The sequence below is a fragment of the Actinomadura latina NBRC 106108 genome, from assembly GCF_001552195.1.
GTDB lineage: Bacteria > Actinomycetota > Actinomycetes > Streptosporangiales > Streptosporangiaceae > Spirillospora > Spirillospora latina.
On the sequence record NZ_BCQS01000018.1, the window covers coordinates 223,946 to 268,219 of the forward strand.

The 44,274-nt window shown below is 72.2% G+C and carries 39 protein-coding genes and 1 pseudogene (1 of these 40 running past the window's edge); 25 read left to right on the plus strand and 15 right to left on the minus strand.

The window, feature by feature from the left end:
- Nucleotides 1-177, plus strand: the 3' end of a protein-coding gene (gene katG, locus AL2_RS23725) for a catalase/peroxidase HPI (RefSeq protein WP_067637028.1). The gene continues 2,055 nt to the left of window position 1, outside the view; the window shows 177 of its 2,232 coding nt (coding positions 2,056-2,232); its start codon lies off the left edge, out of view; its stop codon occupies nt 175-177.
- A gap of 51 nt (nt 178-228) precedes the next feature.
- On the opposite strand, the gene AL2_RS23730 is transcribed toward katG, so the two are convergent.
- Together AL2_RS23730 and AL2_RS23735 are read right to left on the minus strand one after the other, a co-directional pair.
- Entirely contained in the window at nt 229-648 is a 420-nt protein-coding gene (locus AL2_RS23730) for a Fur family transcriptional regulator (RefSeq protein ID WP_067637029.1), read from the minus strand.
- A 77-nt stretch (nt 649-725) separates the two neighbouring features.
- Complete coding sequence (locus AL2_RS23735; protein WP_245666866.1) at nt 726-1,976, minus strand: L,D-transpeptidase; 1,251 nt, start codon at nt 1,974-1,976, stop codon at nt 726-728.
- A gap of 345 nt (nt 1,977-2,321) precedes the next feature.
- On the opposite strand from AL2_RS23735, the gene AL2_RS23740 reads away from it, so the two are divergent.
- Genes AL2_RS23740 through AL2_RS23775 form a run of 8 tightly spaced genes read left to right on the plus strand, consistent with a single transcriptional unit; the run spans nt 2,322 to nt 11,626 of the window.
- Nucleotides 2,322-3,725, plus strand: coding sequence for an exopolysaccharide biosynthesis polyprenyl glycosylphosphotransferase (locus AL2_RS23740; protein ID WP_083946829.1), 1,404 nt, complete (start codon nt 2,322-2,324; stop codon nt 3,723-3,725).
- Nucleotides 3,722-5,011, plus strand: a complete 1,290-nt coding sequence (locus AL2_RS23745; protein ID WP_067637031.1) for an O-antigen ligase family protein — start codon at nt 3,722-3,724, stop codon at nt 5,009-5,011. The genes AL2_RS23740 and AL2_RS23745 overlap by 4 nt, the downstream gene beginning before the upstream one ends.
- Nucleotides 5,008-6,747: a lipid II flippase MurJ gene (locus tag AL2_RS23750; RefSeq protein ID WP_067637033.1), complete on the plus strand. Its 1,740-nt coding sequence runs from the start codon at nt 5,008-5,010 to the stop codon at nt 6,745-6,747. Before AL2_RS23745 ends, AL2_RS23750 begins: the two co-directional genes overlap by 4 nt.
- Complete coding sequence (locus AL2_RS23755) at nt 6,719-7,399, plus strand: polysaccharide deacetylase family protein (protein ID WP_067637141.1); 681 nt, start codon at nt 6,719-6,721, stop codon at nt 7,397-7,399. The genes AL2_RS23750 and AL2_RS23755 overlap by 29 nt, the downstream gene beginning before the upstream one ends.
- Nucleotides 7,396-8,523 carry a glycosyltransferase gene (locus tag AL2_RS23760; protein ID WP_067637035.1) on the plus strand — a complete coding sequence of 376 codons (1,128 nt, stop codon included), beginning with the start codon at nt 7,396-7,398 and terminating at the stop codon, nt 8,521-8,523. The genes AL2_RS23755 and AL2_RS23760 overlap by 4 nt, the downstream gene beginning before the upstream one ends.
- Entirely contained in the window at nt 8,510-9,274 is a 765-nt protein-coding gene (locus AL2_RS23765; protein WP_067637037.1) for a Wzz/FepE/Etk N-terminal domain-containing protein, read from the plus strand. The genes AL2_RS23760 and AL2_RS23765 overlap by 14 nt, the downstream gene beginning before the upstream one ends.
- Nucleotides 9,271-10,389, plus strand: coding sequence for a GNAT family N-acetyltransferase (locus tag AL2_RS23770; protein ID WP_067637039.1), 1,119 nt, complete (start codon nt 9,271-9,273; stop codon nt 10,387-10,389). The genes AL2_RS23765 and AL2_RS23770 overlap by 4 nt, the downstream gene beginning before the upstream one ends.
- Nucleotides 10,382-11,626 carry a glycosyltransferase family 4 protein gene (locus AL2_RS23775; RefSeq protein WP_067637041.1) on the plus strand — a complete coding sequence of 415 codons (1,245 nt, stop codon included), beginning with the start codon at nt 10,382-10,384 and terminating at the stop codon, nt 11,624-11,626. Before AL2_RS23770 ends, AL2_RS23775 begins: the two co-directional genes overlap by 8 nt.
- A 263-nt stretch (nt 11,627-11,889) precedes the next feature.
- On the opposite strand, the pseudogene AL2_RS40160 reads toward AL2_RS23775, so the two are convergent.
- Nucleotides 11,890-12,633 (minus strand): annotated as a pseudogene (locus AL2_RS40160) (glycoside hydrolase family 26 protein); the annotation flags it as partial.
- A 116-nt stretch (nt 12,634-12,749) separates the two neighbouring features.
- Between AL2_RS40160 and AL2_RS23780 the strand changes: the two are divergent.
- Both AL2_RS23780 and AL2_RS23785 read left to right on the plus strand, forming a co-directional pair.
- On the plus strand, nt 12,750-13,997 hold the full coding sequence (locus tag AL2_RS23780) for a carboxylate--amine ligase (RefSeq protein WP_067637043.1): 1,248 nt from the start codon (nt 12,750-12,752) through the stop codon (nt 13,995-13,997).
- A 27-nt stretch (nt 13,998-14,024) separates the two neighbouring features.
- Complete coding sequence (locus AL2_RS23785) at nt 14,025-15,284, plus strand: NAD(P)-binding domain-containing protein (RefSeq protein ID WP_067637045.1); 1,260 nt, start codon at nt 14,025-14,027, stop codon at nt 15,282-15,284.
- Between the two features lie 166 nt (nt 15,285-15,450).
- Here the strand turns inward: AL2_RS23785 and AL2_RS23790 are convergent, their stop codons facing one another.
- A complete protein-coding gene (locus tag AL2_RS23790) occupies nt 15,451-15,777 on the minus strand; it encodes a hypothetical protein (protein WP_067637047.1) in 327 nt (108 codons plus the stop codon).
- A gap of 215 nt (nt 15,778-15,992) precedes the next feature.
- Between AL2_RS23790 and AL2_RS23795 the strand changes: the two genes are divergently transcribed.
- From AL2_RS23795 to AL2_RS23805, 3 genes are all read left to right on the plus strand, one after another.
- Nucleotides 15,993-16,841, plus strand: coding sequence for a hypothetical protein (locus AL2_RS23795; protein WP_067637048.1), 849 nt, complete (start codon nt 15,993-15,995; stop codon nt 16,839-16,841).
- 181 nt (nt 16,842-17,022) lie between these two features.
- On the plus strand, nt 17,023-18,039 hold the full coding sequence (locus AL2_RS23800) for a chaplin (RefSeq protein WP_168444806.1): 1,017 nt from the start codon (nt 17,023-17,025) through the stop codon (nt 18,037-18,039).
- A gap of 108 nt (nt 18,040-18,147) precedes the next feature.
- On the plus strand, nt 18,148-18,693 hold the full coding sequence (locus AL2_RS23805; RefSeq protein ID WP_067637052.1) for a class E sortase: 546 nt from the start codon (nt 18,148-18,150) through the stop codon (nt 18,691-18,693).
- A 59-nt stretch (nt 18,694-18,752) separates the two neighbouring features.
- Here the strand turns inward: AL2_RS23805 and AL2_RS23810 are convergent, their stop codons facing one another.
- A complete protein-coding gene (locus AL2_RS23810) occupies nt 18,753-19,778 on the minus strand; it encodes a matrixin family metalloprotease (protein ID WP_067637054.1) in 1,026 nt (341 codons plus the stop codon).
- 358 nt (nt 19,779-20,136) lie between these two features.
- Between AL2_RS23810 and AL2_RS23815 the strand changes: the two genes are divergently transcribed.
- The 5 genes from AL2_RS23815 (at nt 20,137) to AL2_RS23835 (ending at nt 25,913) form a co-directional block, all read left to right on the plus strand.
- Nucleotides 20,137-21,168 carry a DUF2382 domain-containing protein gene (locus AL2_RS23815; RefSeq protein ID WP_157438322.1) on the plus strand — a complete coding sequence of 344 codons (1,032 nt, stop codon included), beginning with the start codon at nt 20,137-20,139 and terminating at the stop codon, nt 21,166-21,168.
- A 472-nt stretch (nt 21,169-21,640) separates the two neighbouring features.
- Entirely contained in the window at nt 21,641-23,593 is a 1,953-nt protein-coding gene (locus AL2_RS23820) for a glycoside hydrolase family 3 protein (protein ID WP_067637056.1), read from the plus strand.
- Nucleotides 23,594-23,680: 87 nt separating this feature from the next.
- Nucleotides 23,681-24,526 carry a patatin-like phospholipase family protein gene (locus AL2_RS23825; protein WP_067637058.1) on the plus strand — a complete coding sequence of 282 codons (846 nt, stop codon included), beginning with the start codon at nt 23,681-23,683 and terminating at the stop codon, nt 24,524-24,526.
- 1 nt (nt 24,527) lies between these two features.
- Nucleotides 24,528-25,496 carry a 1-acyl-sn-glycerol-3-phosphate acyltransferase gene (locus AL2_RS23830; RefSeq protein WP_067637060.1) on the plus strand — a complete coding sequence of 323 codons (969 nt, stop codon included), beginning with the start codon at nt 24,528-24,530 and terminating at the stop codon, nt 25,494-25,496.
- Between the two features lie 12 nt (nt 25,497-25,508).
- The gene (locus tag AL2_RS23835; RefSeq protein ID WP_067637063.1) at nt 25,509-25,913 is read left to right on the plus strand and encodes an RNA-binding S4 domain-containing protein; all 405 of its coding nucleotides are present in this window, start codon (nt 25,509-25,511) and stop codon (nt 25,911-25,913) included.
- A gap of 12 nt (nt 25,914-25,925) precedes the next feature.
- On the opposite strand, the gene AL2_RS23840 is transcribed toward AL2_RS23835, so the two are convergent.
- Together AL2_RS23840 and AL2_RS23845 are read right to left on the minus strand one after the other, a co-directional pair.
- Nucleotides 25,926-27,308 carry an MFS transporter gene (locus AL2_RS23840; RefSeq protein WP_168444805.1) on the minus strand — a complete coding sequence of 461 codons (1,383 nt, stop codon included), beginning with the start codon at nt 27,306-27,308 and terminating at the stop codon, nt 25,926-25,928.
- Between the two features lie 186 nt (nt 27,309-27,494).
- Nucleotides 27,495-27,887 (minus strand): VOC family protein, encoded by a 393-nt coding sequence (locus AL2_RS23845; protein WP_369688516.1) that lies wholly within the window; start codon nt 27,885-27,887, stop codon nt 27,495-27,497.
- Between the two features lie 150 nt (nt 27,888-28,037).
- Here AL2_RS23845 and AL2_RS23850 point away from each other — a divergent pair, with 150 nt between their 5' ends.
- Nucleotides 28,038-31,073, plus strand: a complete 3,036-nt coding sequence (locus AL2_RS23850; RefSeq protein ID WP_067637067.1) for an NACHT domain-containing protein — start codon at nt 28,038-28,040, stop codon at nt 31,071-31,073.
- A 125-nt stretch (nt 31,074-31,198) separates the two neighbouring features.
- Here the strand turns inward: AL2_RS23850 and AL2_RS23855 are convergent, their stop codons facing one another.
- Nucleotides 31,199-31,684: a MarR family winged helix-turn-helix transcriptional regulator gene (locus AL2_RS23855; RefSeq protein ID WP_376741364.1), complete on the minus strand. Its 486-nt coding sequence runs from the start codon at nt 31,682-31,684 to the stop codon at nt 31,199-31,201.
- Nucleotides 31,685-31,807: 123 nt separating this feature from the next.
- On the opposite strand from AL2_RS23855, the gene AL2_RS23860 reads away from it, so the two are divergent.
- The 3 genes from AL2_RS23860 to AL2_RS23870 all read left to right on the plus strand — a co-directional run bounded on the left by AL2_RS23860 (nt 31,808) and on the right by AL2_RS23870 (nt 36,297).
- Nucleotides 31,808-34,552 (plus strand): ATP-binding protein, encoded by a 2,745-nt coding sequence (locus AL2_RS23860; protein WP_210748629.1) that lies wholly within the window; start codon nt 31,808-31,810, stop codon nt 34,550-34,552.
- Nucleotides 34,553-34,633: 81 nt separating this feature from the next.
- Complete coding sequence (locus AL2_RS23865; RefSeq protein ID WP_067637070.1) at nt 34,634-35,590, plus strand: alpha/beta hydrolase; 957 nt, start codon at nt 34,634-34,636, stop codon at nt 35,588-35,590.
- Nucleotides 35,587-36,297: an alpha/beta fold hydrolase gene (locus AL2_RS23870; protein WP_067637072.1), complete on the plus strand. Its 711-nt coding sequence runs from the start codon at nt 35,587-35,589 to the stop codon at nt 36,295-36,297. Before AL2_RS23865 ends, AL2_RS23870 begins: the two co-directional genes overlap by 4 nt.
- 23 nt (nt 36,298-36,320) lie before the next feature.
- Here AL2_RS23870 and AL2_RS23875 read toward each other — a convergent pair whose 3' ends face one another.
- From AL2_RS23875 to AL2_RS23895, 5 genes are all read right to left on the minus strand, one after another.
- Nucleotides 36,321-37,865 carry a DUF4419 domain-containing protein gene (locus AL2_RS23875; protein ID WP_067637074.1) on the minus strand — a complete coding sequence of 515 codons (1,545 nt, stop codon included), beginning with the start codon at nt 37,863-37,865 and terminating at the stop codon, nt 36,321-36,323.
- Nucleotides 37,866-37,936: 71 nt separating this feature from the next.
- A complete protein-coding gene (locus AL2_RS23880; protein ID WP_067637077.1) occupies nt 37,937-38,659 on the minus strand; it encodes a class I SAM-dependent methyltransferase in 723 nt (240 codons plus the stop codon).
- A gap of 30 nt (nt 38,660-38,689) precedes the next feature.
- Nucleotides 38,690-39,466, minus strand: a complete 777-nt coding sequence (locus AL2_RS23885; RefSeq protein WP_210748628.1) for an aldo/keto reductase — start codon at nt 39,464-39,466, stop codon at nt 38,690-38,692.
- Nucleotides 39,467-39,525: 59 nt separating this feature from the next.
- A complete protein-coding gene (locus tag AL2_RS23890; protein ID WP_210748627.1) occupies nt 39,526-40,176 on the minus strand; it encodes a hypothetical protein in 651 nt (216 codons plus the stop codon).
- A gap of 50 nt (nt 40,177-40,226) precedes the next feature.
- On the minus strand, nt 40,227-40,688 hold the full coding sequence (locus tag AL2_RS23895) for an MmcQ/YjbR family DNA-binding protein (RefSeq protein WP_218003699.1): 462 nt from the start codon (nt 40,686-40,688) through the stop codon (nt 40,227-40,229).
- Between the two features lie 287 nt (nt 40,689-40,975).
- Here AL2_RS23895 and AL2_RS23900 point away from each other — a divergent pair, with 287 nt between their 5' ends.
- Together AL2_RS23900 and AL2_RS23905 are read left to right on the plus strand one after the other, a co-directional pair.
- Entirely contained in the window at nt 40,976-41,179 is a 204-nt protein-coding gene (locus tag AL2_RS23900; protein WP_067637084.1) for a cold-shock protein, read from the plus strand.
- A gap of 336 nt (nt 41,180-41,515) precedes the next feature.
- A complete protein-coding gene (locus AL2_RS23905; protein ID WP_067637086.1) occupies nt 41,516-42,946 on the plus strand; it encodes a DEAD/DEAH box helicase in 1,431 nt (476 codons plus the stop codon).
- 571 nt (nt 42,947-43,517) lie between these two features.
- On the opposite strand, the gene AL2_RS39370 is transcribed toward AL2_RS23905, so the two are convergent.
- Nucleotides 43,518-43,817 carry a helix-turn-helix domain-containing protein gene (locus AL2_RS39370; protein WP_067637088.1) on the minus strand — a complete coding sequence of 100 codons (300 nt, stop codon included), beginning with the start codon at nt 43,815-43,817 and terminating at the stop codon, nt 43,518-43,520.
- Nucleotides 43,817-44,185: a type II toxin-antitoxin system RelE/ParE family toxin gene (locus AL2_RS23915; RefSeq protein WP_083946842.1), complete on the minus strand. Its 369-nt coding sequence runs from the start codon at nt 44,183-44,185 to the stop codon at nt 43,817-43,819. Before AL2_RS23915 ends, AL2_RS39370 begins: the two co-directional genes overlap by 1 nt.
- Nucleotides 44,186-44,274: the final 89 nt, after the last annotated feature.

A 44,274-nucleotide genomic window follows, 5' to 3' on the forward strand; every position in this document is an offset into this window, starting at 1 on the left:
GCCTCCGGCGAGGTCCGGTGGACCGGCAGCCGCGCCGACCTGGTGTTCGGCTCGAACTCCGAGCTGCGCGCGGTCGCCGAGGTCTACGGTGCCGACGACGCCAAGGAGCAGTTCGTGCAGGACTTCGTCGCCGCCTGGGACAAGGTGATGAACCTGGACCGCTTCGAACTGGTGTGACCCTCCCGTCCGGGCCGGCCCGCTCTCCGGGTCGGCCTGGACGCCGGTCCGTCAGGGCCGGCAGCCGGGGCAGAGCCCCCAGAACGTGACATCGGCCTCTTCGACCAGATAGCCCGCCTCATCGACCGGCTCCAGGCAGGGCGCGTGCCCCACCACGCAGTCGACGTCCCTCATCGCCCCGCAGTTGCGGCAGACCAGGTGGTGGTGGTTGTCGCCGACGCGCCCCTCGTACCGCGCCGGGCTGTCACCCGGCTGGATGCGGCGCACGAGCCCCGCCGCCGCGAGCGCGTGAAGCGCCTCGTAGACGGCCTGGAGCGAGATGTGGCCCACGCGCTCGCGCACCCCGCCGGCGATCGTCTCGACATCGAGGTGATCCCCGGTCCGGACGGTCTCCAGCAGCGCGACGCGGGCGGCCGTCACCCGCAGCCCGACCCCGCGCAGCTCTTCGGCGATGCCCTGCGACGCGGTCATGCCCCACCTCTAGACGCGAGCGATTCCGACAACGGATGACAAAAGTGTAGTCGAGGCCGCTATCGCGCCGGATGTGCTCACGCTTTCGTGGTGGTCACCGGCTTTCCCAGGGTGCTGCCCTTGGCCCACTTGGTGAAAGGCAGTTGCCAGTAGCCCCAGCCGTTCGTCCACTGGAGGGCGCGCTTGGTGCCGGTGATGGTGACCACGTCGCCGCGATAGGACCAGTGGAAGAACCACTGGGCGTCGGCGGAGGGGGAGCGGACGCAGCCGTGGCTGCAGTTGCGGTTGCCGAGGCAGGACGGGTCGTCCATGTTCTGGTGGATGTACTCGCCGCTGTTGGAGATGCGGGTCGCCCACGGGACCTTCTCGTCGTACCAGCCGGGGTCGCCCTTCTTCTTGCCGGGCGGGCGCATGCGCTCCAGGCGGACGTGGTCCATGGTGAGGTGGACGCCGCTGGTGGTGAGCAGGTGGTCGACGCCGTCGCGCTGGACGTCGCCGCCGACGCCGAGGCTGACGCCCCAGGTGCGGACGGTGCGGCCGTTCTTCTTGACGACGAGCCGGTGCGTCTTCGCGTTGATGTTGATGACGTGGGAGTCGCCGACCTTGAAGGTGCGGATCACGTCCTTGTCGCCGAAGACGTTGTCGCCGATCTTCAGGCCCGCGTAGTGCACCTTGACGGTGACGCGCTGGCGCGGCTTCCACGGGCGCTTCGGGCGGAACACCATCGAGGGGAGGCCGTTGAAGGACTCGCCGGCGCTGAGCCAGCGCCACGCGCCCTCGGTCGGGGTGGTGGACGAGATCTCGGTGGCGCGCTCGATGGCGGGCTTGGCCTTGTCCGGGACGGCCTTGTTGAACTGGACGAAGATCGGCATGCCGGTGCCGACGGTCTCGTTCTGGCTGGGGACGACATTGTTGACGCGGGTGGCGGCGATGGCGCGGCTGGCGCGGAACGCGCTGGTCGCGGTTGTGGACTTGCCCTTCGGGGACGTCGCGGTGGCGGAGACCTGGTAGCTGCCGCCGGGTTGCAGCGTCCACGTGGATCGCCATTTGGTCTTGTCGGCGGAGAGGGATCCGGGGACCTCGGCGCCCTTCAGCTTGACGGAGACGGCGCCGAGCGCACCGCCCGCCGCGGTGACCGTCACGCCCTGGTCGGGGCGGGCCCTGCCGTTGCCGTCCGCCGGAGAGATCGTGACCTGCGGCGTGCCGTCGTCGCCGCCCTTCGCGGTCGCGCCGCCGGTCTCCCCGTCACCGCCGCCGCACGCGGCCGCCAGTCCCAGGACCAGCGCCAGCACCAGCGCCTTTCCTCGCACCGTCGCCTTTCCTCGCACCGTTCTCCTTCACCAGCCCGCCGGGCCCGCGCGTCGCGGGACGGCAACAAGATCGCTTACGGAACGGCCCTTATTCCCGTCCCGTCCGCAGTGGCGGGCCGGCGCGATGGCGACGTCCGATCACGTAGGACGTCCATGGTCCCGCGAAGGTTCGCGTGCGGGGGACGATTCGGCGGATCTTTCGTGGTCCGCTGACGCTTCGGGTGCTCCGTCGATCTTCTCTTCAAGACTGTGGTGGGCGCGGTTAAAAGCGGCGATCCGCCTGCTGACCAGTTGCGATGCTGGAGCGTGGCCGCCTGCGACGGCCCCGCTAGGTGAGTTCTCGGCTGTGAAGGGACGCGCGCGATGAGAGCCCAGGGGCTGAGTCCTTCCATCGACGCGGGCGGTGCCGCCGCCGATCTCGTCCCCGCGGGCGCCGACGTCCTGGTTCCGGCCGGCCGCGCCGCGCGGACGCTGGCCGGGGTGTGCCCGGCGTGCGTCGCCGTGGTGGACGGCTGGGCGATGGCCGTCGGCGTCTCCATGTCGCGGGGCGGCGTGATCGCGGGCCTCGCGGCGCTGGCCGTCGTCGTGTTGAACGCGGCGAGCGGGCTCTACCGCACGTGCCGCAGCCCGTCGCTGCTGGCCGACGCCCCGCAGCTCCTCGTGCGGATCCTCGTGGTGGCCGCGGTCGTCGCGGTGCTGCTGCCGGACCCGGTGCCGGCGCTGCTGTGGGCGGTGGCGGTTTCGGCGTCGCTGTCGCTCGGTTTCCGCGCGTTCGTGAACGCCGCCGTCCGGACGTACCGGTGCCGCCGGGCCCGGCCGCGTCCGGCGCTCGTCGTCGGGACGGGCGGGACGGCCGCGCACATGGTCGACATCCTGCGGGACCGCGGCGAGTTCGGCCTGTCGGCGGTCGGGCAGGTGGCTGCGGGAGGTCCCGCGTCCGCGCCGGCGCTCGGCGAGACGTCCGACCTGCCGGCGCTCGTGGAGGAGCACTCGATCGGCACGCTCGTCGTCGTCGCCGAGGACGTCCACCCCGACCAGCTGGACGCCGTGCTGCGCATCTCGTTCGGGCTGCCGTGCGAGACGCTGCTCGTCCAGCCGCCGTCGGACGTGGTGCCGGTGGCGCCGGCGCGGCGCGAGTATTTGGCCGGGCTGCCGTGCGCGCGGGTCGACTGGCGGCTCCGCGACCCCGCCGCCCGCTGCGCGAAGCGGGCGCTCGACCTGGCGGTGGCGTGCGCGCTGCTCGCCGTCGCCGCGCCGGTACTCGCGGCGTGCGCGCTCGCGGTGCGGATCGAGGGCGGCCCCGGCGTGCTGTTCCGGCAGCGGCGGATCGGGCTCGGCGGCGAGGAGTTCGTGCTGCTGAAGTTCCGGACGCTGAAGCCGGTGGACGAGCGGGAGTCCGACACCCGCTGGACGGTCGCGAACGACGCGCGGATGGGACGGGTCGGCCGGTTCCTGCGCAACACGTCGCTGGACGAGCTCCCGCAGCTGTGGAACGTGGTGCGCGGCGAGATGAGCCTCGTCGGTCCGCGCCCGGAACGTCCCCATTTCGTGGAGCAGTTCGCGCGCACCTGCCCCGGCTACATGCTGCGGCACCGCGTCCCGGCCGGGATGACGGGCTGGGCGCAGATCCACGGGTTCCGCGGCGACACGTCCATCGAGTTGCGGGCGCGGCTCGACAACCACTACATCGACCACTGGACGTTCGCCGGCGACCTGAAGATCCTGCTGCTGACCGCGCGGGCGATGCTCTGCCGGGACGCCGGATGACCGTCCTCGCCCCGCCGCTCGCCGCGGGCCGGGTTCCGCGGCGTCCGAGCCTGCTGGTCGCGGCGACGGTGGCGAGCGTCGGGATCCCGCCCGGTCCGGCGGCGTTCGGGCCCGGCGTGCAGGTCACCGCCGGGGACGTCGCGAGCTGCGTGCTGGTGGGGACCGCCGTGTTCCTGCTGGCCACCGAGCGGGTCGAGATGCCCCGCGCGGCGTTCTGGGCGTTCGCGCCGCTGGTGGCGGCCCTCGGCGTCAGCACCGTGCATTCGGCCGACATCGGGACGAGCATGGCCGGGTTCGTCCGCGACCTGCAGGTCTTCGTGCTGGTGCCGCTGGCCGTCGTGCTGCTCGTCCGCGATCGCCGCGACCTCGCCATCGTGTTCGCCTCGCTCGTCGGGCTCGGGCTCGCGGAGGCCGGGTACGGGATCTGGCAGGCGGTCACCGGCAACGGCGCGTCGATGGGCGGGCAGAACATCCGGGCCGTCGGCACGTTCGGCGCGCTCGACGTGATGGCGATGTCGATCGTCGTCGGCTTCGCGTTCCTCATCCTGACCGCGTTCGCGCTGACCGCCCCCGGCCGCGGCCCGGCCGCCGTCCCGGCCGCGCTCGCCGGACTCGTCGTGCTGGCCGCCGCGCTCACGCTCGCGCTCAGCCGGGGGACGTGGCTCGCGCTCGGCGCCGCCGCCGTCCTCATCCTGGTCGTCTTCGACCGGTGGACGGCCGTCAAGGTGCTGACCTGCTGCGCCGCGCTGCTGGTCGTCATGGTCACGGTCATGGGAGGCGGCGGCCAGGCCGTCGTCGAACGCTCCAAGTCGATGGCCGCCTCGGTCAGCCACCCCGACCAGTCCGTGGACGACCGGTACAACCTGTGGGCCGCCGCCGTCCGGATCTGGGAGGACCATCCGCTCACCGGCGTCGGCGTGAAGAACTTCCCCGCCTACCGCGACACCTACGCGACGATCGAGCTGTCGTCCGGCAGCGAGACCGCCGACCCCGTCAACGGGTACGTGCGGCAGCCGCTGCTGTCGCCGCACAACGAGTACCTGCTGTTCCTGTCCGAGCAGGGCGTGGTGGGCTTCGCCGGGTTCGGCGCGCTGCTCGCGGTGATCCTCGCCGGGCTGTGGACGCGCCGCCGCGTCCGCGACCCCTTCTGGCTGGCGGCCGCGGGCCTCACGGCGTTCCTGCTGATCAACTTCCTGTACGCGGACCTCGGCGGGCCGACCTGCGCGCTCACCGCCGTCGTCATCGGCGCCGTCGCCGCGTGCGCGTTCGGGACGGTGAAGGAATGACCGGCGGCGGGGTGGGCTCCGTCGGACGCGCCGCAGCGCTGTCGGGCGTGCTCATCGCCGCGGGCACCGGGCTCGGGTTCGCCCGCGACCTCGTGATGGCGCACATGTTCGGCGCCAGCGAGAGCACCGACGCGTTCCTCGTCGCCTGGACGATCCCGGAGACCGTGTCGCCGCTCCTCATCGAGGACGCGATGGCGCTGCTCATGGTCCCCGTCGTCACCCGGCTCCTCGCGCGCGGCGACGGCCTCCGCCCGCTCGCCGGCTCGACGCTGCCGCGCATGGTGCTCGGCCTGTCGCTGGTCACGCTCACGCTCGTGGTCGCCGCCCCCGTCGTGGTGGACGTCCTCGCGCCCGGCCTGGCCGAGCACGGCCCGGCCGTCCGGTGCGTCCGGCTGACGGCGATCACCGTCGTGACGTTCGGCGTCGCCGGCTTCATGAGCGCGACCCTGCGCGCCCACCACCGCTTCGGCCCGCCCGCCGCCATCTACCTGGCCTACAACATCGGCATCCTCGCGCTGATCGCGGGCCTCTCCGCCTTCGTGGGGATCACCAGCGCCGCCATCGGCGTCGCCTGCGGCAGCCTCCTGATGGTCGCCGTCCAGGCCCCCGCCTTCACCCGCTGCCTCCGCGACAGCCCGCCCGCGGCCGGAAGCGCGGCTGGGAACGCGGCCGGGAGCGCGGCCGGGAGCGCGGCCCCGCGCCCGCCCGCCGCGAGGCATGTCGAGTGGCGGCTCGGGCTCGCCGCGGTGGCGCCCGTCGTCGTGTACACGGTCACGCGGCAGTCGCAGGTGTTCGTCGAGCGGTTCCTCGGCTCCGAACTGGCCGCGGGCTCCATCTCGCATCTGAACTACGCGCAGAAGGTCGCGCAGGTCCCGATGGTGCTGTCGCTGCTGATCGTGACGGTGACGTTCCCGAGGCTCGCGCGGGCGTCGGCGGACGGCGACACCTGGCAGGTCGCGCGTCGCATCCGGCAGGACCTCGTGATCGCCAGCATGATGGTCCTGGCCGCCGCCGCGTTCCTCGTCGCGTTCGCGCCGGCCCTCATCAAGGTGCTGTTCGAGCACGGCGAGTTCACGGCCGACGACACCGCGAGCACCGCGGGCATCATGCGCGTCTACGCGCTCGGGCTGTGGGGGCAGTCGGCGGTCGGCCTCGCCGCCCGCGCGTTCTTCGCGCAGCGGCGGCCGACCTGGCGTCCCGCCCGGGTCCTCGCGCTCGGCCTCGCGGTCACCGCCGCGATCGGGGCCGCGTTCGCCGCCGCCGCCGGGACGCTCGCGCTGGCCGCCGCCAACGCCGCCGGGATCACGCTCGCCGCCGTCCTGCTGCTCGCCGGGCTGCGGCGCGGCATCGCGCCGGTCGCGCCGCGCCGGATCGCCGCCGACGTGTCCCGGCTGATGCTCGCCGCCGCCGGCGCCTGCGCGGCCGGGATGCTCACCGCGCGCGCCGCGGCCGGACTGCCGGTGCTCGTCCAGCTCGCCGTCGGCGGGCTCGTGACCACCGCCGCCTTCGCGGTCCTGACCGTCCTGGCGGGACCCGACCTCGTTGCTCCATGGATCGCATTGCGGTCGCGCCGCAGCGTGCGCGGCCGGACCGAATCGGGGGAGACCAGTGAGCCAGCCGACCGAGCCCGCGGGAACGACGCGACCGGCGAGAACGACCGAACCGGACCGGCCGGCGGAGGAGGTCCGGCCGGTCCCGCTGGTGCTGATGTACCACTCGGTCGACAACTTCGATGAGGACCCGCACCTGGTGACGGTGTCGCCGGCGCGGTTCGAGCGCCAGCTCGCCTGGCTGCGGGCGCGCGGCCTGCGCGGCGTCGGCATGGCCGAGCTGCTGGACGCGCACGCCGCCGGCCGGGCGCGCGGCCTCGTCGGGCTGACGTTCGACGACGGGTACGCCGACTTCGCCACCCGGGCCGTCCCGGCGCTGCTCCGGTACGGGTTCGGCGCGACCGTGTACGTCGTGACCGGGCGGATCGGCACCTACAACGCGTGGGACGCCGACTGCCCCCGCAAACCGCTCATGACGGCCGGCCAGATCCGGACCGTGGCGGGCGCGGGCATGGAGGTCGCCTCGCACGGCCGCCACCACGTCTCCCTCCCGGACACGGACGACACCGAGCTGCGCGAGGAACTGGAGGAGAGCCGCGCGACCCTGGAGGACATCGTCCAGGCGCCGGTCACCGGTTTCGCCTACCCCTACGGGCACGCCGGCGCCCGCGAAGTCGAGGCGGTGCGCGCCGCCGGGTACGACCACGCGTGCGACATCCGCCCCGAGGAGCCGTCCCGGCACGCATTGCCCCGCACCTACATCGGCGACCGGGACGGGCCGCTGCGGCTGCGGGCGAAGCTCGTCCGGCACGAACTGCGCCGCCGGAGCCACGTGTGACCCGTGTCCTGCACGTCATCACCGGGCTGGAGCACGGCGGCGCCGAACGCCAGCTCGCGCTGCTGCTGCGCCACCTGCCGGTCGCCTGCGAGGTCGCGACGCTCACCCGGACCGGCACGCTCGGCGCCGAGATCCGCCGCACCGGCGTGCCCGTCCACGAGATCGGGATGCGCGGCAACCGCGACCTCGCGGCGCTGCCCCGGCTCGCCCGGCTGATCCGGCGCGGGCGGTTCGACGTCGTCCACACCCACCTGTACCGGGCGTGCGTCTACGGGCGGATCGCCGCGCGGCTGGCCGGGGCGGCGCGCGTGATCGCCACCGAGCACTCGCTCGGCGACGGGCACATCGAGGGGCGGGCGACGACGCGCGGCGTCCGGGCGCTGTACCGGGCGACCGAGCGGCTCGGGTCCGCGACCGTCGCGGTGTCGCCGGCCGTCGCGGCCCGGCTGCGCGGCTGGGGCGTGCCGCCCGGCCGGATCATCGTCATCCCGAACGGCATCGACGCCGCCGCGTTCGCGTTCGACGCCGCCCGCCGCGCCGCGACCCGCCGCCGCCTCGGCATCGGCCCGGACGAGCCCGTCGTCGGCGCGGTCGGGCGGCTCGTCCCGACCAAGCGGTTCGACCTGCTGATCGAGGCGGTCGCGCGGCTGGACGGCGTCCGGCTGCTGCTCGTCGGCGCCGGGCCGATGCGCGGCGCGCTGGAACGGCTGGCGCACGGCCGCGGCGTCTCCGTGATCTTCGCCGGGGGGACGTCGGACGTCGCGGGCGCGCTCGCCGCGATGGACGTGCTCGCCGCGCCGTCCGTCCAGGAGACGTTCGGGCTCGGCGTCCTGGAGGCCCTCGCCGCCGGGCTGCCCGTCCGCTACACGGCCTGCCCCGCCCTCGACGGCCTCCCGCCCGGCGAGGCCCCCGCCGCCCGCCGCCTCCCCACCGACGCCGCGGTCTGGAGCGCGGAACTCGCGGCCGTCCTGGCGGGGGAGCACGACCGGACGCGCGTGCCGCCCGTCGTCGCCCGCTACGCCATCGCCGAGCAGGCCGCCGAGCTCGCCCGGCTCTACCTGCCCGGACCGTCCGATCGCGGGGTCGTTCCGATACGAGAAAGGGCTCAAGATGCCGCAACGTGAAGCCACACCGGAGGGCGGGAGGCTCGACGCCGCCGTCCAGCGCCTGCGCGGGCCGGCCGCCGTGCTGCTGCGCCGGTTCGGCCTGGCCACCGCGTTCGTCCTCGCCGGGTTCCTCGGCGGGCTCGGGTACGCGCTGTTCGCGCCCACCACCTACACCGCGACGGCGTTCGTCCTCGTCGTGGACGCCGGGGACGGCCAGTCCGGCCCGGCGGCGGTCAGCTTCGCGCAGGCGTACGGGCGGCTCGCGCCGCTCCCCGAGACCCTCGAACACTCCTCGATCCCGCTGCCGAAGCACGCCGCGGGCGGCACCCGCGAGCACATCCAGGCGTCCACCTCGCCGGACACCCCGCTGATCCGGCTGGCCGGCAGCGCCCGGACCGCCCGCGACGCCGCCGCGTTCGCCAACGCCGCCGCGGACGCGCTCGTCCGGTACGGGACGCAGCACCGCTCCGACACCGGCGTCCGCGTCGCGCTGATGACGCTCGCCGAGCCGCCCGCCGTCCCGTCGTCGCCGAACCCGGCGCTGGACATCGCCGCCGGAACGGCGGCCGGCGTGCTGCTCGCCGGGCTCAGCGCCGCCGTCATGAGCGGCCGCCGCGGCGCCCGCCGCGGCAGGGGCCGGCGCGCCGCCGTCCCCGCCCCGGCCGCCGTCCCCGCCCCCGCCCCGGCCGCGGCGGAGGCTCCGGCTCCCGCCCCGGCGGACGCCTCGGCGGACGCCGCCCGGGTGGAGGCTGTGGAGGCGCGGTCATGACCGCGGTCGCTCCCGTCCGGCTCGCGACGCCCGCCGTCGAATGGTCGGTCGAGGTGCACCGGGACGAGCAGGCGCTCGTCGGCCTCGCGGACGAGCTGCGCGACCTCTACGACCGCAGCCCGGCCGCGACGCCGTTCCAGACCTACGAGTGGATCAAGGCGTGGTGGGGCTGGTACGGGACGCGGGGCCGGCTGCGGCTCGTGCTCGTCCGGTGCCGGGGCCGGCTCGTCGCGGCGGCGCCGCTGATGGCGGGCGTCCGGTACGGGTTCCCGGTGCTGGTCCCGCTGGCCGGGGAGCAGAGCGACTTCACCGACTTCCTCCTCGACCCCGTGTACGCGGACGGCGCCGTCCGGCACCTCGCCCGCGCGCTGCTGGGCGAGCGCGGCTGGTGCGCGATCGACCTGCGGGAGGTCCGGCCCGGGTCGGTGGCGCACCAGGTCGCCGCGCAGTGGCCGCGCCGGACGTGGCGGACGCCGTCGTCGGTGTGCCTCGAACTCCCGGCCGGCGGCATCGACGACGTCCTCGGCCGGCTGCCGCGCCGCACCGCCGGGAAGATGCGCGCGAAGCTCCGCAAGATCGACGTCCGCGGCATCACGGCGGAGAGCGCCCCGCCGGAGCGGGCGGCGGAGGCCGTCCACGCGCTGCTGGACCTGCACGCCCTGCAGTGGATGGGCCGCCCGATCAACCCCGAGCACACCCGGGAGCGGTTCCGCCGGCACCTGGCCGAGGCGGTGAGCGGGATGGTCCGCGACGGGCGCGCCGCCGTCGTGCAGTACCGGTGGGACGACCGGCTCGTCGCCGGCGACCTCGTGCTCATCGGCCACCGCTACGTCGGCGCCTACCTGTACGGCGCCATCCCGGACCTGCGCTCCTGCGTGGACGTCTCGCTGATGATGCTGCGCCAGGACCTCGCCATCGCGCGGGACCGGCACCGGCAGGGCGTCAGCCTGCTCCGCGGCGACGAGCCGTACAAGCTGAAGTGGCGGCCGGTGCCCGTCCGGAACGAGCGGATCATCCTCGGGCGGTCCGCCTCGGCCGCCGCGTTCGCCGGCCTCGCCCGGACCCGCGGGCGGCTGTCGGCCCGGCGGCACCCCGGGCTGGACGAGCATGGCTGAGCCGCTCCGGGTCCTGCACGTCAGCCAGCCCAACGCGGGCGGCGTCGCCGTCTACGTCGGGCAGGCCGCCATGGACCAGCGCAGGCGCGGCTGGAACGTCGCGGTGGCGTGCCCGCCGGGCGGCGACCTGCCCGAGCGGTGCATGGCGGCCGGCGTGCCGTGGCTCAACTGGGATGCCGCGCGCACCCCCGGGCCCGGCGTCCTGCGCGAGTCGCTCCGCCTCCGGCGGCTGGTCCGGACGTTCGCGCCCGACGTCGTCCACCTGCACTCGTCGAAGGCGGGCCTGGCCGGGCGGCTGCCGCGCCGCCCGCGCGGGACGCCCGTGATGTTCCAGCCGCACGGCTGGTCGTGGCTCGCCGCCACCGGACGGCAGGCCGCCCTCAGCCGCGGCTGGGAGCGGCTCGCCGCGCGCTGGAGCGACGCGCTGGTCTGCGTCGGCGCGGGCGAGCGGAGCCAGGGCGCGGACGCGGGCGTGAGCGGCGCCTACCGGCTCGTCCGCAACGGGGTCGACCTGAGCCGGTTCGCCCCGGCGGACGGCGCGGACCGGCGCACCGCGCGCACCCGGCTCGGACTGGCCGCCGGGGTGCCGCTCGCCGTCTGCGTCGGCCGGCTGACCAGGCAGAAGGCACAGGACGTCCTGGTCGAGGCCTGGCCGGCCGTCACCGCCGAGTGCCCGTCCGCGGTGCTCGCGCTCGTCGGGCACGGCGAGGATCTGGAGCGGCTGCGGAGCCGGCGGACGGCCGGGGTCCGGTTCGTCCCGGCGGTCGCGGACCCGCGCGACTGGCTGGCGGCGGCGAACGTCGTCGTCCTGCCGTCCCGGTGGGAGGGGCTGCCGCTGACCGCGCTGGAGGCCCTCGCGATGGGCCGCCCCATCGTCGGGACGGACATCCCCGGCATCACGGAGATCGTCCGGCCGGGGCTCGGCGCGCTGGTGCCCGTGGACGACCCCGGCGCGCTCGCCGCGGAGATCACCGCCCGGCTCCGGTGCCCCGGGATCGCCGAGCGGGAGGGACGCGCGGGCGCCACCGCCGCGGTCGGCTACGACCTGGCCGGGACGCTGGATCTGCTCGCCGCCGTCACCCGCGACGTGGCCGGACGCGGCGGCGCTCCCGAGGAGGCCCTGGCCGACGTGCGGGCGGTGGCGGGCGGGCTCGTCCACGCGGGCCCCGCCGGCGTCGGGGACGGCGTGGTCGCCGGAGCCGGTGCGGCCGGCACGCCGCCGAACAGCTCCCGGTAGGTGGTCGACGACCGCGGGTTGCCGCCGCACGACCAGACGCCGTGCGGGCAGTAGTCGGTGATCGACTGGTACGCGACATCGTGCGACATGATCCAGTCGTGCATTCCCTGGACATATTCGGGGTTGTCGGAATTGCGGAACAGGCCCCATTCGGGGAACGAGATCGGCTTGCCGTGCGTGGCGGCGAAATCCGCCTGCGCACGCATTCCATACGGCTCGTTGACGTAATCGTCGAACGTTTTACCCGGGGGTTGGTCGTAGCTGTCGGACCCGATGATGTCGACGACGTCGTCACCCGGGTAGCACTCCGTCCACGGGATCGTGTCCCGGCCCCGCGTCGGCGCGAAATCGAAACGGAAACGAGCCCCCGGAACCGACCGCATGGTCGCGACGATACGCCGCCAGTACGCCTTCCACGCCTCGGAATCCGGGGCGCAGCGGCCGCCGTAGGACTCCCCGTTCATCTCCCAGCCGAGGACGATGACCGCGTCCCCGGCGCTGAGCGAGACCAGCCGCCGCGCCAGGATCCGGTAGTGGACGTCGAACGCGCCCGCCGCGCCGCCGCGCAGCAGCGAGGCCAGCACCGGAACCGGGACCGACGCCTCGTTCGGCGCCATCATCGGCACGTTCATCACCAGCGACCGCCGCGGATCGGCCGCCTTCCAGCGCGTCCACGGCACGAGCATCCCGCGCGGCCCCTCGATCCCGTGCCAGTCGTCGCCCGGCAGGTAGGTGCGCCCGACCGTCACCGTCGAGCCGAGCCAGCGCTGGAACCGGCCGACCCGCGCCACCCCCTCCGCGCCCGACCCCAGAAATGCCCCCAAGGGCACATATGCCGGTGTTCGCTGCACGGCCTGCGGCTGCGGCCAGGTCACCAACGTGGGCGCCACGAGCATCACCACTATGGCGAACGCGGCCAGAAGCGGAGCGAGCGGACAGAACGGAAGCGGCCTTTTCCGTCGCGCTCCGAATGGCCGCCCCGCTGAATGGATATCCGCAGCTCGCATGCGTATCGTATGCCCTTGGACGTCCACCGTGAAAAAGCCGTGCGGGCGGAACAGACCCAGAATTTACCTTAGGAAGGTTGTCGTGCGCCGCAATCCAAGGGAATACGCCTGAACATATGTTCTTCGACACCCGCACACCGCCGCGGACGCGCCTCGACCCCGGCCTTCCCGTCCTGCTGCTGCGCACCGACCGCAACTTCTTCCACCACGGGACCCTCGCGGCGATCCGGAGCCTCGGCCGCGCCGGCGTGCCCGTCCACGCCATCATGGAGGGCCGCGCCAGCCCCGCGTCCCGCTCCCGCTACCTGCACCGGGGGCATCCGTGGGCGCCGCCCACGGCGTACCCGTCCCAGCTGCTGAGCCACCTGCGCGCCATCGGGGAGCGCATCGGCCGCGAGACGCTGCTCGTCCCGATGGACGACGCCGGCGCGATCTTCGTCGCCGAGCACGCGGACGCGCTGCGGCCCCGCTTCGTCTTCCCGCACCAGGACCCGGACGTCCCCCGGAGCGTCGCCGACAAGTCGCGGCTGCGGGACGCGTGCGAGAAGCACGGCATCACCTCCCCGGCGAGCCGGACCCCCGCGTCCGCCGCCGACGTCGACGAGGCCGCCGCGGCGCTCGGCCTGCCGCTGGTCGCCAAGTGGGCGCGCCCCTGGCGGCTCGGCACCGGGATGCGCAGCACCACGGTGGTCCGCACGCTCGGCGAGCTGCACCGGCTGTTCGCCGCCACCCGCGACCGCGACCCGGACGGCGACGCCGGCCCGCTGATCCTGCAGCGCCGCATCCCGGCGGGCGGCGGGGACTGGTTCTTCCAAGGCTTCTTCGACGCGAACCTCGACTGCCTGTTCGGCGGGACCGGCCGCAAGCACCTCGCGCACCCGCCGCAGGCCGGGCACACGGTCGCCGGGGAGTGGGTCGGCAACCCCGAACTGCACCGGCTCGCGGTCCGGATCGTCCAGCGGCTCGGCTGCCGCGGCCTCGTCGACCTCGACTTCCGGCTCGACCGGGACGGCGGCTACCACCTGCTCGACTTCAACCCGCGGATCGGCGCGCAGTTCCGCCTGTTCACCGACCGGAACGGGCTCGACCTCGCCCGCGTCCTGCATCTCGACCAGTCCGGCCGCCGCGTCCCGGCCGCGAGCCCGGTGCCCGGCCGCAGCCTGCTGGTGGAGAACCACTACGTCCAGCAGGCGGCCGGCCGGGGGCTGCTGCGCGCGGGGACCCTCCGCCCGCTGCGCGAGACCCTCCGGCCGCTGCGCGAGGCCGACGAGTTCGCCTGGTACGCCGGGGACGACCTGCCGCCCTTCCTCGCGATGGGCCGCCGGAGCGTGCTCCGCGCGGTCGAGCGGCTGCGCACCAGGTAACACCACAATCACACGGGGGAATGAGAGATGAGCGACTCGGCCAGCGACGTCGTGATCGCCGGCGCCGGGCCCTACGGCCTGTCGACTGCCGCCCACCTGCAGAACGTCGGGCTCGACGTCCGGACCATCGGCGAGCCGATGCGCTTCTGGGAGACGAACATGCCCGAGGGCATGTTCCTCAAATCCGAGCCGTTCGCGTCCAGCCTGGGGTCGCCCCAGCTGGGGATGCGGTTCACCGACCTGCATCCCGGCTGGCGGATCGGGCAGCCGATCCCGCTGGAGACCTTCGTCGAGTACGGGCGCTGGTTCGCCGCCGAGGCCGTCCCGCAGCGCCCGGACGACCGGGACGCGCAGGTCGTGAACATCGAGCGCGGCAGGCCGGGCGGCTACGCCGTCACGCTGTCCACCGGCGAGACGATCGCGGCCCGGACCGTGGTGGTCGCGGTCGGCATCGGCCCGTTCGCCCACATCCCGGACGAGCTGGCGGGCATGCCGTCCTGGCTCGTCTCGCATGCCAGCGCCCACCGCGACCTCGCCCTCTTCGCGGGCAAGGAGGTCGCCGTGATCGGCGCCGGGCAGTCGGCGCTGGAGACGGCGGTCCTGCTGGCTGACGCGGGCGCGCACCCGCACGTCATCGCCCGGCGGCAGGAGCTCGACTGGAACACCGTCCCGGAGGAGCGCCGCTCCCTGCGCGCCCAGCTGCTCGGCGGGCCCCGCTCCGGCCTCGGCACCGGCTACCGCACCTGGGTGTGGGCGGAGCGGCCCGGCCTCGTCCGGTACCTGCCGGAGGCGACCCGCCGCCGGATCGTCCGCGAGACGCTCCCGCCCGCCGGGTCCTGGTGGCTGCGCGACCGGCTGGACGAGCGGGTCCGCGTCTCGACGGGCCGCCGGGTGGTGAAGGCCGTGGAGCAGGAGGACGGCCTCGCGCTCACCACCGCCGACCGCGGCGGCCGCCGCCTCGTGGCCGAGTTCGAGCACGTCATCGCCGCCACCGGCTACGTCCCGGACGTCGCCCGGCTCGGCCTGCTCGCCCCGGACCTGCGCGGCCGCATCGCGACCCGCCTCGGCGCCCCGGTCCTCAGCCGCGACTTCGAGGCGTCCACGACCGGCCTGTACTTCGCGGGCCTGGCCGCGGCCCCCACCTTCGGCCCGGTCATGCGCTTCGTGCACGGCGCCGACTTCGCCGCGGGCCGCATCGCGCACCACATCATCCGCCGCACCCCGCGCGTGCGCCCGGCAACGGCCCGCCTGTCGGACGTCCTGGAACCGGACACGTCCCGCCAGTAAGACCAGCCCGCTCGCCTCCAGGAGAAAAGACCGCCTCCTGGAGGCGAGTCCTTCGGTGCGACGGGCGGTGCCTCGCACGTGCCGGTGTGGAGATTTGTGTGGTGGGCGGTTGAGGATGTTCCTCCGGGCGGCGGGGTGCGGGTGCCGGTTCGGCCGGGGGCGGGGCTCAGTACCTCGGGGGAAGGGCGCGGCGGCGGGCGCGGTCGGCTCTGGCGGTGGCCAGGGACCACTGCACGCGCCAGTACAGCGTCCACGCGGCCGAGAGGCCGCGGCTCGTCTTCGGGCGCTGAGCAGCGGGGACGTTGGAGAGCGCGATGAGCGTGAGGTCGGCGCGGGTGAGGAAGCGGTGGACCTCGCGGCGGGGGGCGCGGTGACGGCGCAGCGGGTGGAGGCGGGAGATCGCGGACGAGGGGTTGGGCAAAGGGAGCTCCTCGATGAGCGGTCCGGTGACCGGCTGCTCACCGACTGTAGCGTACTCGATACCGGCCGCCATACTTCTCCCTGAAACGGTCGCGAGCACCGGCGAATGGGCCGAGTACGGCAAAACGGACGTCGGCGGGACGGAAAGCCGGGTTCGATAAAAGCCGGATTAACGCCGCGGTAAATGATCCCGGGACACGCCGGTGAACAAATCAATGCTCCTTGCGAACGTCCCCCGAGGTGTTACCTTCGAGCCGATCTGAAATTCGGCGGCAAGGAGAACCGGCAGTGGATTCCGCACCGATCCAGCGCGAGGCGTTTCGCCCGCAGGGTCGGCCGCGGCATGCCCTCGTCCCCGTTCTCCTGCGCCTCATCGCCATCGCCGGCTTCGCGTTCGCGGGGTGGATCGCGCTCTCCGCGCTGGCCGACTCCGCTTTCGCGGCGGAGCAGCCGCAGCCTGCGGCGCAGGCCGGCGATCAGGGGCCGGCGACGGTCCGGCACTTGGCGACGGTCCGGCACTTCACGTCCGGGCCCGGCGGGCGCACGATCACCGATGACGTGCGCGAGATCGGCGACCACCCGATGCGGTACGTCCGGTCCCGGCAGCGCGACCTGTTCGACGACAAGGACCGGGCCGTCCGCCAGGTGCGCGAGCTCGGCGACGCCGTCGGTGTCCCGCGCGTCCGGGTTCCGGCCGTCGGGCCGGCGCGGCCCGTTCTGCGCGGCCTCGTCCAGCGGGTGACCGACGCGCCGCCCGCCGGGCGGCCCGCCGCCGAGGAGCGGCCGGAGAAGCAGGGCGTCCCGGCGGGCGCCGCGCACCAGGCGGCGGCCGGGGACGCGGTCTCCGCGATCCACCATCACGCCGCCGCTGCTGCCACGGCCCCCGCGGTCCAGAAGGCGGGCGGCTGCCCGCACTGCCGCGACGATCACCGTGCGCCGGCCGTTCCCGTGCCGGGGCCCGTCCAGGACGGCCCGCAGGGCGGCGGCTCGGCGGGCGGGCACCCGTTCCCGACGGTCGGCGACCTGCCGCACCGCCGGAATCCGGTGGCGCCGCCCGCCGTGGCGGCGGGCACGTTCCAGCGCACCGCGCTGACCGACGTCGCCGCGCCCGGCGGCCCGTCCGTCGTCCCGGACTAGCCGTCCCCGTCCGGCCCCTTGAGCGGCCGGTTCCCGGCGACCGCGTGCACGGGACGCGCCGTCGCCCCCACTGAACCCTTCTCCACGCGCAACGGCCGAACCGGGCCGCTGCCAGTGCTGCGCCCACCCCGACGGTGCCGCGCAGTGATCATCACCGATGCAAAAGACAGGAGCAAACATCATGCGTACGTGGGTGAAGAGCACCTCCCGCGCCGCCCTGGTGGCCGCGGGGACCCTCGCCATCGGCGCCGCCTTCGGCACCGGGGGCGCGGCCAACGCCGGCACCTTCGGCGGCGGCCACGACGGCAAGGTCACGATGGAGTCGTCCGGCAACTTCGGCGCGCTGAACGGCAACCAGGTCTACGCGCCGATCAGCATCCCGGTCGACGTCTGCGGCAACGCGATCGCGGTCGCCGGCCTCGCGCGGGCCCAGTGCAAGGGCGGCGCGAGCGTCTCGTCGCACCGCTCGGGCGACGGCTACGCAGCGGACCCGGGCTACCGGACGGCCGGCGGCTGGGACGACGGCGGCCACGGCGGCGGCTGGGACCACGGCAAGGGCGTCGACATGCAGACGTCCGGCAACTTCGGGATCGGGAACGGCAACCAGGTGTTCGCGCCGATCAGCGTCCCGGTCAACGTGTGCGGCAACGCCGTCGCAGCGCTCGGACTGGCGCAGGCGCAGTGCAAGGGCGGCGCGTCCGTGAAGCGGTCCTCCGCCGAGCGCAAGGTGGACATGCGGTCGTCGGGCAACTTCGGCCTGCTGAACGGCAACCAGCTCTTCATGCCGATCAGCGTCCCGGTCAACGTGTGCGGCAACGCCGTCGCGGTGCTGGGCCTCGCGGAGGCGCAGTGCAAGGGCGGCGCGTTCGTCGGGGGCGGGGACGAGCACGAGGAGATGCCGCCGACCCTGCGGACCCCGCCGGTGAAGCACAAGAAGCCGTACAAGCCGTCCAAGCACCGTCCGGCCGCCAAGCACAAGAAGCTGCCCTCGACCATGCGGGCCGACGGCCGCCGCGTGGCGAACACCGGTGCGCGCTACCGCACCACGGACGGCCTGCCCGTCGTCGGTGGCCTGGTGAGCAGGCTCCAGCAGCTCGTCAAGGTCCCGGGAGTGGACGCCCAGACCGACCAGCTCGGTCCGCAGCTGCCGAGCAGCGGCGGGGCGCCCGTCCGGCTCGGCTCGCCCGTCCTGAAGTGAGCACGCGCCGGCCCGGGTGACGACCCGCGTCCGGCGGACCGAGGAGGAGGGGCGGTAGACGTGCCGCCCCTTCCCCCTGTCGGCAGAACTCCAGAGGGGAGACCCAGCATGCTCGACCGCAAGTCCCTTTCGGCGGCGGCCGTCGCCGCGTTGTGCGCCCTGCCCGTGCTCGGCGTCCCGCAGGCGCAGGCCGCGCCCGCGACCCCGGTGGCCGCTCCGGCTCGTCCCGGGACGGGCGACCTGATCGGGAAGATCCGGATCAAGCGGATGCACCTGAAGGCGGACGTCCGCGAGGGCGTCGGCCAGGCGGTCCTGCGGCGGGGCGCCGGCCACTACCCGGGGACGGGCGTGCCCGGCCGGGACGGCAACACGGTGCTGCTCGGCCACCGGACGACCTGGCTGCACCCGTTCAACGAGCTCGACCGGATGCGGCGCGGCGACCGGATCGTGCTGCGCTGGGGCCGCAGGACCTACGTGTACAGGGTGCGGGCGAAGCGCGTCATCAAGCCGGGCGACAGGCGGGCCCTGGAGCCGGTGCCGTTCAAGCGGCGCAGCGCGCCGAACGGCCGGTACATCACGCTCATCACCTGCACCCCGAAGGGCTCGGACCGGCGCCGCCTCGTCGTCGTCGGCAAACTCCAGTCGGGGCGCTGACCCGAGGCGCCGGACTGACGGCCGGACGCTGAGCGGGCGCGGTGCGGCTCCGCGCCCGCTCAGCGTCCGCCGTAGAGGGCGATCAGCCCGTCGTAGTCGCCCTTGCCGAGGGTGGCGGGACCGCTGTCGCAGGACGCGATGGACGGCGCCATCGTGAGGTTCTCGTGCTCGATGCCCTCGATGTGCGCGAGGCCGAAGACGTGGCCGGCCTCGTGCGTCGCGACGGCTTCGGCGGAATAGCTCCCGGCCGGGCACGAACCACTCGTCCACCACTTCTTGCCCTGCGCCTGCAACGCCATGTCCGCCTCGACCGTCGTCGGCCCGATGAACCAGGTGCAGGTCGCGGCGAGGACGTCCTTGTCCGCGGCCGGCATGGCGTGCCAGCCGAACGTGCTGATCCGGTCCCGGTTCCCGCAGGCGGCGGCACCGGTCACGTTCGGGGGACGGCTCGCCCGCCCGGCGTAGCGCTCGGCGATGTCCGGCGGCGGGGTGAAGCGGCGCCGGACGTTGCAGTCGGTGCGAGTGCCGACCATGTTGGAGACGCCCCTGGCGACGGGGCCCCTCGGCATCCCGGCCCCCGCGTAGTACCACCGGACGGCGGTGCCCTTCGGCCACCTGCTCGGCTCGGCGCGGTGGGCGCCGTCCCGGCAGGCGGCGGCCGGGGCCCGGAACCCGCGCGGCCGACCCTGCGGAACCCGCCCGCCGCGCGTGCCGATGGTGATCTCGCCGGCCCGCTCGTTCACCTGAATGCGCAGTTCGGCGCCGCCGTCGGTGCGCAGCGCGTGCGCGACCAGCGAGGTCCCGTCGGACGGCACGACCGCGGCGAGCCCGTTCACGCTCCGTACCGTCCGGCCGCGCAAATCGCAGTCGGCGATCTTCACCCGCTGCGGCATCGTGCGGGCGGAGAGCGTCCCGCCGGTCTTGCACCACGCGGGCGGGCGCCGTACGGCCCCGGCCGCCGTGCCGGTGAGCACCGTGCCGGTGAGCACCGTGCCGGTGAGCATGGCGGTGAGCGCGGTGCCGGCGGCCGTGGTGGCGGCTAGGGCGGCCCCTGCTCGCCGGACCGCACGTGAAATGTCGCGCATAGCAGTTTCTCCGATGTGCGGGAACGTCTTTTCGCAGTCTTTCGCGCGGCCGGGAAAAAGAAACCGGCGCTTGCTAAAATGATCACCATCTCGGCCAGCGGGGAATGCGCTGACGACCGTCTCGATGGGCATTTGTCGAGAAATGGCTGACCGGCCCCGCGGGGAGCGGTGCAAGAACGAGGTAAATCGTCCCCCATAATTGTGCAAACACGTTTATTTTGTCTTCATACGGAAAAACAGCGGGTAATCCGGCAACTCGGGATCAACAGAACACCGTTGCCGCGAGGCGGGCGCAGCAGCGACCTCCCCCCGGCCCCCCGTCCACCCGGCAGCGTTCACGGAAGCAGAGGTGTTCAACGTGCAGACGCAGACACAGGTGCGGGAACTCATGGGAATGAGCGTGACCGACACCCACGGCACCAAGGTCGGCACGATCAAGCAGGTCTACCTCAACGACGACTCGGGCTCCCCCGAGTGGGTGACCGTCCACACCGGATGGTTCGGGATGCGGGAGAGCTTCGTCCCGCTGTCCGGCGCCCGGAAGAACCAGGACATGCTGCAGGTCCCGTACGACAAGGAGACCATCAAGGGCGCTCCGAACGTCGACGCGGACGAGCACCTGTCGCACGCCCAGATCGTGGACCTTTACCGCCACTACGGCGTACGTCCGCCGGGCGGCTCCCGGCAGGGCGGTGAGCGGGACGCGGGTGAGCAGAAAACGAAGGCGGACGCCAAGGGGGAGGCGAAGGCGGACGCGAACCGGACGGCCGGCGATCGCGGGCTGACCGGCGAAGGGAAGGCCGCCAGCGGCACCACGACCGGCACCACGGGCACGGCGGGCACGGCCGGCGGCACCACGACCGGTCAGGCCGCCGCCGCGGGCACGGCGGGGGCCGCCGGGATGGCCGTCCACCCCGACCGTGCGGGGCACGGGCAGGCGATGCCGCCGCAGTCGGCGCGCGAGGGCGCCGAGGCGCCGATGACCGAGATCACCCGGTCGGAGGAGCAGTTGCGGATCGGCACCGAGCGGTACGAGTCCGGCCGCGTCCGGGTGCACAAGTACGTCGAGACGGAGATGGTCGAGCGCACGATCCCGGTCTCGCACGAGGAGATCAAGATCGACCGTGAGCCGATCGTGGGCGGCGAGCCGAACCCGAAGATCACCATCTCCGAGGACGACCACGAGATCATCCTCTACGAGGAGCGTCCGGTGATCGCCAAGGAGACCGTCCCCGTCGAGCGGATCCATGTGCGCACCGAGCAGGTGCAGGACGAGCAGACGGTGCGCGGCGAGCTCCGCAAGGAGCGCATCGAGGTGACGCGCGACGAGGACGTCGGGGGCGAGCGCGGGACGGCGGGCCGCGGGGAGCGCGGCCGCCGCTCCAAGTAGGCCGCTCCAAGCAGGCCAGCGTCCCGCCGCAGGGACGACGACTTCGGTCCTGAGAACCGCGCCACACCGGATGGCGAGCGCCCGGGACGGCTGTTCACCCGCCGGCCTCCCGGGCGCTCGCGTGGCCGGACGTGGTCACCGTGGCGGATGATGCGGAGGCGCCGACGCCGGGCGGGCAGCACGGGACGGGCGGCGGCGATCTGGCCTCACCCGTCCCGACCGGCTTTGTTCGGCACATGATTTAACATATGAATTTAGTCTCGGTCAACCCCTCTTCCCCTGTTTTCACAAGGCTCCGGTGCGCCTCGGACAGGTTCGTTGACAGGCGGTGCGGGGCCGGGGGAGGTTCCTGGGAGACGACGTCGCCGAGCGCAGAGGTCGTGGCCGTCCGGGCGAGCCATGACCTCTGCGCCCGGCCGCGCGCGGTCCGCCGGGCCGTGCGGCGTCCTCGGAGCGACCCAGGAGGGACGACTTGCGACACCCCTGCAGACGCGTCATCGCCACCCGGATCGGGCGATCACTGGTCGCGCTCGCGACCATCGCCGCCCTCCCGTCCGCCGTCGCGGTGCAGCCCGCGGTGGCCGACGGGCCGCCGGCCTACCTCAACGCGCGGCTCCCCGTCGCCGAGCGGGTGAGCGACCTGCTCGCCAGGATGACGCTGGAGGAGAAGGTCGGCCAGATGACCCAGGCCGAGCGCGGCGCCATCGACGGCGACCGCGACCAGATCACCGCCCTGGCCCTCGGGTCGGTGCTCTCCGGCGGCGGCTCGGTGCCCGCCGACAACACGCCGGCCGGCTGGGCGGACATGGTGGACGCCTACCAGTCGAAGGCGCTCGCCACCCGGCTGAAGATCCCGCTGCTGTACGGGATCGACTCGGTGCACGGCCACAACAACCTCGTCGGCGCGACGATCTTCCCGCACAACATCGGGATGGGCGCCACCCGCGACCCCGGCCTCGTCAAGCGGGAAGAGCAGATCACCGCGATCGAGACGAAGGCGACCGGACCGCAGTGGGTGTTCGCGCCGTGCGTCTGCGTCAGCCGTGACCTGCGCTGGGGCCGGACGTACGAGAGCTACGGCGAGGACCCGCGGCTCGTGAGCGAGATGGCCGTCGCCATCGAGGGCTTCCAGGGCAAGCACAAGCGTGACATGGCCACGAACCGGCACGTCCTGGCGACGGCGAAGCACTTCGCCGGGGACGGCGACACGGTCTTCGGCTCGTCCACCAGCGGGACGTACACGATCGACCAGGGCGTCACCGTCACCGACCGCCGGACGTTCGCGAAGATCGACCTGCCGCCCTACGTCACCGCCGTGCAGAAGTACGGCGTCGGCAGCATCATGCCGTCGTTCTCCAGCGTCGACTGGACGGAGGACGGCGTCGGCAACCCGGTCAAGATGAGCGCGCACAAGGAGCTGCTGACCGGCGTCCTCAAGGGCAAGATCGGCTTCGACGGCTTCCTCATCAGCGACTGGGCGGCCATCCAGCAGATCCCCGGCGACTACCCGACGCAGGTGCGGACGTCCGTCAACGCCGGCATGGACATGTTCATGGAGCCCTACAGCGCTCCGCAGTTCGTCGAGACGCTGATCGCCGAGGTGAAGGCGGGACGCGTGAAGATGTCGCGCATCGACGACGCCGTCCGCCGCATCCTGACGGCGAAGTTCGAGCTCGGCCTGTTCGAGCACCCCTACACCGACCGCGGCCTCGCCAAGACGATCGGGTCGCCGGAGCACCGCGCGGTGGCGCGCGAGGCCGTCGCGAAGTCGCAGGTCCTGCTGAAGAACTCGCACCGCGCGCTGCCGCTGCGCAAGAACGAGCGGATCTACGTGGCGGGCGCCAACGCCGACGACATCGGTAACCAGGCGGGCGGCTGGACGGTCACCTGGCAGGGATCGTCCGGCGACATCATCCCGGGCACGACGATCCTGAAGGGCATCGAGCAGAACTCGTCCCACGTCACCTACAGCGCGGACGCGTCGGCGCCGATGTCCGGCAATGACGTCGGCATCGTCGTCATCGGCGAGAAGCCTTACGCGGAGGGCGTCGGCGACGTCGGCAACGGGCACACGCTGAACCTGTCGGACGCCGACAAGGCCAACATCGACAAGGTGTGCGGCGCGATCAGGACGTGCGTCGTCCTGGACGTCGCGGGACGGCCGCAGATCGTCACCGACCAGCTGCCGGAGATGGACGCGTTCGTCATGTCCTGGCTGCCGGGCAGCGAGGGCGCGGGCGTCGCGGACGTCCTGTTCGGCAAGCGCCCCTTCACGGGCAGCCTGCCGGTGACGTGGCCGCGCAGCGAGGGCCAGGAGCCGATCAACATCGGCGACCGCGACTACAAGCCGCTGTTCCCCTACGGCTACGGGCTCCGCACCCACGGATACGGATACGGCCACGGCCACGGACACGGACACCACTGACCGGCGTCACCGCCGAGGACCGGCCGCCTACCACCCCTTGGGCGGCCGGTCCTGTTTATCCCTCTTTGCTCGGGAGAGGCTGCCCCCGTGGACGATGTCGATCGGGAGCCGCGCACCGCGTTCGTGCTCGGGGGCGGCGGCGTGCTCGGCGCGCACGAGGTCGGCATGCTGCGGGCGCTCGCGGAGACCGGCGTCCGGCCCGACCTCGTCGTCGGCACGTCCATCGGCGCGGTGCACGGCGCGTTCGTCGCGGCGGACCCGGACACGTCCGTCGACCGCCTCACCAGCCTCTGGTCGGACGACTCCGTCCGCGACGTGTTCGGGGCGCGGATGTGGGCGCGGCTGTGGACGCTCGCCCGTTCCGGCACGCACCTGCACTCCAACGAGCCGCTGCGCCGCATGCTGGACGAGCTGCTCCCCGTCCGGACGTTCGAGGAGCTGGCCGTCCCGTTCGAGTGCGTCGCCGCCGGGATCGAGACGGCGATGGCGCACTGGTTCACGTCCGGTCCGCTGATGCCTGCGGTGCTGGCCTCGTCGGCCGTGCCGGGGCTGCTGCCGCCTGTCGAGGTCGGGGGCCGGCACTACTTCGACGGCGGGCTCGTCCACAGCATCCCGGTCGGGCGCGCGGTGATGCTCGGCGCCACCTCCATCTACGTCCTGCACGTGGGGCGCATCGAGCGCGACCTGCCGCCGCCGCGCCGCCCCTGGGAGGTCGGCATGGTCGCGTTCGAGATCGCGCGCCGGCACCGGTTCTTCGAGGAGATGGCGGCCCTCCCGGACGGCCTGGACGTGCACGTCCTGCCGGCGGGCGGCAAGCCGCAGAAGTCCGGCGTCGACCTCGCCCAGATGCGCTACAGGAACGTGTCCGGAATCCAGGCTCACATCGAGCGCGCCTACCGTGCATCCTTGGAGTACCTCAAAGAACGAGCGTGAGATGCTGCCTCCCTCCATCGTCCGCCGCCTGGTGTTCACGCCGCTGCTGTTCCTGCTCACCCTGCTGGTCGTCGTCGTGTTCCCGGTCGCGTACGCGGCGGCCTTCCTGGTCGGGCGCGACCGCCGGCGCGCCCTCCGGCTGCTGTGGTTCACGCTCGCCTGGGGGACGCGGGAGTCGGCCGCCGTCCTCGAATGCGGCTGGCTGTGGATCCGGGGCCGCGCCCGCGACGACCGGCACTACGACATCATCCGCCGCTACGTCGCCGGCCTGTACGGGGCGGCGGAGCGGCGGCTCGGCCTGCAGGTGGAGATCTCCGGCGGCGGCGAGGCGACGCCCGGCGACCGCCCGCTGATCGTCCTCAGCCGGCACGCCGGGCCCGGCGACGCGCTCCTCCTCGTCCACCACCTGCTGGGCGACTACCGGCGGCGGCCCCGCGTGGTGATGAAGGCGCAGCTCCAGTTCGATCCCTGCATCGACATCGCCGCGAACCGCATGCCGAACGTGTTCGTGATGCCCGGCGGCGGCGCCGTCGACGACATCGGGCGGCTCGCCGCGGACCTCGGCCCGCGCGACGCGCTGCTGATCTTCCCGGAGGGCGGCAACTTCTCCCCGGAGCGCCGGCGCCGCGCGATCCGGCGGCTGACCCGGCTGCGCCGCACGACCGAGGCGACCCGGGCCGCCGCGATGCGCAACCTGATGCCGCCGCGCCCCGGCGGCGTGCTCGCCGCGCTCGACTCCGCGCCGTCCGCCGACGTGGTGTTCGTCGCGCACTGCGGGCTCGACCACATGGCCACGGTCGGCGACATCTGGCGGCGGATCCCGCTCACCGGCGCCGTCCAGGCCCAGTGGTGGCGCATCCCCGCCGAGGACGTCCCGGGCGGACGGGACGCCCGCATCGACTGGCTCTACCGGGAATGGGAGCGCGCCGACGCCTGGATCAGTGCAAACCGGGCACCCGTGTCCGGGTGACATCATGGACGCATGGGCGACGAGGGGTCCGTGCGAGTCGATCTGTGGATCTGGTCCGTGCGGCTGCTGAAGACCCGTTCGATGGCGACGACGGCGTGCCGGGCGGGCCATGTCCGCGTGAACGACGAGCGCGCCAAGCCGTCCACCGCGGTGAAGCCGGGCGACACGGTGCGGCTCCGCCATGACGGCCGGGAGCGCGTCGTCGTGGTGCAGAAGATCGTCCGCAAGCGGGTCGGCGCGCCCGCCGCGCAGGAATGCCTGATCGACAAGAGCCCGCCCCCGCCGCCGCGCGAGGCGCTCATCCCGATCGGCCGCCGCGAGCGCGGCGCGGGCCGCCCCACCAAGCGCGACCGCCGCGAACTGGAACGCGTCCTCGACCGCTACCGCACCCTGAACAACCCGCCCGACAGCGACTGATCAAAAGCCGGATCACTGCTCCCCGCCGGCGTAGCGTCGCTCGGACTCCAGCGCCGACGCGACGTCCCGCGGGTAGTGGCTCCGGGCCCTGATCAGCAGCAGCCCGTTGAGCAGCAGCGGCAGCAGCGCCAGCAGGAACGCCCGGTCCAGGCCGGTCGCCGACTGCCGGCCGCCGGCCAGCATCCCCGACGCCCAGCCGAACAGCACCGGCGCCGCCGCCTCCGCGCCCATCCGCACGATCGTCCGGATCGCCTCCGCGCGCCCCCACAGCCGGAAGTGGACGACGTCCAGCCGCACCGCGTCCAGCGGCGGGTTCGCGGCGGCGAGCGCGGCGGCGGCGAGCGTGAACAGCGGCAGCGCGATCAGCGCCCGCTCGGTGAGGAGACCGGGCACGAACAGCAGCGCAGAAACCGTGAACGCCACTCCCGGCACGCCGACCCGCGCGGTGACCATGCCCCTGCGGACCAGCCGGTCGGCCAGCCGCCCGCCGGCGAGCACCCCGGCGAGCGCCGCCAGCCCGATGACGGGGATGAACGCCGACAGCTCGCCACGGCCGAGCGAGTAGCGCTCCTGCACGAAGACCATCGCGAACGTGCGCAGCCCCGCGAAGAAGAAGTAGCCGATCGCCGACGCCACGATGATGATCACGTTCGTGCGGATGCGGAGGACGTACCGGGCCGCTTCCAGCAGCGACATCTTCTCCGGGGCGGCGTTCAGGACGTTCCGCGGGTCCGGCTCGACGTCCGACCTGTCTACCTGCCGCTGGGCGAGTTCCTCCTCGCGTCCCGCCCCGGTCGCCTGCGCCCCCCGCGCCGGCTCCGGCATCATCTTCCACAGCAGCACGGCCAGCACGAAACCGAGCACCGCGACGAACCAGAACGCGAACCGCCAGCTCAGGAGCGCGGCGATGTTGCCGCCCGCGATCAGCCCGAACCCGACGCCGACCAGTTCGCCCGCCAGGATCCGGCCCCACGTGGCGGCCCGCTCGTCGGGCGGGAACAGGTCGCCGATCAGCGACGCGACCGTGGGCCCCGCCGTCGCCGTCACCGCGCCGAGCGCCACCCGCGACGCCAGCAGCCACTCGTAGGAGCTCGCCATCCCCCCGACGATCATCGCGAGGCTCCACAGCATGATGCTGCCCGCGAGCAGCGGCACCCGCGGCACCCGGTCCGTCAGCTGCCCCACCGGCAGCGTCGCGATCGCGCCGACCGCCGCCGGCGCCGCCGTGAGGATCCCGACCCGCGTGTTGCCGATGTTCAGCGAATGGCGCAACTCCTGGACGATCGCCCCGACGACCCCCGTGTCGGCCGTGTTCAGTGCGAGCACGCACGCCAGCAGCAGCACGATGCGGGCGCGCCGCCTCCCGCCGAGCCGGTCCGCGAGGGCATCGGTCACCCGTCTCCACGACCGCGGGGCGGATGTCACCCTAATCCTCCGAGGACGTCCCGGCGAGGACTGTGGCGCTCATGTCAGACGGCAAGGGCCCGCCCTTCCGCAGTCGGCCTACGAGCAGAACACCCACGGCGTAAGCCGTAGGAAGTCAACAACTACTGCCCGTACACAGGCCAGGTATGTCGCCCCTCACACGTACTGGAACAACTCCACGGGGTTGCCGGACGGGTCGTCCACCAGCACTTGCTTGCCGCCGACTCCCTCGACGATCGTGTTCCGGAAGACGACCCCCGCCTCGGTGAGCCTCGCGACGTCGGCCTCGATGTCGTCCACCGTGAGCGAGATGCGGTTCCACCCGCCGGGCTCGGGCACCCGCCCGTCCGGCATGGCCTGCCCACCCCCGCCCCGCCCGGACGGCGCCGACAACGCCAGCCGCAACGGCCCCCGCCCGAGCATCGCGAACGTCTCCGCCGGATGCATCACGACCTCGAAGCCGAGGTTGTCAACGTAGAACGCAATGGCCGCGTCCACGTCGTGAACGATGTAACGCACAAGCACGGTCTCCGCCATGCTTCTCATCATCCATCGCGGGCCTTCTCAGCGACACCGTGGACTCCGCAACCTCCGGCGGCCCTTCCATGTCCGGCGCCAGGCCACAGTCGGCCATGATCAGCAACCCGCGCACAACCGCCCGCAGGATGAAGGTGCCGGTTCGTCTGCGCGGGAGGGTGCATGGGGCGTCCGCTGAGTTACGCCGAGGCGGTCAGGATGCTCGGGGAGAGCGAGAGCAGACTGATCAACCTGCTCGACTGGCTGGCCGGGCTCGGGCTGGCCGGCGGCGGTCTGGACGTCCTCGGCGCCCGCGAGGAGGCGGTGCGGCTCGGGCACGCGCTGACACGCGACCTCGGCGACCGGCTCCGCGGCCTCAACCGGCTGACGCGCACCGAGCGGCTGCGGGCGGCGCACACCGTGATCGTCCTGGCGGCGTACTTCGAGGAACTCGCGGACGCGGTCCCCGAGGCCCGGCTGCACCGGCTGAATGCCGGCGAGCAGCTGTCCCTGAGCGGAGACCACGACGGCGGGACGGGCCGCCGCGCCGTGGCGCAGGCGCTGACGCGGGTCGAACTTCCGACACCGGGCCCGTCGCACACACAGGAGTCCATCCGGCGCGAACTGCTGGCCTACTACGGCCGGCTCGGTGGCAGCCTGCTGGAGTTCGTCTCCGGGGTTCCGCAGTGGGCCCGGATAGGAGAGGACGTCCAGGCAGACACGGTCCGGGAGTTGAGCCACCTCATGCCGGGCCGGGCCCTGGACAGGTACGAGGAGATGCTGCGCCGGCTGGCCGTCGACTGCCCCGAGTTCGGGATCTGGATCGAACACTGGGAACGCCGGTCCGCCCGGACGGAGCTGATGGGCGGGATGGCCACGCTGGAGCGGCTGCTGGCGTCCATGACCGGCAGGGTCGGTGCCCAGCCGACCGCGCTGTCTCGCGCGTACCAGGCGTCACTTCACCGCCCGATCACCGCAGGCGGCGACGTGCCGTCCGGGCTGACGATCCCGACGCTGGAGCAGGGATACATCGACCACCGCCTCCGCGCGACGGTGATGGAGGCGACGGCGCGTCCGAGCCAGGACTCCTGGTGGACGGACCTTCCCGTCTACGCGGAACCGAGCCGCTTCTTCGCCGCCTGCCTGACGTCGCCGGAGGCCGTTTCGGCGCCGCTGCTGGTGCTCGGGCAGCCCGGGTCGGGCAAGTCGGTGCTGACGCGCGTCCTGGCGGCGCGCCTTCCCGCCGACGACTTCCTGCCCATCCTCGTCGAGTTGCGGCAGGCGCCGGTCGAGAGCGATCTGCAGACCCGCATCGAGGACGCCGTCCGGCAGACGACCGGCGAACGGACGTCCTGGCCGCGGCTCGTCGAGGCCGCCGCAGGGGCTCTCCCTGTCGTCATTCTGGACGGCTTCGACGAGTTGCTGCAGGCGACGGGCGTCACCCAGACCGACTTCCTGATGAAGGTGACGGCCTTCCAGGAGCGTGAAGCCGATCAGGGGCGGCCGGTCGCCGTCATCGTGACCAGCCGCACGGCGGTGGTCGACCGGGCCCGGATCCCGCACGGCTCCGTCGTCGCGCGCCTGGAGCCGTTCGATGACGAGCAGATACGCGCATGGCTGGCGAATTGGCGCGACCTCAATGAGTCGGCCCTGCGGCGGCGCGGGCTGCGGCCCCTGCCGGACGAAGTGGCGCTGGCCCATCGCGAACTGGCCGAGCAGCCGTTGCTGCTGCTGATGCTCGCGCTGTACGACGCGGACGGCAACGCGCTGCACCACCGTTCGGCGTCCTTCGACCGCACGAGCCTTTATGAGCGACTCCTGCGGGAATTCGCCGGACGTCAGATCCGCAAGCTGGCTCCCGACCTGGACGACACGGCGTATGAGCGGGCGGTCGAAGAGGAACTACTGCGGCTGTCCATCGTCGGATTCGCCATGTTCAATCGGCGTGCCCAATGGGTCTCCGACATCGACCTGGACGCCGATCTCCTCGCGCTGCTCGACCCGGAACGTGCCCGTCCAGGGAATACCGGTCTGCAGGCTCCACTCTCAGCGGCGCAGATCGTGGTGGGACGTTTCTTCTTCGTCCACGAAACCCAGGTCACCCGCGACGGCCAGGTGCTGCACACCTACGAGTTCCTCCATGCGACGTTCGGGGAATTCCTCATCGCCCGGCTCGTGGCCAACATACTAATCGGAATGGCCGTACAAGCCGCCACCGCGGCCTACTCCCCGCTTGCCGCCCAGATCAATGACGACCTTCTGCACGCCCTGCTGTCCTTCGCGGGGCTGACGGCCCGTTCGCCCGTCATCGGCTTCCTGGACGACCTGCTCGCGCAACTGGAACCCGGCACGCGTAACGAGCTGACCGAGCTGCTGCTCGAACTGCACCGCCGGTCGCTCCATGACCGTCCCGGCTCCGCCTACGATCAGTACCGTCCTCGGCCACTCTCCGTCCCCGCACGTCACGCGGCCTGGAGCATGAACCTCGTGGTCCTGGCGGTGCTCGTCGCCGGCGAGATCAGGGGCTACGAACTCTTTCCCGGCTCGGACGACACCGCTTATGCGTGGCGGGCTCAGGCGACGCTGTGGCGGTCACAACTCCACGGCGAAGAATGGGCCGGGTTCTTCCAGTTCATCGCGCTTCACCGGGACTGGGACGGAGGCAAGCGCAGCATTCGAATCGGCCGTGTGGACGAGAACTTCCAACCCGCACCGTCCGACATCTACTGGATCTACAACATCCCGCCCGGACACGCGATGCGCGATGGCATCATCTCTTACACGGCGCACGAGCCCAGTTCCATCCGGCTCAAGAGCAATATGATCTGTGGCGGTACGGACGACGTTCTGGTCCACGCATTGGAGCCGCTCGCCGCTGCCTTTCCCACCATTGCCAATCTCGCCGTTCCCGGCGAACGTGCGACCTCGTGCACCCATGCCCTGCTCGCTGCTCTGGTGGCCGGATTCCGCGACGAACCCTGCTCCAAGGTGTTCACGGACCTTGCCCGAGTCGTCCGCGAACTGTCCGTTCTTCCCGCGGAAGAAGAGCACGATCTCTACCTGAAGGCCGCCCTGGAGACTATTATTTCGGCGCTCGACCGGAGTTTGGCCGCAAGGCAGGACCTGGCGCCGATCGGTGGAGGCCTTCACCTGGACGACGCCCACGACCCCAGAGTCCGCCATCTGGGCGACCGCCTGAACGAACTGCTTCGCAGCTGACCATCTACGTCCGGGGCAGACGAATATTCGGTCCAGGCCGCACATGGCTTCATGCCCAACGTGTGTTGCCGGTCGGGTAGGCGATGACTTGTGGTGGTCCTTGGGTGGGTTGGCCGGGGCGAGAGTCAGGCCGGGGGTGCCGGGGGTGCCGGGGGTGCTGGGGTGCGGGCGGCGCGGTTGACGATGGATTGGAGGAGGGTCAGGGCCTCGCGGGCGCGGTCCGGGGTGAAGTCGAAGGTGTCGCAGATCGCCCGGTAGATGCCGGGGGCGTGTTCGCGCATGGCGTCGCCCTCGGGGGTGAGGCTCACGATGACCGTGCGCTCGTCGTCCGGGTTGCGCGTCCGGCGCAGCAGGTCTCGTTTCTCCAGGCGCTTCAGCAGCGGGGTCATGGTGCCGTAGTCGAGCTGGAGCCGTTCGACGAGGTCGCGGACGGAAAGGTCACCGTATTCCCACAAAGTCGCCATGACCAGGTATTGCGGGTAGGTCAGCCCGAGTGGTTCGAGGAGGGGGCGGTACACGGCCGTCATGGCCCGGGACGCCGCGTGCAGGTTGAAGCACACCATCTCGTTGAGGCGGACGGCGTCGTCCTCCCCGGCCGGTGAACTGTTCACGGTCCAGAGCCTAGCAGGCGATTGCCTGTGCCACTATTCCCTCGTGCACGAGGTAATGGTAAGACTGACGGAGGCGGGCACCGGTCGTCAGGTGCCCGGCGGCCGGCTGACCGAGTGGCGGTGGTGACCGTGTTACGAGGCCGACGCGCCGAGTGCGCCGAGCTGGACGGGCTGCTGGAAGCGGTCCGGAGCGGGGAGAGCCGGTCCCTGGCGATCCGCGGCGAGACGGGCGTGGGGAAGACGGCGCTGCTGGAGTACCTGGTCGACCGGGCGCCGGGTTTCCGGGTCGTGCGCATCACCGGGGTGCAGTCGGAGATGGAGCTCGCCTTCGCGGGCCTCCACCAGCTCTGCGCGCCGATGTCGGACCGGTTCCGGCGCCTCCCCGACCCGCAGTGCGAGGCGCTGCGCGCCGCGCTGGGGCAGAGCGCCGGCCGCGCCCCCGACCGGTTCCTCGTGGGCCTCGCCGTCCTCGGCCTGCTCGCCGACGCCGCCCGCGAACAACCGCTGGCCTGCGTGGTGGACGACGCGCACTGGATCGACCGGACCTCGGTGCAGGCGCTGGCGTTCGCCGCCCGCCGCCTGCAGGCCGAATCGGTCGCGATCGTCTTCGCGGTCCGGGAGCCGGACGAGGCGAACGAGCTGACCGGGCTGCCGGAGCTGGCGGTCGCCGGACTGCCCGACGACGAGGCGCGGGCGCTGCTGCGCTCCGTCGTCCCCGGCCCGTGGGACGAGCGCGTCCTCGAACGCGTCGTCGCGGAGGCGCACGGCAACCCCCTCGCCCTGCTGGAGTTGCCGAAGGAGTCGACGCACGCCGAACTCGCGAGCGGGTTCGGCGTGCCGAGCGCCGGCGCCCTCGCGGGCCGCATCCAGGAGATCTACGAGCGGCGCGTGGCGGGGCTGCCGCCGGCGACGCGGCGGCTGCTGCTCGCCGCCGCGGCGGAACCGGGCGGCGAGCCGGTGCTGCTGTGGCGGGCGGCCGACCGGCTCGGCATCGGCATCGAGGCGGCGACGCCGGCCGTCTCGGCCGGGCTGGTGGAGATCGGCGACCGGGTGCGGTTCCACCATCCGCTGGTCCGCTCCGCCGTGTACTGGGCCGCGTCGCCGGCCGACCGCCGCGGCGTCCACCACGTCCTGGCGGAGGTCACCGACGCGCGGGCCGACCCCGACCGCCGCGCCTGGCACGCGGCGCAGGGCGCGCAGACCCCGGACGAGGACGTCGCGGCGGAACTCGAACGCTCGGCGGGACGGGCGCGGGCACGCGGCGGGCTGGCCGCGGCGGCGGCGTTCCTGACGCGGGCGGTGGAGCTGACGCCCGATCCCGCCCGGCGGCAGGAGAGGGCCCTGTCCGCCGCGTGGGCGACGCACCAGGCGGGCTCGCCCGACGCCGCCCTGCGGCTGCTGTCGGTCGCCGAGGTCAGGCCGCTCGGCCGGCGGCTGCGCGGCGAGGTCGACCTGCTGCGCGCCGAGGTCGCGTTCGCCGTCGACCGGGGCCGCGACGCGCCCCGCCTGCTGCTCAAGGCGGCCGGGCGGCTCATGCCGCACGACGTGCCGCTCGCGCGCGACACCTACCTCGAGGCGATCAGCGCGGCACTGTTCGCAGGCCCGCTGGCCGACGGCGCCGGGCAGCTGGAGACGGCTGAAGCCGCTCGGTCGGCGCCGCCGCCCCCGGGCGCCCCGCGTCCGGCCGACCTCCTCCTCGACGGCATGGCGGTGCGGATCAGCGAGGGCCTCGCCGCCGGGATGCCGGTGCTGGAACCCGCGCTGAGCGTCTTCCGCGGCCCGGACCTGTCCGAGGAGGACGGCCTGCGCTGGCTCTGGCTGGCCGGCGTGACCGCGGCCACGCTGTGGGACCACGAGACCTGGTCGGTGCTCGCGGCCCGGCACGTCCGGCTCGCCCGGGAGTCCGGCCAGACGGCCGCGCTCCCCTTCGCGCTGACCCAGCACGTCGCCGTGGACGTGTTCGCCGGCGAACTGGCCGTCGCCGCCTCGCTGGTCGAGGAGGTCGCGACGGTGTCGGAGGCGATCGGGATACCCGTCCCGCCCTACGGCGGCCTCCTGGTCGCCGCGTGGCAGGGCCGGGACGCCGGGTTCGCCGAGCTGATGAAGACCGTCACGGCGGAGGCGCGGCGCCGCGGCGAGGGCAACGCCCTCACCGTCGCCGCATGGGCGAAGGCCCTGCTGTGCAACGGCCTCGGCCGCTACCGGGACGCGCTGGACGCCGTTCCCGAGGCCGGCGAGGACCGCCCGGCCGCCGTCGGCACCGGGCCGTGGGCGCTGGTCGAGTACGTCGAGGCGGCCACCCGCAGCGGCCGGTTCGAGGACGCCGCCGTCGCCCTCCGGCACCTCGGCGAGGCGACCGTCCCCGCCGGCACGGACTGGGCGCTGGGCGTCCACGCCCGTTCCCAGGCGCTCATGAGCGAGGACACCGCCGCCGAGGACCACTACCGTGAGGCGATCGACCGGCTGGGACGCGCCGGCGTCCCCGGTGAACTGGGCCGGGCCCATCTCCTGTACGGGGAGTGGCTGCGGCGGCGCCGCCGCCGGCGGGCCGCCCGGGAACAGCTGCGGATCGCCCACGAGTCGTTCACCGCGATGGGCATGGAGGCCTTCGCGGGACGGGCCGCGACCGAGCTGCGCGCCACCGGCGAGCAGGTCCGCAAACGCACCGTCGAGACCACCAGCGAGCTGACCCCGCAGGAGGCGCAGATCGTCCGGCTCGTCCGGGAGGGCCTGACCAACCCCGAGATCGGGGCGCGACTCTTCATCAGTCCGCGCACCGTCGAATGGCACCTGCGCAAGACCTTCGGCAAGCTCGGCATCACCTCGCGCAGGCAGCTCCAGCGTACGCCCACCACGGGCCGGGCCTGATCCCTGGTCGCGCCCGCCCAGGGACGCGGCCGGTGTCCCACCCTGGTTCCAGCCGGCGTCCGCCCCGCGACAGTGGTCGGCATGAGCAACCACATTCTGGAACCGGCCGCGAGGGACTTCGCCGAGGCGACGTCCAAGCCGCCGTTCATCTACGAGCTGGTCACGGGCGCGGCCCGCGGGGTCCTGGACGACCTGCAGGCCGCGCCGGTGCCGATGCCCGCGGTGGACGAGAAGTGGATCACCGTGCCCGCCGAGGCCGGCGACGTGCGGGTGCGGATCGTCAAGCCCGCCGGGACGTCTGGTGTGCTGCCCGTGGTGCTGTACGTGCACGGCGGCGGCTGGGTGCTGGGCAACGCGGGCACCCACGACCGCCTCGTCCGCGAACTGGCCGTGGGAGCCAACGCCGCGATCGTCTTCGTGGAGTACGACCGCTCGCCCGAGGCCCGCTACCCGGTCGCCATCGAGCAGGCGTACGCCGCCGCCCAGTGGATCACCGGGCACGGGGCGGGCGAGGGCCTGGACGCGTCCCGGCTGGCGGTCGCGGGCGACTCGGTCGGCGGCGACATGACCGCCGCACTGACGATCATGGCCAAGCGGCGCGGCGACGTCCGGTTCGTCCACCAGTCGCTGTACTACCCGGTGACGGACGCCGGGCAGGACACCGGCAGCTACCGCGAGTTCGCCGACGGCCCGTACCTGACCGCCAAGGCCATGGCGTGGTTCTGGGACGCCTACAGCCCCGACCCCGTCCAGCGGACCGAGGTCACCGCCTCACCGCTGCGCGCCACCCTCGACGACCTGCGCGGACTCCCGCCCGCCTTCGTCATCGTCGATGAGAACGACGTGCTGCGCGACGAGGGCGAGGCCTACGCCCGCCGCCTCACCGAGGCCGGCGTCCCGACCACCAGCGTCCGCTACAACGGCATCCTGCACGACTTCATGATGCTGAACACCGTCAGCGACACCCGCGCCGCGCGGGCCGCCATCGCCCAGGCCATCGACGTCCTCAAGACCGTTCTCGGAAAGGTGAACCCATGAGCACCGACCGTCCCGTCATCGTCCTCGTCCACGGCGCCTTCGCGGAGTCGGCGAGCTGGAACCGCGTCATCCAGCGCCTGAACGACCGCGGGTACGACGCCGTCGCGGCCGGCAACCCGCTGCGCGGCGTCCCCGGCGACGGCGCCTACGTCCGCGACGTGATCGCCGGCCTCGGCCGTCCGGTCGTGCTGGCCGCGCACTCCTACGGAGGCATGGTCATCACCGAGGCGGCGGCCGGCAACCCGGCCGTCCAGTCCCTCGTCTACGTCGCGGGCTTCGCGCCCGCACCCGGCGAGACCGCGTTCCAGCTGTCCGAGAAGTTCGAAGGCAGCACGCTCGGCGCCGCGCTGGACGGCTACCCGCTCACCGGCGGCGGCAACGAACTCCGGATCACCCCGGACAAGTTCCACGCCCAGTTCTGCGCCGACCTCGACGCCGGCGAGGCCGCCCTGATGGCCGCGACCCAGCGCCCGGTGACGGAACGCGCCCTGACCGAGGGCCTCTCGGTGGACGAGCCGGCCTGGCGCACCATCCCGTCCTGGTTCGTCTTCGGCGCCGAGGACCGCAACATCCCGGCCGCCCTGATGCACTTCATGGCCGACCGCGCCTCCTCGCGGGGCACCGAGGAGATCCCCGGCGCCTCCCACGCCCTGGCCGCCTCCCAACCGGACGCGGTGGCCACCACGATCCTGAAGGCCTGCACCTGACCCACCCACCTACGGCCCGGCCCTCACCGAGAGCCGGGCCGCCGGATGGTGTCGTCCAGCCGGTCGAGGCGGCCGATCTCCAGATGAGAGATGTCGCCACCGGAGTCGAGGGCGGCGTCGAGCAGCATGGCGAGCGACGTGCCGTACACCGGGACGTCGGCGGGATCGTCCACCAGCCGGAACCCCGGGGGAGCGGCGGCCTCCTCGACGCGGCAGACGATCCAGTGGGCGGTCTCCGCGGCGACGTCCAGGGCGGCCGCGACGCTCCTGCCGTCGGCGAGATCAATGATCGTCTCGATGGAGCAGCGATCTTCTTCACGCCATACCCGCCGATGGCCGTCAGGGGGAAGCAAGCGCCACGCGCCGCCGAACAGCGTCGCCCATCCGATACGCCGATAGAGCGCCACAAGTTCGGCGGGCACGTAGAACCCGCGCTGATCCTCTGCCGGGCCGGTGTCATGCTCGCGCACGATCCGGTCGACGACGTCCTCGATCTCGGCCGCCGCAGGCGCGAGGGACCAGCCGGCGACCGGCCGGAGCGCGCCGTCGTCGTCCTGCGAGACGCCCACGAGCCCCGCGTGCAGGGCCACGGCCCGGTTCTTCCCACTGACCTGGTCGTTGACGTTGACGATCACCCGCGACAGGGTTGCCGGCACAGCGTCACTCCGGACGCCCGGCCCGCGATAGAGGCCATCCGTGGCAGGGACGCCCCGCGGCTCGTCGATCGGCAGTTCCAGCAGCGGGTTCGGCTGCCTGGCCTCGCTCCCGTCGCTCAGATACGGGTAGAACCGCGCCGCCCACCCGGTGATCACCTCACTGCCGTAAGCGTCGACCGGGTTGTAGATGCGCTGCCAGAAGGCAACGTCCACCTCACCGGCCGCCGCCCGGACGAACTGGTCGGCGATGGGCCTCAGCGACCGGCACCACGTCTCCAGCCCGAACGCGGCGATCGCGTCCACCCGCTCCCGGATCTTCTGCCAGTCCTCGACCGTGCCGGTCAAGGTGATGGACGGGATGCCGCAGACACACGTCACCCACAGCGCGAAATACGGTGAGTAGACGTCCAGGAGCACCACTCGTCCGGCCATCTGCTCCACCCGGGTACTTGTGGAGAAGTCGCACTCGAACGCCACATCGGAATCGATCTCAGCCAGGAGCAGTTTCCCGAACTGCTCCACAACGCCCTGCCAGGACTCGGCGTCCGTGGGCATGGCCCCATCGACGACAACAGAAAGCCGCTTCTTCCCGGCATGACCGACCAGCCGCGGCCGCAGTTCCTCGACGTTCAACCGCACATGCTGGGCCAGCCCCTGCATAATGGTCAGCCACACCGCGTCCGGCGACAGCACCAGCGGCCGATGCCCGGCGAACGCCCGCCCCACCGCGCTGAGCAGCGGTTGCACCCCGTCGTTCTCCAGCACGGGAAGCCCCGGATCACCACCGAACACCAACGCGTCCGAGAACAACTCCCCGACACCCCGAGCAGGCAGCAGGTCCTCGGCCGGCGCAACCTCATCAACCCGAAAAGTAACCACGCCCGACCCTAACCCCAGCGCGACCGCAGCCATCAGGAAAGCCCGGCCTCATGCCACCCATCGGGGCCACGTCACCGGAGTACGCCACGTGAGGCCGCGGAATATCAGTCGAGCGTGCCGGATTTGCGGGCTAGGACGAGTCGGTAGCGCGGGCTGCCGTCCTTGCGTCGGCCCAGTGCCGTCAGCGGAGTTGTCGTCACGGCGAATCCGGCTCCCGTCAGGTCGTCGCGGACCGCGCCCAGCGGGCAGGTGCGGTAGTACATGACGAACGGGGGACGCCACACGGCATTCCGGACCCGCATGGCCGCGTCGAATCCGAGCAGTGCCCAATACCAGGCCGATTCGATGGGCGGCGGTGCGCCGATCGGGAAGGCGAAGAGGCCGCCGGGCCGCAGCGCGCGGTGCACCCCGGCGAAGAGCGCCGGCCGTTCGGCGGGCAGCAGGTGTCCGAGCGCCCCGAAGGTGACCGCGAGGTCGAAGTCCTCGGCGAAGGGCAGGGCCCGGACGTCGGCGCGCACCCATTCGGCGTCCGGGTGCGCGCCGCGTGCCTGGGCGAGCATGCCAGTGCTGAAGTCGACGCCCGTGATACGTCCCTGGCACAGGGGTCCGAGCGTCCGCATGCCGGCGCCGGTCCCGCAGCACACGTCCAGCCCTTCGCCGAACGGCCCGAGTGGACGCAGGGCCTCAACGGTCGCGTCGAGAATGCCGTCGGGGGTGCGGAACGGCGTCTGGTCGAATTTCGGAGCGAGCAGGTCGTAACCGCGCTCGACAGATGAGAGCGCTTGAACCGCCAGTTCACGCAGTGAAGGACCTTGAGCCGAGAACACCGGCCAAGGCTACTTCCCATTCGCCTGCGGTCAGCCGGCCTCCCCGAGGGTGTCGATTCCGGCGACGTCGTCCTTCGTGAGCTCGAAACCATCCAGGTCGAAGTTGGCGGCGATATGCTCCCGGCGCGACGACCTGGGGAGGATCACGATGTCGTGCTCCAGATGCCAGCGCAGGACGGCCTGGGCCGGCGTCACCCCGTGCCGCTCAGCGATCTCGGTGATGACCGGATTGCGCAGGTCGGTGTTCTTCAGCCCGCTGTAGCCCTCGACCACGATGCCCCGGCGGCGATGCTCGTCCAGCAAGGCCGGATCGTGCTCCGCCGGGCTCCACGGGATCTGATTGACCGCCGGTTGCTGACCTGTGGCCTCGGTCAGCAGGTCGATCTGCGCCGGGCTGTAGTTGCTGACCCCGACATTGCGGGCCAGTCCCGCGTCCTTGGCGGACAACAGCTCCTGCCACGTCGGGACGAGCTCGTCCTCGCCGGTCGGCCAGTGAATCAACCAGAGATCCACGTATCCGGTGTCGAGCAGGCGAAGACTCGACTCCAGCGTGCGACGGGCGTTCCCCGCGTCCTTCGGGCGCAGCTTGGTGGTGATGAAGACCTGCTCCCGCTCCACGCCGCTGTCCCTCACGGCTTTGCCGACGTCCGCCTCGTTCCTGTACAGCGTCGCGGTGTCGATATGCCGGTAACCGATGTCAAGCGCCGCGCGCACCGCCTCGTACGTCGTCTTGGGCCGCAGCTCCCACGTTCCGAAACCGATCAACGGCAGAGCAGTACCACCGGCCAGATTCACAGTGTGAGTCATGCACGGCATTCTCCCCCCACACCGGTGCGTATACCGGGCGTGGGACGTCCCGTCCCGGCTCAGAGCCCGAGTGCCCGCGCCACCTGCCTGAACGACTCGTCCTCGTCCATCATGGTGTCGATCTCGATGACGGTCAGTCCGAGACGCCCGGCTTCCTCGGAGAGGCGGTCGGTGAACATCCGATCGCGTTCGAGCAGGTTGTGCCGGGCCAGTTCAGGGTCGCTGGTCTTGCCCGGAATCTCCCATCCGCGACCGTCGAACGCGGCCTGCCGGAACTCGGGCGTCGGCAGGAGCCAGACCGCATGGCCGGGGTCGGCGAGCAGCGGCTTGACGAGGTGAGGCAGCAACCGGAAGCCCTCGGCGACCACACCGGTATCGGCCGGCAACCGCAGCAGATCTTCGACGATCGCGCCGAAGCCCTCGCCCCGGAACCAGTGGAAGGTCTTCAACATCGTCACCGGAGACCGTTCGACCCAGCGCTCGTCCATGCTCATGGCCTTGAACCTGCTCAGGTACGGCGCGTCTTCCGGCGCGCCGCGCCCGGCGTGGTCCGGCATCGCCTCGTCCGTCGAATACACGCGCAAGCCATGCCGGGACGCGATGCGCCGCGCAATGGTCGACTTCCCCGCGCCGCTGCCGCCACCGATCCAGTAGACATGCCGCAGCCGTGCGGCGTCCCCGCCCCCGTCAGATCGCATTCGTCCACCCATACACGGACCTGCGGCCTGTGGTCCATCGGGCACACACCGCGGAGCGCGGATCACGCCGGGGGATGAGCGTCCAGCCACAATGCCGCGCGCCGGGCGGACGCGCGCGACAACCACGCGTCCTGGACGATCTCCGCCAGCTCATCGCGGCTGAGCTCACCGAGACGACTGGCCCGCAGCAGCACCGACTTGTGTCCGTTGAAATGCGCCGTGGTGAAGAACGGCGACGCCTCGTCCTGGACCAGCGCCTGCTTGTCCCCTTCGGACGCGACCCAGAACACGATCACATCCGGATACCGCTCCCCGCTCTCGGGATCGACCGCATCCGGCCGCGGATTCCGGAAGAAGACGAACGACTTCCCACCCACCTGGTAGACCGGCTTGTCCTCGGTACCGGGATAAATAGTCACATGCGGCATGGCGAGCGCAAGCTCATGCACATCCTCGACGCGAGCAGGCCGCCCCCCACCGTCCGACATGCCCTCAGCGTAGACGCCGCACCCCTCGCCGAACATCCACAAACACCATCGAGAAGATCGCGCAAACTGGTCATCTGGCTCCGATCGGACGGCGAGCCGGCGGAGCACGTCGGCCGGACACTGCCCGGCATGTTGTCTGATCCACCCACCGGTGGTAGTGTGGCGGTAGTTGCAGTTGTGGTTCCCATGAGCTTATGTGCGCCTGCTGGTACTCACCTCAGGCGCTTTTTTGTTTCCCCGGTAGTCCGTCCGGATGGGGTCATTACGGCGACGCGTGGCTCGCAGAGTGTGGGCTCCGTAATTGCCTTTCGGAAGGGACGAGTATGACCATCGGCACTGTGAAGTGGTTCAACGCGGAAAAGGGCTTCGGCTTCATCGAGCAGGACGGCGGCGGCAGCGACGTCTTCGCCCACTACTCCAACATCGCCGCTCAGGGCTTCCGTGAGCTCCAGGAGGGCCAGAAGGTCCAGTTCGACATCACGCAGGGCCAGAAGGGCCTGCAAGCGGAGAACATCGTTCCCGCCTGAGAACCGAACAGTGCGGTGCCGGGCTCACACCTGAGCCCGGCACCCCGCCTGCCGACAGGAAACGATCTTCCTGTCGATGCCCGCGTCTGATCCTTCAGGGGTGTAGCCCTTCTACGGCGTTCCGCCGTACGGCTCCCCCAAGTACTCGGCTGCGGGTTCTCGGCTGCACACCGCTCAGCCCAGAGCCCGTCCTTCAGCCGCCTTCCGCGGTATCACGCGACGCCCTTTTCGGCTTCGACGTTGCTTCGCGGTTCACTTTGGTTCGTTCTTGCGATCGCTCCGGCCACGGGCTGCGGAGTCTTCCTCGAAACGTGCCACTTCAGGGAAGGCTTGCACATGACCCATGGCACCCGTCCGTCTCAACGTCGCTTCTCTCACTCGCCTACCAGGGCCTCGCGCCAACCGGCCGCCCGCCAACCGGCCGCCCGGCGGCAGAACGACTTCGCGCTTCCCGTCAGTTCCACGCCGCCGCTGCCCCCGGCCGCGTCGTTCGCCGAGTTGGAAATGCCGGCGGCCCTGCTGTCCACATTGACTCGACTGGGGATGGCGGAGCCGTTCGCCATCCAGGCCTCGACGCTTCCGGACGCGTTGAACGGCCGCGATGTCCTCGGCCGTGGACGTACCGGCTCGGGAAAGACCCTCGCCTTCGGCCTGGCGATGCTCGCCCGTAGCGCCGGTCGGCGCGCCGAGCCGCGTAAGCCGCTGGCCCTGGTACTCGTCCCGACCCGGGAACTGGCCGTGCAGGTCACCGACGCCCTCATGCCCTACGCCCAGTCGCTCAAGCTTCGGTCGGCCACCGTTGTCGGCGGCGTATCGATCTCCCGGCAGGCCGCCGCCCTCCATCGCGGCGCGGAGATCCTGGTCGCCACCCCGGGACGGCTCAAGGACCTGATCAACCGGGGCGCCTGCAGCCTGGAGGACGTACGCACCACCGTCTTGGACGAGGCGGACCAGATGGCCGACATGGGTTTCCTGCCGCAGGTCACCGTGTTGCTCGACCAGGTCGCCCCGGGCGGTCAGCGGATGCTGTTCTCCGCGACGCTGGATCGCAATGTCGACCGTCTGGTCCGGCGCTTCCTCACCGACCCGGTCGTCCACTCGGTCGATCCGTCGGCGGGAGCGGTGACCACCATGGAGCACCACCTGCTGCACGTCACGGAGGCGGACAAGCAGGATGCCACCACGCACATCGCCGCCCGCGACGGCCGCGTCATCATGTTCGTCGACATGAAGCATGCCGCTGACCGGCTGACCCGCAACCTCCTGAGCAGCGGCGTACGCGCTGCGGCACTGCACGGGGGCAAGTCGCAGCCGCAGCGCAACCGTACTCTGGAGCAGTTCCGCAACGGAGACGTCTCCGTCCTGGTCGCCACGAACGTGGCCGCACGCGGCATCCATGTCGATGGACTGGATCTGGTCGTCAACGTCGACCCGCCCAACGACCACAAGGACTACCTGCACCGAGGCGGCCGCACCGCACGCGCGGGCGAGTCCGGCACCGTGGTCACCCTGGTGCTGCCCAGGCAGCGCCATGAGATGGACCGGATGATGGTGACGGCCGGCATCACGCCGCACTCTGCGCGGGTGCGGTCCGGTGATCCCGAACTCAATCGCATTACCGGTGCCCGACCGCCGTCCGGCATCCCCATCACCATCTCCGCCCCGGCCTCCGAAGGACGGCGTGACGGCGGAGCCGGGCGTAACCGCCGTCCCGCACGAAACCGCCGCTCCCAGCGATTCGCGACAGCCGAGCGCGCCGGCAGGTAGGCAACCGGTCGACCTCGCGGGACTCACCGCGGGGCGTCGCGCCATTCCTCGTGGGCAATCTGCTGCACCCCTGGGCTGGCGGACGGTCGTTCGCTGGTGCGTTGCTGTCACAAAAGTAGGCCCCGAGACTGCCGTCTCGGGGCCTTTTGGCTGGTCAGAAGCGTCACCACGCAGCGCTACCTTTCCGCTGCCCGAGGAATCCGTCGATGTGTCCAAGAGGTCCGAATTGAGCGTCAACTCTGGCATGGCCATTTGTGGTCAAGCGCAAGAAGGCATGGGAATCCAGAGATCCACTCGAATACCGCCACGTCAACCAGTTCGAGTACGGCTGACCTCGGGCTTTCCCGACGCCTGCGCGTCGTCCGCGTTGCCTTGCCCAGTGCTGCTGGGCTCAGTCGACGAGCAGAGCCGGTATAGCAACGCCCCTGACGGGCGAGGGTCGGCCAAGGTTGGACCGTGGGTGAGGTGTGCCGATGGTTGGGGTCGGTTGCCGCTGTTGCTGTCACCGTTGCTGTGAGTTGGCTTGGCTCTGCGACACCGGGCCGACTCGGAGCGTCCTGAGGTGGTTGGGTCACGCTGCTGCGTGGTCGCCAACGGTGATGGTGAACGTGGTGTGCATTGCCTTGGCGATCCGGTCCAGCATTGCCAGGGTCGGCACACCTCCACCGCCCTCGATGCGCGACAGTGCGGGCTGTGTGATGCCTGCGAGTTCGGCTACCTCTACCTGGGTGAGCCCCAGTTCCCTGCGGCGCTCGCGGATCATGTCGCCGAGCCGGAGGTCAAGGCCGGCAAGGTCGTACTCGGGGTGGCTGGGTGCTCCCTCGCGCAGCCGCCGCTCGCGGTCAAGCTTCCACCTGGTGTGCCCGGCCATTACTCGCTCCTCTCGTAGACATGGTCTGCTGGTCCTGTGTGGGACGTCTCGCAGACCCGTCGTGCGTTCACTGCTCGCTCCACGTCCCGTTGTTGCGCGTCGTTGCGAACCTTCTGGAACACCGTCAGTAACACGACCAAGCGGCCAGGCCCGGTCGGTAACCAGTACGTGATTCGCCAGGCCGTGTCCTCCAGGTGGAAGCGCAGCTCGCGGACGCCGTCGCGTAGTGCCTTGGTGTGGTCTCCATCGAGCATGTCACCTCGGTCGACCAGGTAGTCGTCCACGTTGCGCATGACGCGCTGATACTGGGCGAACGTCAGCGTGTCCAGCCACGTGACGACCTCAGGCTCCATCTCGATCTCGAACATACGGTTGATGATATATACCATCGACGGTAAGTCTCGAAACCGAGTCTGTCCAGCCCCGGATCTGTGGAAGGCCCTGGCCAGCGGGCGAT

What these genes read in the sequence shown, in the direction of transcription:
- AL2_RS23835 (WP_067637063.1), top strand. Translation starts at nt 25,509, where the DNA reads ATGGGCGACGAGGGGTCCGTGCGAGTCGATCTGTGGATCTGGTCCGTG.
- AL2_RS23845 (WP_369688516.1), bottom strand. Translation starts at nt 27,887, where the DNA reads ATGATGAGAAGCATGGCGGAGACCGTGCTTGTGCGTTACATCGTTCAC.
- AL2_RS23850 (WP_067637067.1), top strand. Translation starts at nt 28,038, where the DNA reads ATGGGGCGTCCGCTGAGTTACGCCGAGGCGGTCAGGATGCTCGGGGAG.
- AL2_RS23765 (WP_067637037.1), top strand. Translation starts at nt 8,510, where the DNA reads ATGCCGCAACGTGAAGCCACACCGGAGGGCGGGAGGCTCGACGCCGCC.
- AL2_RS23905 (WP_067637086.1), top strand. Translation starts at nt 41,516, where the DNA reads ATGACCCATGGCACCCGTCCGTCTCAACGTCGCTTCTCTCACTCGCCT.
- AL2_RS23900 (WP_067637084.1), top strand. Translation starts at nt 40,976, where the DNA reads ATGACCATCGGCACTGTGAAGTGGTTCAACGCGGAAAAGGGCTTCGGC.
- AL2_RS23890 (WP_210748627.1), bottom strand. Translation starts at nt 40,176, where the DNA reads ATGGGTGGACGAATGCGATCTGACGGGGGCGGGGACGCCGCACGGCTG.
- AL2_RS23790 (WP_067637047.1), bottom strand. Translation starts at nt 15,777, where the DNA reads ATGGCGGCCGGTATCGAGTACGCTACAGTCGGTGAGCAGCCGGTCACC.
- AL2_RS23785 (WP_067637045.1), top strand. Translation starts at nt 14,025, where the DNA reads ATGAGCGACTCGGCCAGCGACGTCGTGATCGCCGGCGCCGGGCCCTAC.
- AL2_RS23755 (WP_067637141.1), top strand. Translation starts at nt 6,719, where the DNA reads ATGTACCACTCGGTCGACAACTTCGATGAGGACCCGCACCTGGTGACG.
- AL2_RS23730 (WP_067637029.1), bottom strand. Translation starts at nt 648, where the DNA reads ATGACCGCGTCGCAGGGCATCGCCGAAGAGCTGCGCGGGGTCGGGCTG.
- AL2_RS23750 (WP_067637033.1), top strand. Translation starts at nt 5,008, where the DNA reads ATGACCGGCGGCGGGGTGGGCTCCGTCGGACGCGCCGCAGCGCTGTCG.
- AL2_RS23875 (WP_067637074.1), bottom strand. Translation starts at nt 37,865, where the DNA reads ATGGCTGCGGTCGCGCTGGGGTTAGGGTCGGGCGTGGTTACTTTTCGG.
- AL2_RS23780 (WP_067637043.1), top strand. Translation starts at nt 12,750, where the DNA reads ATGTTCTTCGACACCCGCACACCGCCGCGGACGCGCCTCGACCCCGGC.
- AL2_RS23770 (WP_067637039.1), top strand. Translation starts at nt 9,271, where the DNA reads ATGACCGCGGTCGCTCCCGTCCGGCTCGCGACGCCCGCCGTCGAATGG.
- AL2_RS23830 (WP_067637060.1), top strand. Translation starts at nt 24,528, where the DNA reads ATGCTGCCTCCCTCCATCGTCCGCCGCCTGGTGTTCACGCCGCTGCTG.
- AL2_RS23745 (WP_067637031.1), top strand. Translation starts at nt 3,722, where the DNA reads ATGACCGTCCTCGCCCCGCCGCTCGCCGCGGGCCGGGTTCCGCGGCGT.
- AL2_RS23915 (WP_083946842.1), bottom strand. Translation starts at nt 44,185, where the DNA reads ATGTTCGAGATCGAGATGGAGCCTGAGGTCGTCACGTGGCTGGACACG.
- AL2_RS23740 (WP_083946829.1), top strand. Translation starts at nt 2,322, where the DNA reads ATGAGAGCCCAGGGGCTGAGTCCTTCCATCGACGCGGGCGGTGCCGCC.
- AL2_RS23885 (WP_210748628.1), bottom strand. Translation starts at nt 39,466, where the DNA reads ATGACTCACACTGTGAATCTGGCCGGTGGTACTGCTCTGCCGTTGATC.
- AL2_RS23895 (WP_218003699.1), bottom strand. Translation starts at nt 40,688, where the DNA reads ATGTTCGGCGAGGGGTGCGGCGTCTACGCTGAGGGCATGTCGGACGGT.
- AL2_RS39370 (WP_067637088.1), bottom strand. Translation starts at nt 43,817, where the DNA reads ATGGCCGGGCACACCAGGTGGAAGCTTGACCGCGAGCGGCGGCTGCGC.
- AL2_RS23805 (WP_067637052.1), top strand. Translation starts at nt 18,148, where the DNA reads ATGCTCGACCGCAAGTCCCTTTCGGCGGCGGCCGTCGCCGCGTTGTGC.
- AL2_RS23865 (WP_067637070.1), top strand. Translation starts at nt 34,634, where the DNA reads ATGAGCAACCACATTCTGGAACCGGCCGCGAGGGACTTCGCCGAGGCG.
- AL2_RS23800 (WP_168444806.1), top strand. Translation starts at nt 17,023, where the DNA reads ATGCGTACGTGGGTGAAGAGCACCTCCCGCGCCGCCCTGGTGGCCGCG.
- AL2_RS23870 (WP_067637072.1), top strand. Translation starts at nt 35,587, where the DNA reads ATGAGCACCGACCGTCCCGTCATCGTCCTCGTCCACGGCGCCTTCGCG.
- AL2_RS23810 (WP_067637054.1), bottom strand. Translation starts at nt 19,778, where the DNA reads ATGCGCGACATTTCACGTGCGGTCCGGCGAGCAGGGGCCGCCCTAGCC.
- AL2_RS23775 (WP_067637041.1), top strand. Translation starts at nt 10,382, where the DNA reads ATGGCTGAGCCGCTCCGGGTCCTGCACGTCAGCCAGCCCAACGCGGGC.